Source organism: Rathayibacter sp. AY1F3, from assembly GCF_002931975.1.
Lineage (GTDB): Bacteria > Actinomycetota > Actinomycetes > Actinomycetales > Microbacteriaceae > Rathayibacter.
The window spans coordinates 1-56,094 of sequence record NZ_PSVF01000006.1 but is presented as its reverse complement, the minus strand read 5'-3'; the positions used below and the strand labels follow the sequence as shown (position 1 = coordinate 56,094).

The following is a 56,094-nucleotide window of genomic DNA, read 5'->3' as shown; positions in this document are numbered from 1 at the left end:
TGCAGGTAGAGCAGGGGGAGGACGTCCATCCCGAGGCGCTCGCGGCTCTCGTCGAGGCTGCGGCGCATCCGCTCGGCCGAGTAGCTGCCGGTGCTCGGGTCGCGGTCGAGCTTGGTGACCACGGTGATCCCCTCGGGGACGCCGCCGCGGGCCTGCAGGGCCTCGCCGATCAGGCGCTCGCTGTGGCCGCCGGCGTACTCGTTGGACGTGTCGACGACGGAGACGGCGCGGGTGGCGGCGTCGGAGTCGAGGACGCGCTCGAGGGCCGGCACCCGATCGAGGTCGGCGACGCGCTCGGGGCGCCAGGAGGTTCCGAGGGTCAGCCGGGTGACGGTGGCGCCGGACGGGCCGAAGGGCCGGAGGCGGGAGGACTGCGGAGTCATCCGCTCAGCCTGGCAGCGCCGGGGTCCTCCCGCATCCCGCGGCGGATGAACGGTCAGTGGACGAGAGTGCTCAGCCCGACGACGCCGAAGCCCGGAAGCATCGTCGGGAGCGTCCCGGCGGAGAGGTGGGCGATCCGGAAGACGGTGTCGGAGCGGCGCGGCCGCCTCCGAGGTCGACGCGGTGTCGTGCTCGACGGGATCCCTCCGCGGGGCCTTCCTCGGGGCGCGATGACCGGCGGCGGACCGGCGCGAGGCCGCCGTGACGGCCGGACGCGGGCCGGTGGTGCGGCCTAGGCTCGGCGCGTGACCGTCGATACCGCCGCCGCCGACTCCTCCGCCCGCTCCGCCGTGCTCGACGCTCTCGCCACTCCGGCGCTGGTGCTCGACGAGGCGGTGCTCGACCGCGACATCGCCGCCGTCGCCGCGGCTGCCCGCGAGCGGGGTCTGGCGCTCCGCCCCCACGCGAAGACCCACAAGTCGCTCGAGATCGCCCGGCGCCAGCTCGCCGCGGGGGCCGTCGGGCTCACCGTCGCGACCGTCTCGGAGGCCGAGGTCTTCGCCGCGGGAGGGATCCGCGACCTCTTCATCGCCTACCCGCTCTGGCTCGACGCCGAGCGCGCCGGGCGGCTCCGCCATGTCCTCGCGAGCGCCCGTGTGCGGGTCGGCGTCGACTCGGCGGAGTCGGCCGAGCGCCTGGCCGCGGCCCTGCCCGAGCGCGAGGGGCTCGAGGTCGTCGTCGAGATCGACTCCGGCCACCACCGCAGCGGCGTGCTCCCCGCCGAAGCCGGCGCGATCGCCGCGGCCGCCGTCTCGGCCGGGCTCGACGTCGCCGGCGTCTTCACCTTCCCCGGCCACAGCTACGCGGCCGGAAACGGAGCGGCGGCCGCCCGCGACGAGGCGCGCGCGCTCGCCGAGTCGGTCGCGTCGCTCGCGGCGTCCGGAGTCGAGGCCCGCGTGGTCAGCGGAGGCTCGACCCCCTCGGCCGCGTTCGCCGACTCCTCGGTGCTCACGGAGCTCCGCCCCGGGGTCTCGGCCCTCGGCGACGCCCAGCAGTGGGAGATCGGCACGATGACGCCCGAGGACATCGCCGTCACCGTCCTCGCCACGATCGTGTCCCGCCGCGGCGACCACCTGATCGCCGACGCGGGCAGCAAGGTGCTCTCCTCCGATCGTGGCGCGGCCTCGAGCGGCTTCGGCCGCCTCCCGGAGCACCCGGAGGCGCGCATCCCAGTGCTCTCGGAGCACCATGCGACGATCACCGGTGTCGACCTCCCGGTGGGGACGCGCGTGCGGATCGCGCCGAACCACGTCTGCGTCGCGGTGAACCTGGCCGACGAGTACCGCGTCCTCCTCCGCGACGGCGGCGGCGCCGTCTGGCCCGTCGACGCCCGCGGGCGGAACAGCTAGGCGATCCGCGAGCGCGGGATCCGCAGGCCGAGCAGCGCGCTCGCCGCCAGCAGCACGAAGGCGGAGGCGAAGGCCGCGGTCGGCGATGCGGCGTCGGCGAGAGCGCCTGCGAGCAGCGGCCCGATCACGCCGCCCAGGTCGGACGCGGCCTGGAACACCGAGACCGGCTTGCCGCCGCGCTCGCCCGCGGCGTCACCGACCAGCGCACCCGGGGCCGTGCCCATGAAGGCGGCCGCCGCTCCGTAGACGCAGAGCAGCACGACGAGCAGCCACAGCTCCGAGACGAACGGCATCGCCAGCATCGCCACCGCCGCGACGGAGAATCCGCCGATCAGCGCCGGGCGCCGGCCGACCGTGTCGACGAAGCGGCCGGCGGGCGCTAGCGCGATCGTCTGCACCACCGCGGCGATCGCGAACGCGATGCCGGTCCAGGCGGGCTGCCCGCCGAGCCCCTCGACGACGAGCACGGGGACGAGCGTCGCGCGGACTCCCATCGCCGACCAGCCGAGGGCGAAGTTCGCCAGCACCGCGCTCTGGTACCGGCGGTCGCGGGCGACCTCGCGCAGGGGCTTCGTCCTCGCCGCGGCGGACGGTGCCGCGTCGCGCTCCGGCCGCTGCAGCAGGATCAGCCCGACGAGCCCCGCGATCGCGAGCGTGCCGGCGTAGAAGAAGAAGGGGGCGGTGAGCGAGATCGCCGTGAGCACGCCGCCCACCGCGGGGCCCGCCATGCCGCCGAGCAGGAAACCGCCCTGGTAGAAGCCGATCGAGCGGCCGCGCCGCTCCGGGCTCGCGGTGCGCAGGAGGAGCGTCATCGCCGCGACGGAGAACATCGCGGAGCCGATGCCGCCGACTCCGCGCAGCAGGAGGAGGTGCGGGTAGTCGGAGGCGAAGCCGACCAGCGCCGAGGAGAGCGCGACGATGCCGATGCCGACGGCGAGCACGACCCGCTCGCCGAACCGGTCGACGAGCGGCCCCACGAACGGATTCGAGACCAGCCGCATCAGCGCGAACGCCGAGACGACCGCGCCGACCGCCGTGTAGTCGACGCCGAAGCTGCGCACGTAGGTCGGCAGCACCGGCACGACGACGCCGAACCCCAGCATCACGAAGAAGGCGACGACCCCCAGCACGAGCACGTCCCGCGGCAGTCGCTCGCTGTCTCGGGAACGCCAGGGGAATCGCACCTGTCGACGCTACCCCCTGCCGCAGGCCCCACCCGACCCCGGACGGGAACCCACCGGGCAGCACGCCGGACGCGCCTGTCGGAGCCGTACCGCGCCGCGGCGCCGGTCGGCGAGCTCGGACCGGATACGGTCCTTCGATCCGTCCCGGAGGAACCGGTGCACCGGGAGCGGACCGGGACGGGCCCTCGACCGACAGGAGACCCGTGAGACGCACCACAGCTGTGCCGGCCCTGCTGGCGGCCACGCTCCTCCTGACCGGGTGCGGGAAGCCGGGAGGCGTGCAGGAGGCCGCTCCCTGTGTCCCGCTCGAGCGCACGTGGAACGACTACGCGCCGGAACTCGATCCCGTTCTGCGTCCACCGTTTCGCGAAGCCCTCGAGGGCTTCGACGGAAGCTCCTCGAACTCGATCGCGTCCGACGCTGCTCGTCTCGCCACGAGCAATCTGCTCTCCGCGATCTCCGGGGATCGACGGGCGAGCGAGTACTTCTGGAACGCCATGGACCTGATCGGCCGTGAGTGCGCCGAGGCGGGAGCCCCGCTGTCGTTCGACCACCACGGTGAGCAGCTGACGACGGGGAGCAGCGCCGACCACGGGCGCCCGCCCTGGGCTGTCGATCCGCCGCCTCAGTCGGAGAGCGGCACGATCGAGCCGACGATCCCGGAGTAGCTCACGTAGTAGAGGACGCCGTCGCGGTGGAGGACGCCGCGGCCGGGGTAGCTCTCGTCCGGTCCGTCGGGCCCGTCGAGGAAGCCCGGCGCCGCGGTGTCGTCGGCGGTGAACCCGTCCGCGAGGAGCGCGGCGCTCCGATCCGGCCACTCCGCGTCCGGGACCGTCAGCTGCCCGACCACGACCGACACGTCGCCCTGGCCGCTCCACCGGCAGAGCACCCCGTCCTCGGCGATCTCCTGCACGACGGGGTAGTCGACGTCGTAGACCGTCGTCTCGGGCGAGAGGGCGAGACCGTCCTCGGCGAGCGACGCCTCCTCCTCGGCGGTGAGCAGGTCCTCGCAGGGGAGCAGGGCGGTGGCCGGGGTCGCGGTGGGCAGCGGAGTCGCGCTGCCGGCGCTCGCGGTCGGGACGGCACTGCTCGGCGTCGGAGCGCTCGAGACCAGCGGTGGAGCGGTCGTCGGGGCGGTCCCCTCGTCGGCGCTTCCCGTGCAGCCGCTCAGCGCGAGCAGCCCCGCCGCGCAGGCGAGCAGCGCACCGGCGCCCCTCGCGGTCGTCGTCCGGATCATCGCGAGCCCCCTCGTCCGCGGCGGCCGCGTCGCCGCCCCCTCGATCCTCTCCTCCGCCCTTGTCGGCTGTCCACCGCCCCCGGCCGGCGCCGAGGCGACTACCGCTTCGGCCCCGCGCCGATCGCCCAGACCCGCGGCGGCACGGTGCCGTTGACCGCGTGGTCGCCGACGATCCGCGCCTTGAACACCCACGGATTGTGGCTCGCGGCCGTGCGCGCGTTGCGCCAGTGCCGGTCGAGGTTCTTGCGGGTGCTCACCCCGGAGGCGCCCAGCGCGTCGAAGAGGTCGGAGGTCGCCCGGGTGGCCAGCTGCGTCAGGACGATCTGGGCCTGCGCCGTCTCGAGCTCGGCGAGGTCGTTCTGCCGCTCGTCCTCGAGCGGGTCGCCGTCGAGGGCCGCGTCGTGCGCCCGCTGCAGCGCGACCGCCGCGCGCTCCACGATCGCCGCTCCCGCATAGGCGGCGGCCGAGACCTGCCCCACCACCTGCAGGATCTGCGGATCCGCCGCGAACGACTCGGCGTTCCCGTGCGAGAAGATCCGCGTCCGCGCCCGCACCTCGGCTGCGATCTCGCGCTCGGCCCCCGCGATCGAGCCCGCCAGCACGGCCAGCAGCACCGCCTGGTAGAACGCGGTCTGGTAGCGGAACCGGGTCTCGAAGTCGATCACGTCCTCGGCCGCGACCACCGCCTCCGTGAAGGTGCTCGTCCCCGAGCCCGTGGTGCGCTGGCCGAAGCCGTCCCAGTCGTCGGCGTGCTCGACGCCCGCCTGGCGAGCGTCGACGATCGCGATCACCTTCTGCCCGGTGTCGGTGCGCTGGGCGAAGGTGTCGATCCAGTCGGCGAAGACGCTGCCGGTGGAGTAGTACTTCGTGCCGGTCACCGTGAACCGCGTCGGGTCGCCCTCGACCGGAGCGACCTTCGTCTGCACGTCGCCGATCGCGACCGTGCCGACCTCGGTCCAGGCGTTGCCGCCGAGCTCGCCGTCGGCGAAGCGCCGGAGCCAGCGCTCGCGGGTCCCGTCGGTCGCGAGGAGCCGGTCCTCGACCAGGGCGAAGTGGCCGCGGAGCGCCTGGGGGAGGTTGGAGTCGGCGGCGGCCAGCTCCGTCAGCAGGCGGAACAGCTGGGGGAGGCTCGCGCCGGCCCCGCCGGAGTCCAGCGGCACGCGCACCGCGCCGAACCCGGCGTCCGCCAGCGCTCGGATCTGCGCGACCGGCAGTTCGCGTGCGCTCTCCCGCGCCGCCGCCCCCGCCGCGATCTCGGCGAACAGCGGCCGGAACCGCCCCGCCAGCTCCTCGTAGTCCACCTCGGGCACGGCCCGCACGTCGGTCGCGGTCATCGTCGGCTCCTATTCCGCTGCGCCCACCCCGGGCGGCTCGTGCTCGACGGTAGGGGAGGAGCCCGGTCCGGGGTCCGCCCGTGACGCCCGGTGTCCCTCCGTGACGTCCGGAGTCCCTCCGTGACGCCCGGATCGGGGAATGCCTCGCCCCCGGGGCTGTTGGCCCAGGGGATGTCCTCCACCACTCCCGTCCCCCCGTCCGACCCCCGCAGCGCCCTCGTCGTCGGTGCGACGGGCATCGGCGGCTCCGCCCTCGTCGACCTGCTCACCGAGCAGGGCTGGCCGGTGACCGCCCTCTCGCGCCGCCCGATCGACGCGCGCCCCGGCGTCACTCCGCTCGCCGCCGACCTGCGCTCCGCCGAGGACCTGGCCCGCGTGCTCGCCGACCAGCGCCCCACGCACGTCTTCTTCACCGCCTGGTCGCGCCAGGCGACGGAGGAGGAGAACATCGCGGTCAACGGCGGCATGGTCCGCGACCTCCTCGCCGCGCTCGCGCACGCTCCCGTCGAGCACGTCGCGCTGGTGACCGGCCTCAAGCACTACCTGGGCCCGTTCGAGGCGTACGGGCAGGGCGCGATGCCCGACACCCCGTTCCACGAGGAGGAGGAGCGCCTCGACGCCCCGAACTTCTACTACGCGCAGGAGGACGAGCTCTTCGCCGCGGCCGGGCGCGCCGGGTTCACCTGGTCGGTGCACCGCTCGCACACGGTCATCGGGCACGCCGTCGGCAACGCGATGAACATGGGGCTGACCCTCGCGGTCGCGGCGTCGATCCACCGTGCCGAGGGCACCCCGTTCGTGTTCCCCGGCTCGCTCACGCAGTGGAACGGACTCACCGACATGACCGACGCGACGATCCTCGCCGAGCAGATGCTCTGGGCGTCGACGTCGGAGGCGGGCCGCGACCAGGCCTTCAACGTGGTCAACGGCGACGTCTTCCGCTGGCGCTGGATGTGGACCCGGATCGCGGAGCACTTCGGCGTCGAGCCGGTCGGCCCGGGGGAGGAGCCGCAGCCGCTCGAGCAGCAGATGGCCGATGCCGAGCCCGTCTGGCGGCGCCTCGTCGACGAGCACGGGCTGATCGAGCCCGACCTCTCCCGCGTCGCCTCCTGGTGGCACACCGACGCCGACCTCGGCCGGAACCTCGAGGTCGTCACCGACATCGGCAAGTCCCGCCTCGCCGGCTTCACGGCGTTCCACCGGACGGTCGACTCGTTCACGGCGCTCTTCGACCGCTACCGCGCGGAGCGCCTGATCCCCTAGTCCGTCGGCCCTCATCCGTCGCCGCTCCGTCGTCCGCCGGACACCCCGTCGACACCCCTCGTCTCCCCGCCGTGCCTAGCGTCACGGCATGGCGGCGAGCGGATGATCGAGCGGGTGGACCCGTTCCTGGGCACGGAGGCGACCGCGCTCCCGGAGCCGACGGGGCTCGCAGCGACGTGGTGGTCGCCGAAGCCGCAGATCGGGAACACGCACCCCGGAGCCACCTACCCCCTCGGCATGGTGTCCGCGTGCTCCTACTCCGGCGCCTATCCGACGGGCTACGGCCGCTACGACCTCGCGCTCGAGGGGGTCCCGCCGACGCTCCACGACGGCCTCGAGGCGAGCGGATTCACCCACTTCCAGCAGTCGGGCACCGGCGCGATCCGCAAGTACTACAACTACCTGCGGGTCACGCCGATGCTCGAGCCGCTCGACGAGCTCGGGCGCAGCTGGGCCCTCGAGGACGAGGTGGCGGAGCCCGGCTACTACGCGGCGACCCTCTCCTCCGGCGTGCGGGCCGAGCTCACCGTCGGGCCCGCCTCCGTGGTGCACCGCTACACCTTCCCCGAGCACCGCAGCGCCCGCGTGGTGGTCGACCTCTCCCTCGGGGGTCTGGCGATCCCGAGCGGAGCGACGGTGCCGCTGCGCGCGCAGCTGCACTCGATCTCGCCCGGCGTCGCGGCCGGCGAGGTCGTGATGGAGGGGGCGCCGCTCGCGGTGCACCTGGAGTGCGACGCCCTGCAGTGGCGGCAGATGCTCTGGTACGACCGCCGGCTGATGCCCGGCGGGACCCGGCTCGACTTCGACCACATCCGTCCCACCACGTTGCGCCCCTTCGGGCTGATGTGGGCGGGACCCAGCACGGCAGGGCAGACCGTCGAGCTCCGGATGGGCTTCTCGCTGCGGGGCACCGACCGCGCCCGTGAGAATCTGCATCGCGACGTCCCTCCTGCGGGCACCGGGTTCGACCAGCGCCGCGATCGCACCCGCAAGACGTGGCGGAAGCGCCTGCGCACGATCGCCGTCGACACCCCGTCCGCCGAGCGCGAGACGATCTTCTCGACCGCGCTCTACCACTCGCTGATCAAGCCGTGCCTCGCCCCCTCCGAGAGCCCGTTCTGGCCGACGGACGGACCCTTCGTCTTCGACATCAGCACGATGTGGGACATCTACCGCACTCAGCTCCCGCTGCTCACGATGCTGCTGCCGGAGCGGGCGGTCGAGATCGCGGCTGCGCTCCTCACCATCTGCGAGGAGGAGGGCAACTTCCCGATCGGCTACCGGATGGCCAAGGGCAGCGACCGGTTCTCGCGCCAGGGCAGTGCCCTCGCGCACACCTTCCTCGCCGACCTCTGTCGGCTCGGGCTGCCCGGCATCGACTGGGACGCCGCTCTCGTGCACATGAGCGAGGACCTCAAGCGGATGTACGGCGAGGAGTTCCTCGCCGCGGGGGAGGCTCACCCGATCAGCCACACGCTCGACCTGGCGCACGGCTACTGGTGCACGGCCGTCGTGGCCCGCCACGTCGGCGATCTCGAGCTCGCCGAGCAGCTCGAGGAGCGCGCCGCGCAGTGGGTGAACGCGTTCGACCTCCGCTCCGGCCTGCTCAAGGACTCGACGTACTACGAGGGCACCCGCCACAACTACTCCTTCCGCCTGCTGCACGACATGGCGGGGCGCATCGCCCTCAGCGGAGGGGACGAGGGCTTCGTCGCTCAGCTGGACGAGTTCTTCGGCTACGGAGCCGAGCCGGTCGTCCAGCCCGGGCTGCGCCCCGAGCGGAGCGAGATGCTCGCGGGAGCCGAGCTCGGACGCTTCGAGGGGCTCAACAACGAGCCCGACATGGACTCGCCCTGGGCGTACCACTACGCGGGACGGCCCGACCGGACCGCCGAGATCGTGCACGGCGTGCTGCACCAGCGGTTCGGAGCGGGCCGGGGCGGCCTGCCGGGGAACGACGACTCCGGCGGCCTCAGCTCCTGGTACGTGTGGGCGAGCCTCGGGCTGTTCCCCGTCGCCGGGCAGGGCCTGGTGCTGGTCAACGCGCCGAGCTTCGCGCGCGCGTCGGTGGCGATCGGAGGGGCCGACCTCGAGATCCGGACCACCGGCTTCGTCGAGCCCGAGCCGGGCGGGCCGGTCCAGTACGTGCAGTCGGCCGAGTTCGACGGCGCGCCCCTCCTGACGAGCGTCCTGACCGCGGCCGCCCTCCATCTCGGCGGCGAGCTGGTCCTGCACCTCGGTCCGGAGCCCTCCGACTGGGGAACCCTGCCCGAGCACCGGCCGCCCTCGTGGCCGGCGCGCCGGCACTGACCCCCGCTCGCGGTCACCCCCGCTACCACCGACCCCGCGCGTCCGGCCTCCGCCGCCGCACCCGACCGACGACCCCTGAAGGAGACCCATGGACCAGAGCACGCACGCGAACACCGTGCAGAACAGACTCGTCATCGTCGTCCGCGCCGATCCGGTGATCTGCGGGCACTCCGTCGAAGCGCGCAATCTCGCCGAGACCGCCCGGGAGCGCGGATTCGACGAGGTCCGGATCGTCACGTGGCCGATCGACCGGCTCGAGGCCGCGGGCCTCCCGCTCAAGCCGCTCGACGCTGTGCTGCCCTACAGCGACGGCATCGTCGTGGAGCGGCCGGGACCCGTGGGCGACTACAAGGTCCCGGACGGCCGCTGGCTGGCCGGGATGACCGGACGCCTGATCGAGCTGTTCACCGACGGCGTCCCGACCGTCTGCCTCTCGCTCTACCTGAGCCCGCACACGCTCGTCGTGGCCGACGCCCTCCGCGCCGCCTGGAGCACCGGACTCCCCGTCGAGGTCACCACGATCGCCGAGGCCGTCGGCTCCGACGTCACCAACGTGGTCCGCCGGGCGGTGGAGGAGGGCCGGCTGGGCGCCGCCGCCCACATCCTCTCCTCCTACCTCTCGCAGGACCACTGCGTCGCGGTGTCGGAGTACACGCGCGACCTGATCATCGAGGAGGCGGAGCGCGTCGACGCCGCGCACGGGACGCGCTTCGCTCCGCAGTGCCGGGAGCGCATCGCCGTGTCCTACCCGGCGATCGACGCGGACGCCTACCTCGACCTCGACCCCGGCGTCGTCGAGGAGGTCGTGCGGGCCCGCGGACTCCGGACCGACGGCTACGTCCTCTTCCTCTCGCGCCTGACCGAGGCGAAGGGCGTGGAGGATCTCATCACCGGCTACGAGCGCAGTGCCGTCCACGAGCGCCACGAACTCGTCATCGCGGGTCGCGGTCCGCAGGAGGCGGAGCTGCGCCGGATCGCGGCGGCGTCGCCGCTGGCGCACCGCATCCGCTTCCTCGACGACGTCGGCGACGCGGAGAAGCCCTTTCTGATGGCGGGCTGCGCGGCGTTCGTGCTCCCGAGCAAGCCGCGGCCCGAGTTCGTCGAGACCTTCGGCATCGCGCTGGCCGAGAAGATGCTCGCCGGGGGCGGGCCGATCATCACCACGCTGACCGGCGGCATCGGCGAGGCGATCGGCGAGCACGCCTTCGTGACCCCGGTCGACAGCCCGGACACGATCGCCGCGCTCCTCGACCACGCCGTCCTCGAGCTCAGCGCCGACGATCGCGCACGCCGAGCGGCGGCAGCCCGGGAGTACGCCCTGCAGTTCGATCGGCGGGTCGTGTTCGACCGCCTCTTCGCCCGCCTGGCGCATCCCGCCGTGGCGACGGCGGCGCTCTAGCGGCGGGAGTCCGGAGAGGCCGTCGCCGCGGCGCCCCTCGCGATGAGCACGTCCGGCGAGAGCTGGTGGCGCACGAAGCGGAGGGTGAAGCTGCGGCGGTCTCCTCCGGAGACCCGCTCGGCGAGGACGCGGATGCCGAGGACGGCGACGACGCGCCACTGCTCGGTCTCGTGGGCGACGACGGCGCAGAAGAGGTCGCCCGGGCGCACCTCGTCGACGGTGGTGGTGAGGCTGTTCGTTCCGTGGGTCATCTGGCCGCTCCTGGTTCCGGCGGACCTCGCGGACGGCGCTTCGGGTGCGCCGCGCAGCCGTCCGCCGGTCGCTCGAGAGGGGGGCCCGAGCGGCCGGCGGCCGGTCATGCGTGCGACAGCAGGGACGAGCCCGCCGGAACGACCCCGTGCCGCAGGAGCAGTGTAGGACTGCGACCCTGACCGTGGCGCGGAATGTCAACCACTTGCGAGCGCGCTCCCGGGGTTCTCAGGCCCGGAGACGACGGAACCCGCCTCACGGGCGGGAAGGCGGGTCGTGTCGGTGTACGGCGGCGGAGCCTGATCGGGAGCGGCTCCGGCGCGGAGGGTCAGGCGGCGGGCTCGGCGCGGCGCAGCGGGACGGCGGCGTTGCTCGTCGGCTCGGGCACGATGCGGAGGCCGGCGCCGCTGTTGGCGCGCTCCATGAGTGCCTCGACCCACTCCGGGTTGATCGTGGGCTGGCGGCTGCCCTTGAACTCGAACTGGATCGGGATGGTCGGGTGCATCCACACGCCGCGGCGGCCGGTGCCGGCCTGGGGGCTCGCGTCGAGGGTGAGCAGGAAGCGCTCGTCGCGGCGGAACTTGTTGATGATGACGATCTGGAGGTGGGCGAGGGCGCGGTCCTCGACCTCGATGGCGGCGGGGGGAGTGCCGTAAAGGATGTTGCCCATGGTGTGCTCCGATCTGACGTGCGAGTGGCTGACGTCCGTCACTCTATATCGCTAGAAAGACTTCCTACTAGTTGAGCTAGCTACTTACGTCGCGGAGTGCGTTTTCTGTCCATCGCCGCCGGACGCCTCGATTCTCCGACGGATCCGGGGCGCGGCAGAAGACCCTCGGAGTGAACTCCCGGGGACGAGCGGTCGCGGCCGCGGGGACGCCGGTCAGGCGCGGCGCTGCTCCAGCACGCCGTCGGCGTACTCGCCGATCGGCTCGCCCGCGAGCTCCTGGGCCGCGTCGACCGTCTCGGAGTCGGCCGGGCGCTCGACGATGTCGCGCATCGTCTGCAGGAAGCGGATGACGGTCCCGGCCTCGGAGGGGCTGAGCGTCTCGGCCGCCTCGAGCATGCGGCGGTGCATCTCGTCGAGCGTCTCGCGCACCTCGCGGTGGGAGGTGGGAGTGGCGACGATGCGGATGGCGCGGCGGTCGCTCGGGTGCGGCTCCCGGACCACGTGCCCGCTCTTGACCAGCCGGTCGATCAGCACGGTCGTGGAGGCGGAGGAGATGCCGAGGTAGGAGGCCAGGTCCTTCGGGCTGACGTGCACGCCCTTCTGCTGGCGGCGCATGAGGAACTGCACGGCCAGCAGGTCGTTCTCGCCCATGCCCATGGAACCGCGGGTCCGGCGGCGCATCGCGGCCTCCGCCGTGCGGAAGGCGCGCATCGCGGCGAGGACCTCCACCGCTCCCGGCTCGGTCGCCTCACCCGAGAACCAGAAGGCCCCGGGTCGCTTCAGCGTGACCTCATCCATGCCGAACAGTCTAGACAGTCTTGTAGCAAGAACATCTAGTCAAGCCAACCTCCCCCGAGGTGCTTGCCTGAAAGGGCGGCGACCACTACGAAGGGACTACTAGTTAGACGAGCTAGTGACTCATTCGCGAAGGGAGCTGGACGTGCTGGACGAACTCGACCGCCTGCAGCTGCTCCCCGCCGACGTCGTGGATCCGCTGGTCGGCTCCACCCTCGCCTGTCGCTACCTCGTGCTCGAGCGGGTGGGCGAGGGCGGCAGCGCCGTCGTCTACCGCGCCCGCGATCTCCGCCTCGCCCGCCAGGTCGCGGTCAAGGTCCACCGCGACGTCCCGGACACCCCCAACGAGCGGGCGCGTCGCGAGCGCGAGATCCGCTTCCTGATCGACTCGCGTCACGCCTCCGTGGTGGACGTCCTCGACCAGGGCGATATCCCCGGCGAGGAGGGCGACCTCGCGTTCCTCGTCCTCGAGTACTTCGACCGCAGCGACCCGGCGGCCGACTGGTTCGCCTCCGGCGACCAGCGGCTCGTCGCGGAGGTCGGTGCCCAGGTGGCCGATGCTCTCGCGCACCTGCACGCGCAGGGCGTCCTCCACCGCGACGTGAAGCCCGAGAACGTCCTCGTCCGCTCGCGCGCCACCGCATCCGGCTTCTCCGCGCACGAGGCCAAGCTCAGCGACTTCGGGATCGCCCGCTCGGTCGACGACGCCCGGCTCACCCGCTCCGACGTGCTGGTGGGCACCGCCGCGTACCTCAGCCCCGAGAGCCTCGGCTCCGGCCCGGTCGGACCGGCGTCCGACGTCTACTCGCTCGGGCTGGTCCTCCTCGAGGCCGTCTCGGGCCGCAGGGCCTACACCGGCACGACGCTCGAGATCTCGATCCAGCGCCTCCACCACGCGCCCGTCGTCCCGGAGACGGTCCCGGCGGAGTGGCGCGAGCTGCTGACCGCGATGACCGCTCTCGATCCGGCCGACCGCCCCTCCGCCGAGGAGGTGGCACGCCGGCTCTGGGCGCGCCTGGCCGGCGGCCCCGCCGCAGCCCCCTCCCGCAGCGGAGTCACGGGCACGGTCGCCCTCGTCGCCGCGGGCCTGGTCGGCGCGGTGACGGCCCTCTCGCTCACCGGCTGGCTGGGCTGAGCACCCCGAGCGGTCCCCGTCCGCTCAGGTTCCTCGCGAGCGTGCTCCCGTAGGCTCCGGGCGACCCTCGACCGACCCCGAGCCGCGTCGCCGCGGACCGAACGGAGCCGATCCCATGAGCCCGCGCCGCCTCTTCCGCCTGCTGTCGATCGTCGAGGCGGTGACCTGGACTCTCCTGATCGTGGGGATGCTGCTGAAGTACGCGGCCGGAGCCGGCGACTGGCCGGTGAGCGTCGCCGGGCCGATCCACGGGTTCGCGTTCCTCGCCTACGGAGCCGCGGCCCTGGTGCTCGCGGTGAACCAGCGGTGGTCGGCGGGCGCGACGGCGCTCGCGGTCGTCAGCGCGGTCGTGCCCTATGCGACGGTCCCGCTGGAGCGCGGCTTCGAGCGCCGCGGCCTGCTGGAGGGCCCGTGGCGGACGCACGCCACGGACGACCCGCGCGACCGGCGCGTGACGAGCCGGCTCCTCCGCTGGGCGCTCGCGCGGCCCGTGCTCGCCGGGGCGCTGGTCCTGGCTCTGGTCGCCGTCGTCTTCGCGGCGCTGCTGGTGGTCGGCCCGCCCGGGGGCGGCGAGGCCTGATCCCGCGCGCGGCGTGCCTCAGACGGGGCGCGTCTCCGCGTCGATGAGGATCTCGGCGGCGCGACGCGCGTGCAGGGCGGCCTCCGGGGTTCCGGCGATGGCCGCGGTGGTCTGGGCGCCCTCGGCGAGGATCGCGAGCTGCGCGGCGAGCTCGGCGCCGCCTCCCGCCCCCTCGGCGAGGGTCGCGAGGAAGCGCTGGAACGTCTCCTTGTGGTCGCGCGCCATCTCGGCGACCATCGGGTTCGACGAGCCGAGCTCCCCGAAGGCGTTGATGAAGCCGCAGCCGCGGAACGAGTCCTCGGAGAACCAGTCGAAGAGGAAGTCGTAGATCGCGAGCAGCTTGCCGCGGGGTCCGTCCGCCGCGGCGACCCGGGTGGTCACGCCGAGGGTCCACTGCTCGTGCCGGCCGTGCAGGACGGCGACCACCACCGACTCCTTGCTCGGGAACTCCGAGTAGAGGCGCTTCAGCGAGACGCCCGCGGCCGTGCGGAGCTCGTCCATCCCGACGGACTGGATGCCGCGCTCGTAGTAGAGCCGGTCGGCGGCCGCGAGGATCGCCTCGCGGGGAGGGCGCTCGTCGAGGATCGGGGACATCCCTCCATGGTAGGCGGTACCAGAACGGGCGTTCTCGGTCGGCTGCCGCGCTCTCCGCAGGGGATCCGAGGGTCGGACGCTGCTGCTAGCGTCGCGCTCGGGTGCGCGGGCGCCCGGGAACGGGAGGCGGACGCATGGTCGTCGCGATGCAGGCCGAGGGATTCGACGGGCCGGAGGCGCTGCGCGCCGTCGAGGTCGATCCAGGGGAGCCGGCGCCCGGCAGGGTGCGGATCGCGGTGCGCGCAGCGGGCGTGAACCCGGCCGACGCGAAGCTCCTGCGCGGGATGTTCGGGCGCGGACGGGTGCCGGTCCGGCCGGGCAGCGAGGTCTCCGGAGTCGTGACCGCGGTCGGCGAGGGGGCCGAGGGGCCGCTCGGCCCGATCCGGGTGGGCGACGAGGTCGTGGCGTTCCGGGTCTCCGGCGGCTACTCCGCCGAGCTGGTCGCGCCCGCGAGCGCGGTCCTGCCCAAGCCCGCCGGGCTCGGCTGGGCGGCGGCCGCGGGCCTCCTGCTGGCCGGGACGACCGCCGAGCACCTCGTCGAGGCCACCCGCGTCTCCTCCGGGGTCACCGTCCTGGTGCACGGGGCGAGCGGAGCCGTCGGCTCGCTCGCTGTTCAGCTCGCGGTCGCCCGCGGAGCACGGGTGCTGGGCACCACGAGCGAGCGCGGCGAGGAGGTCGTCCGCCGCTTCGGCGCGGAGCCGGTCCGCTACGGCGCCGGGCTGGAGGAGCGCGTGCGCGTCCTGGCCCCCGGCGGCGTCGACGTCGCGCTGGACACGGCGGGCACCGACGAGGCGCTGGACGCCTCGGTGGCTCTGGTCGCCGACCGCTCGCGCATCGCCACCGTCGCCGGCTTCGAGCACGCCGCCCGCCTCGGCGGGATCCTGATGCTCGGCGGCGGACCGGGAGCCGATCCCGGCACCGCGCTCCGCGACGCCGCCCGGCCGGGCCTGCTCGACCGCGCCGGTCGCGGGGAGCTCGAGGTCGTGCTCGGGCCCTCCTTCCCGCTGACCGAGGCGGCCGCCGCGCTCGCCCTCGTCGAGTCGGGCCGCGCGCGCGGCAAGACGGTCCTGCTCCCCTGAACGAGACGTCCTCCCTCGACCTGCCGGCCCTCGGGCCCTTCGACTCCGCCGGCGCCGCGAGCCTCCTCCGCAACCACGCCCTCCCCGGAGTGGAGCGGGTCTCGGCCGACGGCCGGCGCCTGGAGCGCCTGCTCACCCTCGACGGGGCGCCGCGGCCGATCGTGCTCGAGGTGACGGAGACCGGGCTGCGGGTGGAGGCGGAGCCGGACGTGCTGACGCCGGCGGCCGCGGTCGTCCGTGCCTGGTTCGACCTCGACTCCGACGTGGTGGCGATCGGCGCCGAGCTCTCGCGGGATCCGCTGCTCGCCCGCTCCGTCGCGGCCCGGCCGGGGCTGCGCGCGACGCAGTACCCGGAGGCGTTCGAGGCGGCGGTGATGGCGGTCCTCGGCCAGCAGGTGTCCGTCGCCGCGGCCCGGACCTTCGGCGGACGCACCGCCGCGGCCTTCGGCGCCCCGGGAGAGCGCGGTCTGCTGGCGTTCCCGGCACCCGCCGCCCTGCTCGCGCCGGAGTTCGAGGCTCTGCGCTCGGCGATCGGGATCACCAACGCCCGGGCGCGGACGGTCCGGGCCGTCGCCGAGGCCTTCGCCGCCGGACCCGTGCTCGACCGCGCGGGCGACCTGCCGGAGCAGCGGCGCGCGCTCCTCGCGATCCCGGGCATCGGGCCGTGGACGGCCGACTACCTCGCGCTCCGGTTCCTCGGCGATCCGGACGCCTTCCCCGCCGGTGACCTGGTGCTGAGGAAGGCGCTCGGCCGGGTGAGCACGGCGGAGGCGGAGGCGGCGTCGCAGGCGTGGCGGCCGCACCGGGCGCACGCGGCGTTCCACCTGTGGGCGAGCACCGGAGCGGTCTGAGCGGGTGGACGACCCGAGTCGAGAGCCGCGCCCGGACCGGCGGCCGGGACCAGCCGCCGACGGATCAGGTCAGGTACTCGACGTCGTCGTACAGGATCGGCGCGTCCTCGGCGTCCGGATCCTCGACCGGGACGTCCTCGTGCTCGAGGATGACCGCGACGCCCGGGGAGACCAGCACGCAGACCTCGCGCTCGCCGGCGACCGTGAAGCTCACCATGTCGCCGCGGTTGCGCACGGCCTCGACCAGGCGCTTCTCGAGCTCCTCGGTGTCGAGGGAGACGGCGAGGAGGAAGCGGCGGCCGTCGATGCTGAGCGTGGTGCGCCGCATCGTCGCCTCGGGCTCGGGAGGCGTGCCGCGTCCGCCGCGGCCCGGCGTGACCGCCTTGACCCGCAGCGACGAGGCGTGCATCCGGATGACGGCGTTCACGAGCCCGCCTCCGGGCGCGACTCGTGGTGGCGGCGGCCGCCGGAGCGGCGGTCCTCCTTCATCTCGGACTCGAAGAGGTGGCGGCGTCCGCCGGCGAGCTCGTCGCGCGCGGCGCGCTCCTGCTCCCGGAACGCGGCGTAGTAGGTGTCGTCGTAGTCCTCGACGATCTGGAAGGTCCAGCGCCCCTCGATGACGTTGCGGCCGACGAGCTCGGCCTCGATCCGCTCGGCGGTCGCGGCGTGGCCGGCCTCGCGCAGCGCGTCGACGGCCTCGCCCAGAGCGAGGTCGGCCGCGCCGGTGAGCCGGTGGAAGCCGTAGAGCAGACCGCGGGCGTGCTCGACCGTCTCGAGCGCCTCCGAGAGCTTCCCGAGCGCCGCCACGGTGGCGTCGTCGAGACCCTCCGGGCGCAGGTGCGCGGAGTCGGGGTGGTCGTGTGAGCTGCTCATCCAGGTGAGCTTAGGCCGACCTAAATGCTCTGTGACCCCCTTGCGCCGCCGCCGGGAATGGTTCGTGCCCGGAGCGGCAGGGCGGTCAGGTGCACGTCGCGGAGTGCTCCGTCGTCGGCGACGGCGGTCAGGAAGGTGCAGGCCGGCTGGCGCCTCCGATCCGTCGGGGAGCCTGGATTGAGCAGGCGGAGACCCGCCGGGGAGACGGTGTCCCAGGGGATGTGGCTGTGTCCGAAGACGAGCACGTCGGCGCCCGGATGGGCGGCGTCGGCGCGGGTCTCGCGGCCGGTCGCCGCTCCGGTCTGGTGCACCACGCGGACGTCGAGGCCGGCGATGCGGGCGCGCGCGACCTCGGGCAGGCGGGCGCGCAGCGGCTCCGGATCGTTGTTGCCCCACACGGCCAGCAGGAGCGCCGCCCGCTCCTCCAGCGCGTCCAGCGTCGCCTCGTCGACCCAGTCGCCCGCGTGCACGACCAGGTCGGCCTCGTCGACCGCGCGCCACACCTCGTCCGGGAGGGCCTTCGCCCGCTTCGGGAGGTGCGTGTCGGCGAGCAGGAGGAGGCGGACCGGACCGTCGACCTCGGGCGGAGCGCCGTCGGTGCCGGGTCGCAGCAGGGGCATCAGCGGGCGGGGCCGGGCGTCGGCTCCACTCCGCCGTCGGCGCCGGGCTCGGTCGCGGTGCCGGAGCTGCGGAGGCGGGCGTCGAGCGCCTCGAGGTCCGCGGCGAACCAGAGGTGGTCGCCGCGGTTCGACTCGACGACGAAGGCCTGCAGCGCGCTCGACTCCGCCACCGGCCCGCTGACGTCGCCGAGGATCACCAGCCGCTTGCCGTACGAGACGAACTTCTGCACGAACTCGCCGGCGATGCCGGAGCGCAGGCGGAGGAACTCGGGGTCGAGCCGGCCGACGGGCACCACGATCGTCTCGACGTCGCCGCCGTAGGTCTCGCCGATCAGCGCGATCGCGTCGTCCGGGGTCGAGAGCGCGTCTCCGTCGTCGTCGACGAGCAGGAGGGGGACGCCCTGGCGGGTCTCGGTTCTCATCGGGCCAGCCAATCACGTCGGCCGGGGAGAGGCGAGCGGTGCCGTCCGGACCTCCGCTCGGGGCGTCCCCTCCTGCGCCGGTCGTGCTTGCGGGGACACGCCGATCAGGCGTCCGGACGGGCTGCCCGCACCGCCGCTACGAGCCCGGCAGCTCGACGCGGCGCTTGAAGCCCACGTGCGAGTCGACGAAGCCCAGGCGCAGGTAGAAGCGGTGGGCGTCGGTGCGGGCGGCGTCCGAGGTCAGCTGGACGAGCGGCGTGCGGAGCTCGATCGCAGCGACGTCCAGCACCCAGCGCACCAGGGCCGTGCCGATCCCGGCCGACCGCTCGGCGCTCGCCACCCGGACCGCTTCGACGAGCAGGCGGGAGCTGCCGCGGCGCGCCATCCCGGGGATCACGGTCAGCTGCAGCGTGCCGACCACGGCTCCGGCGCCGTCCACCGCGACCACGAGATCGTTGCCCGGGTCCTGCGCGATGCTCCGGAAGGCGGCCTCGTAGGCGGCCTCGTCCTCCTCGGCGGCGACGTCTCCGCGCCCGGCGCTGATCGGGTCGTCGGAGAGGAGCCGGACGAGCGCGGGGAGGTCGTCGAGCACCGCGCGGCGGAGGAGGAGGCTCGTCTCCCCGGGGCCGACGTCGCAGGGGAGGGTCAGGTCGGCGATCATGCCCTCATCCTCCCGCTGCTCCACGGCGGGAGCGGTCGTCGGAGGAGGGCAGGACGCGGCTGAGAGCGACAGGGGGATCCTGGTGCCCGGTCCGCACGTCCACGCGCCGCGTCCCGCAGCCGGCGCAGCGGACGTACACGACGACGCCCTCGCTGGTCCGATGGGCCGACTCGGTCGTCCAGCCGTGCTCGTGCGGATCGACGGCGGGAGCGAGCGGCTCGGAGGGGTGCGGGGAGGGAGTGGAGGTGCGCATGGGAGCCACTGTGCTGTCATGGTCTTATGCAGCTCAACCCTTACGGCGAGTACGCGGTCCTGCTCTCCGCCTCCCTCGCGAACGACTGGCCGTCTGACCGCGAGGGCATCGAAGCGCGCACGCGCGAGTTCGGCATGACGATGGCCTTCGAGTCCGGCCCGGACGACCACGCCCGGACGCGCGACGTGATCGACGAGTGGCTGGAAGTGGTCGACGCGCCGACTCCGAGCGACCGGGCGACGTCGCTGAACCGCCAGATGGCCGCGATCGCCGCGTATCCGCGCCTGACCGACCACGACGACGAGGGCTGGCACCTGCACTACCGCGACCAGGACCAGTCCCTGGCGCACGTCCTCCACGCCGTCATCGCGGTCGGCACGGCGCTGCACCTGACGACCCGGGGGATGAGCCGCCTCCTGCGGTGCGAGGCCGGTCGGGCGCCGGGCGACCACTGCCGGAACGTCGTCGTCGACGTGACGCGGAACGGCCGGCAGCGGTACTGCTCCGTCCGCTGCGCGAACCGGGCCGCGGTCCGGCGGCACCGCCTGCGGCACGCGGAGTGAGTCCGCGCCGCCCCGTCACTCCGCCGCTTCGCCGCCCGGCTTCATCCAGAACGGGGAGTAGTGGTAGCCGTCGAGGTCGTCGAACTGGCGCTGGTACATGAAGGGGTAGTCGTCGGTGTCGCCGATCCGGCCTCCCGCGGCAGCGGCCCGCTCGACGAGCTCGTCGACGGCCGCGCGGCTGTCGAGGTCGAACGAGACGGTCACCTTCGAGGGGGTGCCGGGGGCGCCGATCAGCTCCTCGGTGGCGCCGACGCTCTCGTACATGGCGTGGCTCGCCAGCATGACGGACGTGTCGGGACCGACCGCGAAGCAGGAGACGTCCTCGCGGGACATCTCGGTGTTCAGGGTCCAGCCGAGCGCGGTGTAGAAGGCGGTGGCGCGCTCGACGTCGTCGACCGGGCAGGTGATGAAGAGGCTCATGCGCTCACCCTCGCCATCCGCGGGCGGGCCGTCAAGAGCTCCGCGAGGGAACTCCGGACGGCCCGCCGGGACTCAGCGGAACGACCGCAGCCGCAGGCTGTTCAGCACGACGAAGACGCTCGAGAACGCCATCGCGGCGCCGGCCACGAGCGGCCCCAGGAGTCCGGCCATCGCGAGCGGGATCGCGGCCACGTTGTAGGCGAAGGCCCAGAAGAGGTTGCCCCGGATGACCGCGAGGGTGCGGCGCCCGAGGCGCAGGGCGTCGGGCACCCGGCCGAGGTCGTCGCCGACGAGGGTGATGTCGCTCGCCTCGATCGCCGCGTCCGATCCGGCGCCCATCGCGATCCCCACGTCCGCGGCGGCCAGCGCGGCGGCGTCGTTCACACCGTCGCCGACGAAGGCGACGTGGCGGCCCTCCGCACGGAGGCGCTCGATCACCGCGAGCTTCTCCTCCGGCAGCACCTCGGCGACGACCTCGTCGATGCCGACGGCCGAGGCGACGGCCTGCGCCGCCCGCGGGTTGTCGCCGGTCAGCACCATCACCCGCAGGCCCCGCTCGCGCAGGGCGCGGACGGTGCGGGACGCCCCCGGCCTCGGCTCGTCGCGGAGGACCGCGAAGCCGCGAAGCGCCCCCTCCCAGCCGACGCCGACGACGGTGCCGCCCTCGGCGGTCGCTCGCTCGGCGCGCTCGGCGAGACCGCCCGGCGCGAAGCCCCACTGCTCCTCCAGCCAGCGCAGCCGGCCGGCGACGACCAGGCGGCCCTCGACCCGGGCGCGCACGCCGAACCCGGTGCTGGAGCGGAATCCGGTCGCCTCGGGGACGTCGAGGTGCGCGGCCCCGGCCACGATCGCCGCGGCGAGCGGATGCTCCGACCCGCGCTCGACGGCGGCGAGCAACCGCAGGCTCTCGTCGTCGCTGGACTCGACGACCTGGAACGCGCCGGTGGTGAGCGTGCCGGTCTTGTCGAGCACGACCGTGTCGATCCGGCGCCCGGCCTCGAGCACCTCCGGCCCGCGGAGGAGGATCCCGAGCTGGGAGCCGCGGCCGGTGCCGACGAGGACGGCGGTCGGGGTGGCCAGGCCCAGCGCGCACGGGCAGGCGACGACGAGGACGGCGACGGCGGGAGAGACGGCGGCGGCGAGGTCGGCGCCGGCGATCAGCCAGCCGGCGAGGGTGGCCAGGGCGAGCACCACCACGACCGGCACGAAGACGGAGGAGACGCGGTCGGCGAGCCGCTGGACGCGCGCCTTGCCGGCCTGCGCGTCCGAGACGAGGCGGCCCATCCGCGCGAGCGTGGTCTCGGAGCCGACGCGGTCGACGCGGACGGTGAGCAGGCCGTGGGCGTTGAGCACTCCGCCGGTCACGGTCGAGCCCGGGCCGACCTCGACCGGCACGCTCTCGCCGGTGAGCATGCTCGCGTCGATCGCGCTCGAGCCCTCGAGCACGGTGCCGTCGGCGGCGACGGTCTCGCCGGGGCGCACGCGGAGGAGGTCGCCGACGGCGAGCGAGGACGCGGGCACGCGCTCCTCCTGCCCGTCGGCGGCGACGCGCACGGCGTCCTTCGCGCCGAGGCGGAGGAGCGCCCGGAGCGCCGCACCGGCGTCGCGCTTCGACCGCGCCTCCAGGTAGCGGCCGGCCAGCACGAGGACGGGGACGGCGGCGGCGACCTCGAGGTAGATCTCGTCGTGGCCGGAGCGGCTGCCCAGCAGCTCGAACGGCATGCTCATGCCGGGCCGCCCCGCGTCGCCGAGGAACAGAGCCCAGACCGACCAGGCGAAGGAGGCGCTGACACCGAGGCTGATCAGGGTGTCCATGGTGGTGGAGCCGTGCCGCAGCGCCCGCCAGGCGTTGCGGTGGAAGGGGAGCGCGCCCCAGACCGCGACCGGTGAGGCGAGGGCGAGGCACAGCCACTGCCAGTTCGCGAACTGCAGCGGCGGGATCATCGAGAGCAGGACCACCGGCACGGCGAGCAGCGCGGAGACGCGGAGCCGGGTGCGCAGGGCGCGCCGCTCCCGGTCGTCGTCGCTCTGCTCCTCCTGCTCCTCCGCGGGAGCCGCCTCGCCGATGGAGGGGACCGTCGCGCTGTAGCCCGCGGCCTCGACGGCGGCGATCGCGTCGGCGGGAGTCGTGCCGGGCGGGAGGGTCAGCGTCGCGCGCTCGAGGGCGAGGTTGACGGTCGCGTGGACTCCGGGGAGCGCGTCGAGGCGCTTCTCGACCCGCGCGACGCAGGAGGCGCAGGTCATCCCTCCGATGGCGAGCTCGAGCGGGGTGCCGGTGGTCTCGGTCACGTCAGCTCAGGGGAGCGAGGCGGTAGCCCGCGTCGGCGACGGCGGCGGCGATCTCCTCGCGGCCGAGCGGCCGGGAGGAGCCGACCGTGACGGTCGAGACCCCGTCGGGGGCGAGGGACACATCGACAGCCGAGACCTCGGGGTAGGCGGCGAGCTCCTCGGTGACGCTGCGGACGCAGTGCTCGCAGGTCATGCCCGCGACGCCGAAGCTCTGCACGGACGCGGCGGACAGGGAGCCCTGCGCCGCGTGGCCGGCGTCGGAGCGGCCGGCGCCGCCGTGGTCGCCGCACGCGCAGGCGCCGCCTCCGCCGCAGCCGCAGCCTCCCGTCGATCCGCTCGCGGTCAGGCCGAGGTCGATCCTGGTGCTCATGGGTCCTCCTGTGTGATGCGTCCGGTCCGATCCGGTCGATCGGCCCGGTGGGCGACCGGTCGGCACGCCGGTCGCGGCATACCCCCGGGGGGTACTCCATGGTAAGCCCGCCGAGCCCTCTCGGCAAGGCGGGAGGGCGGAGGAGGGATGATCTCAGGGGCGGCTCGGAGCCGCGCGAGGAGGGAGGGGCGCATGGATCCCGCATCGACGCCGCACTGGGGCGAGCCCCCGCCGCGCACGCCGCCGGCGGTCCCGCTGCCCCCGCGCACGCGGTTCGAGCCGACGGCGCTGCTCGCCGCGCCCCTGCCCGCCCCGGCCGCCGTCCGGGCCCGGGTCCGCCAGGCCGCCCCGGAGCGGCAGCGCCGGCTGGCGGCGCTCGCCGCGGTCACCGAGGGGTTCGCCGTCCTGCGCACTCCCGAGCTCGCCCGGGCGCTGCGCCGGATCGCGGCACCCGCCTCCGCCGCTCCGGCCGCCGCCGCCGCAGTGCTGGCCGTCGGCCGCGACGGACTCGAGCTCGCCGCCGAGCGCGCGGACGCCCTGCGCATCGCCGAGTGGGATCGGATCGTCTCGGTGGGCGTCGGCACCTCGCCCTCGGGTGCCCACCGGGTCCGCGCGCTGGTCCTGGCGGTCCTCGCGCCGCCGCCCGCCTCCGCCGTCCTGCGTGCGGCGAGGCGGCGCCCGCGCACCGTCCTCGTGCCCCTGGTCGTCGCCGCCCCGGCCGCTCTCGGCTGGCGCGTGGCCGACGACCGCACGTTCCTCCTCGCTCTCGACCGCCTGCAGCGCGCCCTCGAGGAGCGTGCCCGGTGAGGGCGCGGCTCCGCTTCGCCCTCGCGGCCGTCGCCGTGCTCGGCCTGGGCCTGGCGCTGCGGTTCGTGCTCACGGGGCTGCTCGCCGACCTCGCCGGCGGAGTGGCCTACGTCGTGCTGGTGGCGCTGCTGATCGCGTTGCTCCTGCCGCGCATCCCGGGCGTGACGGCTGCCGGGATCGCGCTGGCCTGGTCGATCGCGATGGAGCAGCTGCAGGCGATCGGAGTCGCGGCGCGCCTGGTCGAGCTGTGGGCGCCGCTCCGCCTCGTCGTCGGCACCACCTTCTCCTGGCTCGACATCGCGGCCTACGTCCTCGGCGCGGTCGTCGCCGCGGCCGTGCACCTCGCCGTCGCTCCGCGCGAGCAGTCCGCCTGACGGGAGGCCGCGCCCGGCGTCTCCCGCTCGCCTCGTCAGCGGGGCTCCCGCGGGGCGTCCCGGCGTCCGCCGAGGCGCCGGCCCCGCCCCCGGGCCACGGCCGAGGTGTCCCTGCGCTCCCCGGGGCGCCGCCGTCCCCGCGGTGCCTCGCCGGCGGACGCGGTGTCTCGCCACAGGAGCGACGCCGGCCGGAGCGGCGCGGTCCCTCCGCCCCCGCGCCCCTGATTAGGGTGAAGCCATGAGCGAGCCGGCACTCCCCGAGACGACGGCCCCGCGGGCCTCGGCCCCGCACGACCACCGCCGCGACCGGCGCATCCCCGAGCCGGTCGACCGGTTCGCCACCGGCGAGGAGTACCCCGAGTACCGCGTCGACCTGGAGCGGATCCGCTTCTCGCCGTACTTCGCCCGACTCTCCGCGGTGACCCAGGTCATCTCGCCCTCGGGCGTCGGCCAGGTCGTGCACAACCGGCTCACGCACTCGATCAAGGTCACCGCGGTCGCCCGCGCGATCGCGATGCAGCTGACCACCACCGATCCCGCCCAGCGCGAGCTGGTCGAGCGGCTCGGCGGCTGCGACCCGGTGGTCGTGCAGGCCGCGGCCAGCGCGCACGACCTCGGCCACCCTCCGTTCGGCCACCTCGGCGAGCAGGCGCTCGACCGGCTCGCGCGCGAGCGGCTGGGGCTCGCGGAGGGCTTCGAGGGCAACGCGCAGTCGTTCCGGATCCTCTCCGAGCTCGACGTCTGCGAGACGGTGGAGGTGGGGCTGAACCTCACCGCCGCCTCCCGTGCCGCCGTGCTCAAGTACCCGTGGGGGCGGACGGTCCACCGCCCCGGCATCGACTCCGCCGACCCGACCGAGCTGCCCCGCGGCTCGACCGCCAGCCGGTGGGAGACCGCTCCGCCGAAGTTCTCGGCGTACACGCTCGACCTCGACGACCTGCTCGACGCCCGCTCCGGCTTCGCCGCGATCGCCCCCTGGCAGCAGACCCTCGAGTGCTCGGTGATGGACGTCGCCGACGACATCGCCTACTCGCTGCACGACCTCGACGACTTCTACCGCGCGGGAGTGCTGCAGCAGGCGGCCGTCGCCGTGGAGTTCCGCGCGTTCCTCCGCGAGCAGAACGCGCTCGCCGCCCTCGACGCCGAGGAGCTGTGGGCGCGCGCCCCCGGGCACTCGCTCGAGATGCTCCGCCGGAGGCTCGTGGCCCGCGACCCGTGGATCGCGAGCGACGAGCACTTCCGCGCCTCCGTGGAGCGGGTGTCGACCGAGCTGGTCGAGGGGCTCCTCGCGCTCCCGTTCGACGGATCGACGCGCACCGAGCGCGCGATCGAGGCGTTCGTCTCCTCCTGGATCGGCCGTCTGCAGCGCTCCGTGGTGGTGCTCGCCGAGCCGAACGTCCGCTCGGGCCACCTCTCCCTCCTCCCCGACGCCTGGCACGACGTGGCCGTGCTGAAGTTCGTGCACACCCGCTTCGTGATCGACCGGCCGGACTTCGCCACCTACCAGCGCGGCCAGTCGCAGGTGCTCGAGACGCTGGTGACCCACCTCGACGCCTGGCTCGAGGACCCGCGCGACGGCTCGCGGGCTCCGCAGAAGCTGCTCGACCTGATCGAGCTCGCGACCGACGGCTACTTCCGCCTGCGCGCCGACCACCCCGACTGGCTCCCGGCGGACGAGCGCGGCCGGCCGACCTCCGACCCGGCCGCGCTGCAGCGGCTCGGCCGGGGGCGCGGTGTGGTCGACTACGTCGCGACCCTGACCGATGAGCAGGCGATGGCGCTCGCCGCCCGCCTCCGCGGCGATCGCGAGCCGTGGGCGATGGGGACCTGACGGCATTGTTCGTAGTTCTCCCGGGACTGCGCAACGACCCGCCTGAGGTCCATTTGCGCCACACCTAAATTTCGTCGGCCATCGAAGCGCGGATCGCAGTAACCTAACTAGGTGCGAAAGAAGCCGAGAGAAGTTCCTCGTTCCGACGGACGCGACGCCGCGGTTGCGCCGATTCATGTGTTGGCGAGACGAGCTCGCGATGCGCGTACTGCGAAACGTGAGCCCAATGATGAACGATCTTCCCATCTCACCTACTCGATATCTGATTCGGTGATAGGAAGTTCGATCCAATCGACGTCAACATCATCTTCGCACTGGTGATCCTTAGTTGATCCCGAGTAATTCGTCTTCGCATGCAAGCGCGCTCGAGTATGGGGATTTCTTTTTTGGTCTGATTAGGGAGGCCAGCTGGATCTCGCGTCGCGTCCTTACTGGTCGCTTCACTGACGAGTTCGAACAAGAGCGCCGACTAACTCTCGATGTCAATATCGCAGCGCTTGAAAGACGCTTTCATCACTCCAAATCTTTGCTGCCACTCTTCCTAGCGTCCGGGAAACCATTTCCGGTGCCTGTGCTCAGCTTGAAAAAAGAGCTACTGCTTGATATTCGAGTTGAGGACTTAGAAGGTCACTCTCTTCCGCTGCTAACAAAAGATCAGAGTTCCTTCTTGTCTTATTCACTCATTCTAAGTACTGCCCGGCATTTTGGGTGGGATGATCGTCGGACCACTCCGGAGTTTCGTCGTCAGCTCTTCAATGTTGTGAACGGCGATTCTGTCGAGTCGCTTCTTGAATTGCTGGGCGGTATAGATCCAAGGCTTGTCGACGGCGAGTCCGGTCTGACATACGTGCCACTCAGTGAAAACGAGCGATCGCTTTGGATTAGTTTTCTCAATGTTCGCGAATTGAATGATCTGCTTTTTGAGCTGTCGGAGCGATATTTCTTAATTGTCGAGCTTGTTCGCCTCGGGGGTCGGGAAGTCGAGTTGATAAAGGTCCGATGGACGGAATCAGCAAGCTTGAGGCCCCGCCGGTTCTGGACATTGGGACGCTTTGGATTAGGTCCACTGCTGCTGGAATCAGAAATGATTGCTAGCTTTGGTGACCGCGAGCACTATCGTGTGGAGGCACCTCCCGGAACGACCGTAAGGCGGTATGATGCGGAGGAGTGGGACGAACGTCAAGGGCAATGGATACCCGCGAAACTCAAAACACGCGGGTCTCTAACTAAAGTGTCGATGTACTCACGATCGCCAGGACTTCGGAAATATCGTATCCGAATAGGAGTAGAGCCGACTAGGTCGCCCTTTCTTGTTCCAGCAACCGTCGGTTCCACTTTCCTAGCATTCATTGTAAGCTTCTTCTTTATTCTTGAATATAATTGGGGGCAATTCTCTGGCTCGGGACCGTCTGCAGTAGTATGGCGATGGTCTGACTTGCTATCGACGGTCTCCGCAACCGACCCTCCTGCAAACCTTGACGGTTCGGTTGCCCTTCTGGCAATTGTTCCATCGTTACTCGTCGTCTATCTGGTGAAGGCGGGGGAGCATGAACTTGTGACGAAGCTTCTTTCCATACCGCGACTAATGCTTCTCTGTGCCGCATTAGCGGCCCTCGTCGCAACAGCGATTTTAGCTGCGCAGTTGAGCCGTGAGACCATTGAAGCCGCCCTTTTGGTGGCAGCCTCGCTTTGCGCACTCTCGGCACTGCAGCTCATATTCATGCTCATTCGATCGTCAATAAGCCACTACCGTGCGTTGCATCGGATGCGACACGAAACCTTCGCGTTGGTAAGCGACGAGGACTGAGGGTAACCAGCTCGCGAAGGTGAGATGGGCCGCAGCGGTCGATGTAGCCTTGTCGGCCCGCGTCCGTAGTGTCGGTCGCGGCGACTGGCTTCATCGTCCGCGCCAGGGTTGTTCGGGAGGTGCAAGGGTGGGTTGACACCGCGCGTCGCGTGTGGCCTCAGCGGCTCCTTGCCCGCAGTTCCGGGGGAGGAGCCGCCGCGGGGCCGCCGAGGACGCGTTCCGCGACCGCCCAGCGGGCGTCCAGGAAGCGCAGCCTGAACGACAGCGTAAAATCACGGAGGCACATGCCAGGATCGACAACTCGACAGGGAGTTCCGTTGGACGGAAACGCAACGACCACGCACCGCAACGTCGCATTGCTGTCCGTCGCGACCACGCTGGCTCCGCGCGTGACCACCTCGGCCGAGATCGAGGCCCGGCTCGCTCCGGCGCTCAAGCGCCTGCGGCTCCCCACCGGGCTCCTCCAGCGCGTCGCCGGCGTGCACGAGCGCCGCAACTGGGGCTCCGAGCAGGGCTTCGACGGAGCGGCGATCGACGCGGGCAAGCGCGCTCTCGCCGAGGCCGGCGTCCGCGCCGACCAGATCGGCCTGATCATCAACACGTCGGTGACCCGCAAGCACCTCGAGCCCTCGGTCGCCGTGCGCCTGCACCACGGGCTCGGCCTGCCCTCGTCGGCCATCAACTTCGACATCGCGAACGCGTGCCTCGGCTTCGTCAACGGCATGACCCTCGCCGCGCAGCTGATCGACTCCGGCCAGATCCGCTACGCGCTCATCATCGACGGCGAGGACGCCGACGAGATCCAGGTCAACACGATCGAGCGCCTGAGCCGCGAGGGCGTCAAGCGCAAGGACTTCATGAGCGAGTTCGCGAGCCTGACCCTCGGCTCCGGCGCGGCCGCGGCCGTCCTCGGCCCGGCCGACGAGCACCCCAAGGGCCACCGCATCCTCGGCGGCATCACCCGCGCGGCCACGCAGTTCAACGAGCTCTGCGTCGGCAGCGTCGACGGCATGTTCACGGACGCGAAGGCGCTGCTCAAGGGCGGCATGGAGCTCGTCCTCTCGGCGTGGAAGGAGGCCACCCGCGACTGGAACTGGAGCGGGATGGACCGCTACATCACGCACCAGGTGTCGGACGTGCACACCGACGCCCTGGTGAAGGCGGTCGGCATCGACCGCAGCCGCGTCCCCACGACCTACCCCACCCTCGGCAACGTCGGTCCGGCGTCGATCCCGATCACCCTGGCCCAGGAGGCCGAGACCCTGCAGCCCGGCAACCGGGTGCTGCTCATCGGAGTGGGCTCGGGCATCAACACCGCGATGCTCGAGATCGCCTGGTGAGCGCGCCCCACCCGGCCGAGCGGATCCGCGGAGCGCTCGGCTCCACGGCCGCGGCGCAGCTGCCCCCGGCCGGGCTCGACGGGCTCGATCCTGCGTGGTCGCGCCTCGTCGACGCTCCGGACGCCCAGGGCGTGCCGCGCCGCTGGCACCTGCTCGACACGGGCGAGGCCCTCGGCACGGAGCCCGTCGGCACCGTCCTCTGCGTGCACGGCAACCCCACCTGGTCCTACCTCTGGCGCCGCCTCGCGGCCGCCACGCTCGAGTCGGCCCGCAGCGGAGGCCCCGCCTGGCGGGTGGTCGCTGTCGACCAGCTCGAGATGGGCTTCTCCGAGCGGACCGGCGCCCTGCACACGCTCGCGGACCGCGTGCGCGAGCTCTCCAACCTCACCGACGTGCTCGGCCTCGACGACGTGGTCACCCTCGGCCACGACTGGGGCGGAGTCGTCTCGCTGGGCTGGGCGGTGGACCACCCGGAGCAGCTGCGCGCCACGATGCTCCTGAACACCGCGATCCACCAGAGCGCCGACGAGCCGATCCCGGCCCCGCTCCGGCTCGCGCTCGCCTCGGGCGTGCTCGGCGCCTCGACGGTCGGCACGCCGGCCTTCCTCGAGACGACCCTCGCGCTGGGGCACCCGGCGCTGCCCTCCGCGGTGAAGGAGGGGTACCGCGCGCCCTACCGGTCCGCGTCGCGCCGCGGCGGAGTGGGCGGCTTCGTCGCCGACATCCCGGTCGACTCCGCGCACCCGAGCGACCCGGAGCTGCAGCGCATCGCCGAGGGCGTCAGCGCCCTGACGACGCCGGCCCTGATGCTCTGGGGCCCGCTGGACCCGATCTTCTCCGACCGCTACCTCGACGACCTCGTCGACCGCCTCCCGCACGCGCAGGTCCACCGCTACGAGGGAGCAGGCCACCTGGTGGCCGAGGACGTCGACTACTCGTCCGCCGTCCTCACCTGGCTGGGCGACCTCTCCGACGGCGAGGAGCCGTTCGGCGGCGACCCCGCCCCCGACGTCCGCCGCCCGACCGCGCCGGTCGAGCCGCTCTGGGCGCACCTCGACCGCAACGCGCAGGACGACTCGCTCGCCCTGGTCGAGATGGCGCCTCCCGGAGGCGGCGGGCCCCGCTCGGTCTCGTGGCGCCTGCTCTCGCAGCGGGTCCGCGAGCTCGCCGCCGGGCTCCGCGCCTCCGGCGTCTCCCCGGGCGACCGCGTCTCGCTCCTCGTGCCGCCCGGTGCCGACCTGACGGCGCTGCTCTACGCGTGCCTGCGCATCGGAGCCGTCGTGGTCGTCGCCGACGCGGGCCTGGGCCTGCGCGGTCTCACCCGCGCGGTCCGCGGCGCCTGGCCGGATCTGGTGGTCGGCGCCCTGCCCGGCCTCGCCGTCGCGCGGGCCCTCCGCTGGCCCGGCGGCCGGGTCTCGACGCAGACACTGCCCCGCGCCTCCGCCTCGGCTCTCGGGGTCGACACCTCGCTCGGGCAGCTGATCGAGCTCGGCCGCGCCGAGCTGGCCGCCGACCCGGAGGCGCTGGGCGAGGCGCCCGCCGCCGACGCCGTGGCCGCGATCCTGTTCACCTCCGGCTCGACCGGCCCCGCCAAGGGCGTCGTCTACACGCACCGCCAGCTCGCCGGCGTCCGCGACGCGCTCGCCCGCCAGTACGGGATCGGACCGGGCACCGGCCTCGTCGCGGGCTTCGCGCCCTTCGCCCTGCTCGGTCCCGCGCTGGGCACGCGCTCCGCCACTCCGGACATGGACGTCACCGCGCCCCGGACGCTCACCGCGGCCGCCGTCGCCGCGGCCGCCGCCCGGGTCGACGCGACCGTGCTGTTCCTCTCGCCGGCCGCACTGGCCAACGTCGTGGCCACCGCCGGCGCGCTCGACACTGACGACCACCGCGCCCTCGCCGGCGTGCGCACCTTCCTCTCGGCCGGGGCCCCCGTCTCGGCGGGACTGCTCGGCGAGGCGCAGGCGCTCATGCCGAACGCCTCCGCCCGCACTCCCTACGGCATGACCGAGGGGCTGCTGCTCACCGACGCGTCGCTGGAGGGCATCCGCGAGGCCGCCTCCGACGACGATCCGCGCGGAGGCGTCTGCGTGGGCGTGCCCGCCGCAGGCGTCCGGCTGCGGATCGCCCCGCTCGACGCCGACGGCCGCGCCGCGGACGAGCCGGAGGAGATCACCGGCACGACCGGCGAGATCGTCGTCTCGGCCGGTCACGTCGAGGACCACTACGAGCGCCTCTGGCTCACCGACCGCGCCGCCCGCGTCGGCGCCGTCCCGGGTGAGCGCTGGCACCGCACCGGGGACGTCGGGCGGATCGACTCCGCCGGCCGCCTCTGGGTCGAGGGCAGGATGCCGCACGTCGTCGTCACGCCCGACGGCGTGGTCACGCCGGTCGGACCGGAGCAGCGGATCGAGGCGCGCGTCGCCCCGGTCGCCCGCGCCGCGATCGTCGGAGCCGGCCCGCGCGGAGTCGCGCAGCTGGTCGCCGTGGTCGAGCTGCGTTCGGGCGCGCGCCGCGTGGTGCTGGCCGAGGAGGCCCTCGCCGCCGAGGTGCGCGCGGCCGTCGGCCGGCCTGTCGCCGCGGTGCTCGTCGTCCCGGCGCTTCCCACCGACATCCGCCACAACTCCAAGATCGACCGGGCCGCGCTCTCGCGCTGGGCCGAGGGCGTGCTCGCCGGCGGCCGGATGGTGGCTCCGTGAGGGTCCTGGTCACCGGCGCGAGCGGCCTGCTCGGCGGTGCGGTGGCCGCGGGCCTCGTCGCCCAGGGGCACGAGGTCCGCACCTTCCAGCGCCGGCCCTCCGGGGTCGCGGGCGTCGAGGAGGCGCGGGGCTCGCTGACGGATCCGCGCGCGGTCGAGGAGGCCGTCGACGCGGCCGAGGGCGTCGTGCACCTCGCCGCGAAGGTCTCGCTCGCCGGCGATCCGGGCGACTTCGACCGCGTGAACGTCGACGGCACCCGGCGTCTGCTCGCCGCCGCCGCCCGCGCCGGCGTGAGCCGCTTCGTCCAGATCTCGTCGCCCTCCGTCGCCCACTCCGGCTCCTCGATCACCGGCGACGACGCCGAGCCCGCCGATCCGGACCGGGCCCGCGGCGACTACGCGCGCACCAAGGCCCGGGCCGAGCTGCTGGCTCTGGCGGCCGACGCCCCCGGCTTCGCGGTGGTCGCCGTGCGTCCGCACCTGGTCTGGGGTCCGGGCGACACCCAGCTCGTCGCCCGCATCGTCGAGCGGGCGCGCGCCGGCCGGCTGCCGCTCCTCGGGCACGGCCAGGCGCTGATCGACTCCACCTACATCGACAATGCCGCCTCGGCGATCGTCGCCGCTCTCGGGCGGGCGGAGGAGGTGCACGGCCGCTCCTACGTCGTCACCAACGGCGAGCCGCGCCCGGTCGCCGAGCTGCTCGCCGGGATCTGCCGCGCCTCGGGCGTCGAGCCGCCGCGCTGGTCCGTCCCCGCCTCCGTCGCCCGCGCTGCGGGCTCGCTCGTCGAGCGCGTGTGGGCCGTGCGGCCCGGCGCCGATGAGCCGCCGATGACCCGCTTCCTCGCCGAGCAGCTCTCGACCGCGCACTGGTTCGACCAGCGCCGCACGCGCGCCGATCTGCAGTGGAGCCCGTCGGTCACCCTCGACGAGGGTCTGGCGCGCCTGTCCGCCGCCCGCTGAGGCGCCGGGTCCGGAGACGACGGAACGGACGGGACCCTGTCGCCGAGGCGAGGGGGTCCCGTCCGTCCGGGGCTCCCGCGACGGATCGCGGGAGGGGAGCCGAGGTCAGTCGGCGAGGATGAGGTACAGCGCGCGACGGGTCTCGTCGAGCTTGGCGGAGGCGGCGGCGCGCTGCGCCTCGGTCGCTCCGCGGAACTGCTGCACGACGCCCATCAGCTTGCCGACGTTCTCCATGAAGGCGCGATCGGCGTCGCTCGCGCCGGGGGTGGCCTCCCAGGCCGCGTCGAGCTCGTCGGCGTGCTCGCGCACGTAGGTGCCGCCCGCGTCCGTGAGCTGGTACTCGGTGCCGCGGCCCTCGCCGACGGCCGTGATGAGGCCCTCGTCGACGAGCTGCTGGAGGGTGGGGTAGACGGAGCCGGGGCTGGGACGCCACGATCCGTTCGTCTTCTCGGCGATGGCCTTGATCAGGCCGTAGCCGTTCGAGGACTTCTCGGAGAGGAGGGAGAGGAGGGCCGCGCGGACGTCACCGCGTCGGGCGCGTCCTCCGCCGCGGCCGAAGGGGCCGCCGAAGCCGGGGCCGAAGCCCGGGCCGAAGCCGAAGCCGGGCCCGAAGCCGCGGCCGTGACCGCCGGGTCCGCGGCGCTGTCCGCGGCCGGGGTGCTCGTGGCGGGAGGAGTGGTCGCCGTCGCAGGAGTCGCGGCGGTCGTCGGAGAAGAAGGTCCTGGAGTTCATGGGTGTGCTGCTCTCTGTCGTGAGGGGATCCCTTTCGATCGGATCCGGTCGCCCGTCGGGAGCGGCTGCTTCCGATCTGTCGGCGATGCAGTAACGATATATCGGCGACGGATCGGATGTCAACACCTGAACTGCCCGTAGCCTGGGAGCTCCCCGTCGATCGAGAGGTCCCGCATGCCGCGTCCCGACTCCGAGCTCGAGGCGTACCTCGACTCCTCCCTCCTCGCCGGGGACGTCCTCACCGGCCGCGCGAGCAACCTCGGCAACCTCCGCGGCCTCGCCGCCCGCGAGCCCGCGCACCTCTACGGGGTGGACGTGGCCGAGCACTGGACGCTCGAGAGCCTGCTCGCCCTGATGGGGGAGCGCGTGGGGATCAGCACCGACCCCTCCTTCGAGAGCGGGCAGGACCGGATCGACGCCCGCCTGACGGTCGCGGGGCTCGCCCGCTACCGCGAGCGGTTCGCCGCCGCTGTCCGCGAGGGGGCGCTCCTCCTGTTCGCCACCGCGCACCCCGCGACCCTGATGGACGTCTACCGCCGCTTCGCTGCTGCCGCGACGGAGCGGGGCGCCCGCGTGATCGACGTGAATGCGCTCCCGTTCGCCGCCCCCGACGGGATCCGCGTGCCTCTCGCGGACGAGCACCAGGCCCTGTGGTGCACCGGCGGGGTCACCTGCGTCTACCGCGGGGGAGGGCTGCAGCACACGCACTCGCCGGAGCCGATGGACGCGCTGCTCGACCGCCTCGACGAGCTCGGCATCCGCCCCGACCTGGTCGTCGCCGACCACGGCTTCGCGGGCGCCGCCGGCCGGCGGGGGCTGCCGGTCATCGCGATCGCCGACTGCAACGACCCGGCGGTGTTCGTCGCCGAGGCGCAGGGCTCGATCGAGGTGGTCGTCCCGATCGACGACGGGCTGGCCGTCCACCTCTACGAGCCGGTGATCGACTTCGTCCTCCGCGCCCTCTCGGAGCCCGCGCGCACCTGACGGCTCGTAGAATCGCCTTCGGCTCGTCGCGATCCCGGATCCGACGGGCCGACCGTTCTCCCGAGTCCCCGCACTCGCCACCACTGCAGACGGAGCATCCGTGACCCAGCCCCACGACGGCCTCCTCCCGCGCTTCGCCGTCGGCGTCGACATCGGGGGGACGTCGATCAAGGCGTCCCTCGTCGACGTCACCACCGGCGAGCGGGCGGCTCGGCGCTTCGCGGTCGCGAACCCGCTGGGCAAGGAGCCCGAGGACTTCGCCGAGGCGATCGCCGGAATCGTCCGGGATGTCTCGCCGATCGCGGGCACGCCCGTGGGCGTCGGCTTCCCCGGGATCGTCCGCGGCGGCGTCGTCCGCCAGACCACCCACGTCTCGCAGCGCTGGGTCGGGCTCGACGCGCAGGCCCTCCTCTCGGAGGCGACCGGGGTCGACGTCGTCGTCGTCAACGACGCGGACGCGGCCGGAGTCGCCGAGCGCGAGTTCGGGGCCATGCGCGGACGCGAGGGCCTCCTCCTGCTGACCACCCTCGGCACCGGCATCGGGACGGCGCTCGTCCACGAGGGCGTGGTGATCCCCAACTCCGAGCTCGGTCACCTGCACATCGACGGTCCCGACTTCGAGCCGCAGGTCGGCTTCTCGGCCGTCCGCCGCGAGGGCATCACCCTCGAGGAGTGGGCGGGTCGCCTCAGCGTCTACTACCGGCACCTCGAGATGCTGCTCTCGCCGCAGCTGTTCGTGATCGGCGGCGCGGCGGCGCACGTCTTCGACGAGTTCGCCCGCTTCCTCGACATCGGCACCGAGATCGTCCCCGCCCGCTTCGGCAACGACGCCGGATTCACGGGCGCCGCGATGGTCGCCGTCTCGCCCGACCGCCTCGCTCCCTGGTACCGCTCCACTCGCGGCGCCCGCCTCGACCCCGGGGCGCCCGCCATCGCCGACTGACCCCCTCCCTGCATCGAGGGAGCCCCGACCCGTCGAGGTAATCCGGCGGAGCGGGGTCCCTCGACGGTCCGGGGTTCCCTCAGCGGGCCGACAGGCCGCGGTAGACGGCGTCCAGCCGGGCGGCGGCGGCCGGCCAGGAGTGGGCGGCCGCCCAGTCGACGCCGCCGCGGCCGAGACGCGCCAGCTCACCGGGCGAGCCCAGCAGGGTCAGGATCGCCTCGGCCCACGCCGCGGGGGAGTCGGAGTCGAGCAGCACGCCGCTCCCGCCGTCGCGCACCGCGTCCACCAGGCCGGTCGTCCTGCGCGCGAGCACGGGAGTGCCGCTGCCGGCCGCCTCGAGCGCGATCAGCCCGAAGGTCTCGGCCGCCGAGGGCACGAGCGCCAGCTGCGCGCTCCGGAGCCGCTCCGCCACCCGGTCGCGGTCGGCGGCCCCCTCGATCAGCACGCGGTCTCCCAGCGGAGCCGCCACGGCGCGCACCGCGTCGAGGTACGACTCCCGGCCCGGTGCCGCCCCGCCCACCAGCCGCAGCACCGGCCGCTCCGCCGGCGCGATTCTCGCGACCGCCTCGACCGCCAGCAGCTGGCCCTTGAGCGGCTGCACCCGGCCGACCAGGACGACTCCGGAGCGCTCGCCGCCGCCCGGGCGGAACCGCGCGTCGACTCCGGGCGGCACCACGACGACCCGGTCCGGATCCGCGCCGTACCCGCTGACGACGTCCTCCCGCTCCGAGGCGCCCGCCACCACGATCGCGTCGGCGGAGGCGAGCACGGCGCGCTCCGCGTCGATCCGCTGCTGCGGCTCCGCGACGTCGCCCGGGGCGAGCCGGGCGTTCTTCGCGAGCGAGCCCGAGTGCATCGAGTGCACGTGCGGCCTGCCGGTGAGCGCCCCCGCGAGGCCCGACACCCAGTAGTGCGAGTGCACGACGTCGGCCCCCTCCGCGGCGCGCGCGAACTCCGGCGCCGCGGCTGCCAGCGCGTACTTGTCGCCCGCCGGCACCGGCACGCCGACCACCCGCACACCCGGCGCGAGCATCCGGACGCCCTCGCCGCGGGTCAGCACCTCGATCTCCCAGCCGAGCGCAGCCAGCTCCGGGAGCACCGCCGCGAGGTACACGTTCATCCCGCCCGCGTCGCCCGTCGACGGCTGCTCGAGCGGGGAGGTGTGCGCCGAGACGACGGCCAGACGGGGCATCCCTCCATCGTAGGGACGGCCGTGCGTCCTCCACGGATCCCGGCCCGCGGCTCGCAGCGCCTCCGGAATCGGGTTGAATAGACGGATGCGCTCGTTCGAGCGCGGAGAGCGTGAGGTCCATGGACCGCCAGAGTCCCCCCGGTGAGGTGCTGCCGTCGGCCGCACCCGGGCCGGTGACCGCCGGCCACGAGCCCTTCTCCGAGCAGGACATCCGCGCCCTCGTCGGAACCGCAGCCGTCGAGAAGGGCACCGCGTACGCGGACGAGGGCCGCGTGCGCGAGCTGCAGTGGTTCGGCGGCCGCACCCGCCTCTTCGGCCAGGTCCGCGGATCCGGGCGCTCGCCGTACGCCGTGAGCGTGCAGCTCCGCGACGAGGGCGAGCACTGGACCCTCCTCGGCGGCGCCTGCAGCTGCCCGGTCAAGCACGAGTGCAAGCACGTCGCCGCCGTCCTGATCGAGGCCCTGCGCCGCGAGCGCGAGGGCGGAGTGGCCGGTCCCTTCCCGGGCGAGGCCGCTGTCGACGCCGTCCCGGAGTGGCGCAGCGCGCTCGCCCCGCTCCTCGCCGGCGCGGAGCGCTCGCACACCGGCATCCCGCTCGGCCTGCAGTTCGAGCTGCTGCCCGGCGAGCCCGTGCGTCGCCCGCCCGGCCGCTACAACTCCTACCGGCCGCCGCCCGAGCCGCGCCCGCGCCTGGGCGTGCGCCCGGTGCGGATGGGCGACCGCGATCGTTGGGTCCGTACCGGCACCAGCTGGCGCGACCTCGGCTACCTGCACTACAGCCACGACTACGACGAGCGCCAGATCGACGTGATCCGCGAGATGCAGGGCCTGCTCTCCGGGCACAGCGCCTCCAGCTACTACTCGCCCGACACCTGGCTCTACCTCGACCAGTGCCGGAGCGAGGCGATCTGGGCGGCCCTGCACGGCGCCGTCCGCGCGGGCATCGGCCTGGTGATGGGCGACCGCGACCAGACGCCGCTGAAGATCCTCGACACGACGGCCACCGCCTCCATCGACGTCACGCGCACCGCCGCCGGCCTCGAGCTGCGCTCGCTCGTCGCGATCGGCGACCACCCGGCGCCCGAGGAGTTCGGCTTCATCGGCGACCCGGCCGTCGGCCTCTACACGTGGGAGGGCGGCGACGAGATGCGCGCCCGCCCGGTCACGCTCATCCCGTTCGCCGCGCCGCTGCTGTCCTCCGCGCGCACGTTCCTCTGGAGCCGCGAGGCCATCCGCATCCCGGTCGCCGAGGAGTCGGCGTTCCTCACCGAGCACTACCAGCGGCTGCACCGGCTGTTCGACATCGTCTCCCGCGACGGCTCCTTCGAGGCGCCCGCGGTGCCCGAGCCGCGCCTCGGCCTCACCCTCGAGCACACCGACGGCGCGGGCCTGCGCGGCTCGTGGTGGTGGCGCTACGGAGTGGAGGGGGCGCGCGGCGGCGTGGACGCCGAGCGGCTCCCGCTGCGGGTCGGCGAGGACGCGGGCTACCGCGACCCCGAGGCCGAGCAGCGGATCCTCGACTCCCTCGTGGGAGCGGGTCTCGACCCGGAGTCGACGCCCGCCCTGGTGTCCCCGTCGAGCAGGCGCCTGCGCCCCACCTTCGACCTGCGCGGCATGCAGACCGTCGGCTTCCTCACCGGCGAGGTCGAGCGGCTCCGCGAGCTCGGCACCGTCGAGATCGAGGAGATCGGCGAGCGCGTCGAGTACCGCGAGGCGCAGACCGCGCCCGTGGTCGCCGTGCAGACCGTCGCCCAGCCCGACAGCCGCGACTGGTTCAACCTCGAGATCTCCGTCACCGTCAACGACGAGGCGGTCCCGCTGGCCGAGATCTTCCTCGCGCTCGCCCGCGGCGACGAGTACATGGTGCTGCCGAGCGGCGTCTACTTCGCCCTCGACGACGAGCGGTTCGGCCGCCTCCGCGAGCTGATCGCCGAGGCCCGCGAGCTCTCGGACGACCCCGGCGAGACCCTGCGGATCAGCCGGTTCCAGTCCTCCCTCTGGGACGAGCTGGTCGAGCTGGGCGTCGTGGAGGCGCAGGCCGCCGCGTGGCGCCGCTCCGTGGAGGGGCTCTCCGGCTTCACCGCGACCGGTGCGCTGGAGTCGCGGGTCCTGCCCGAGGGCTTCGCCGTGGAGCTGCGGCCCTACCAGCAGCTCGGCTACGACTGGCTCTCGTTCCTCTACGACAACCAGCTCGGCGGCGTGCTCGCCGACGACATGGGCCTGGGCAAGACCGTGCAGTCCCTCGCCCTGGTCACCCGGGTGATGCAGGAGCAGCGCGCCGCGGCCGCGGAGGCGGGCACCTCGCCGCGCCCGTTCCTCGTCGTCGCGCCCACCAGCGTGGTGCCCAACTGGGTCGGCGAGGCCAAGCGCTTCGCCCCGGACCTCCGCGTCGTCGGGATCGACGAGACGTCGAAGAAGAAGCGGAAGGCGCTCTCGAGCGTCATCGGCGAGGCCGAGCTGGTCGTCACCTCCTACGCCCTGTTCCGGCTCGACTACGAGTCGTACTCGGGCATCCAGTGGTCGGGGCTCCTCCTCGACGAGGCGCAGTTCGTCAAGAACCGCCAGTCGGCGACGCACCAGCTCGCGCGCCGGCTCGACGTGCCCTTCAAGCTCGCCATCACGGGAACGCCGATGGAGAACAACGTGATGGAGCTCTGGTCGCTGCTGTCGATCGTCGCTCCGGGCCTGTTCCCCTCGCCCGCCGGGTTCGTCGAGTTCTACCAGAAGCCGATCGAGCGCGAGGCCGACAGCGAGAAGCTCTCGCAGCTGCGGCGGCGCATCCGCCCGCTGATGCTGCGGCGCACCAAGGAGCTCGTCGCCAAGGAGCTGCCGCCCAAGCAGGAGCAGACCCTCGAGGTCGAGCTCGGCCCGAAGCAGCGGAAGGTCTACGACACGTACCTGGCGCGGGAGCGGCAGCGCGTGCTGGGCCTGATCGGCGACTTCGAGAAGAACCGCTTCGCGATCTTCCGCGCGCTGACCGTGCTGCGCCAGGTCGCGCTCGACGCGGCACTGGTCGACGAGGCGCACGAGAGCGTGCCCTCGACCAAGCTCGACCTGCTCGACGAGCTGCTGGGCGACGCCCTCGGCGAGGGGCACCGCGTGCTGGTGTTCAGCCAGTTCACGCGGTTCCTCGGCCGGGTCCGCGGCCGGCTGGACGCGGCGGGCATCGAGTACGCCTACCTCGACGGAGCGACGAAGAAGCGCGACGAGGTCATCGAGCGGTTCCGCTCGGGCGCGGCGGGCGTGTTCCTGATCTCGCTCAAGGCCGGCGGCTTCGGGCTCAACCTCACCGAGGCCGACTACTGCATCCTGCTCGACCCGTGGTGGAACCCCGCCACCGAGTCGCAGGCGGTCGACCGTGCGCACCGCATCGGGCAGACCCGCTCGGTCATGGTCTACCGCCTGGTCGCGAAGGACACGATCGAGGAGAAGGTGATGGCCCTCAAGGAGGCGAAGGCCGCGCTCTTCGCCGCGGTCATGTCGGACGACGGCGCAGCGACCACCGGCGGGATCACCGCCGAGGACGTGCGCGAGCTGCTGGGCTGAGCGCCGCCGCTACTCGCGCACCTGCTCCAGCAGGGTCGTGACGGCGGCGCGGGTGTCGGCGGCGAGTCGTCCGAGGCGGTGCGCGGCACGGATCGACACCGGCCGGTACGGGTGCACGAGCCGCCGGGCCGCCGTGCAGGGCAGCGCGAACGCCGCGACGACGCCCGCGTCGATCCCGTCGAGTCCGCCGTCGTCCCGGCCGAAGACGAGCTCCCGACCCTCGCGGGCGAGAGCCTCCGGCAGGTCGGCCTCGCCGATCGGGAGGCGCAGCACGGCGAGCAGGCCGGCCGCCTGCACCCGGCGCGGCAGCGGGCGTCCGAGGCGTCCCGCCGCGTGCACCGTGAAGAAGTCGGCCTGCCGCTCGAGGATGCCCGTGACCGTCTCGGCGAGGCGCTCCATCTCGGGGTGCAGCGAGAGCCGGGCGAGCCGGCGGTAGCCGTGCACCGCGACCCGGGCGTCCACCGCGAGAGCCAGCGCGACGGGGCCGGCGAGGGAGGCCGCGGCACGGTCGAGGAGCGGGCGCGACCTCACCGTCGGCTCCGGCGGGCGGACGTCGATGCCGCGGATCTGCGGCGAGGCCGCGAGCACGTCGCCCAGGGCGTCGGCGATCCGGTGCCGCTCGGCGGCCCAGACGGACGCGAACGCGCGGACCTGCTCGTCGGGGTGGGCGCGCGCGAGGGGGAGCACCCGGGCCACGGTGGCGTGCTCGATGGCCCGCAGGTACGCGGTGGCGACGATGGCCTCGCGGTCCAGCGGCACCTCCTCGAACTCGCGCACCGAGAAGTGCTCGCGCAGGGCGCCGTGCGCGCTGCGGTGGTGGTCCTCGAGGTCGAACGGTTCCGCGATGCCCACGTCGTGCTCCTCCGCTAGTCCGGTCCCTCCATCCTGGGCCCCCGGTGCAAGAGGCGGAAGAGCACGCGCCCATCCCTGGGACACTGGGAGCCGGTCGTCAGGCGGCCGGGGGAGCGGGGCGGGATGAGCGGGGCCCGGACCTCGGCGATCGGCGCCGTCCTCCTCGCCGCCGTCTGCTTCGGCACGACGGGGACCGCCCAGGCCCTCGGAGCGGCGGGCGTGGATCCGCTCCTCCTCGGGGCGGCGCGCATCGTCCTCGGCGGCGCCCTGCTGGCCGCTCTCCTCGGCGTGGAGGCTCTGCGCCGGCGGAGCCGCTCCCGCCCGACCCGCGCCGTCGTGCTGCTCGTCGTGCTCGGAGCGGTCGGCGTCGCCGCGTACCAGCCCGCCTTCTTCACCGGCACCGCGCAGAACGGCGTCGCGGTCGGAACGATCGTCGCCCTCGGCTCCGCTCCCGCCTTCACCGGCCTGCTGGAGTGGCTCGTCCTGCGGACGACGCCGAGCCCGCGCTGGTTCGCCTCGACCGCGCTCGCCGCGGTCGGCGTGGTACTCCTCAGCGGAGGCGGATCCGGCGGCGTGACACTCCCGGGCCTCGCCGCGTCGGCCGGCGCCGGCGCCTCCTACGCGCTCTACGCCGTCTGCGGCAAGCTGCTGCTCGAGCGCGGGCTCAGCCCCGTCGCCGCCATGGGAGCCCAGTTCGGGGCCGCGGCGCTGCTGGCGCTCCCGTTCCTGCTGCTGGGCGATCCGTCGCGGCTCTCCGGCTCGATCCCGGCCGTCCTCTGGCTCGGAGTGGCGACGGTCGCCGTGGCCTACACCTTCTTCGCGCGCGGCCTGCGAGTACTTCCCGCGGCGACCGTCTCGACGCTCACCCTCCTGGAGCCGGCGACCGCGACCCTCCTCGGCGTGGCGGTGCTGGGCGAGCGGCTGACCACGGGAGCCGTCCTGGGCGTCGCGGTGCTGGTGGCGGCGGTGCTGCTGCTGGCGGTGCGGGGGCGCCGCCGTTCCGGTGCGCGGACAGAGGCGCCGCCGCGCTCCGCGGAGTAGCGTCGACTCCCACCGACCCGACGACGAGGCGGAGCGCATGACCAACCCGTGGCTGGCCCGCCCTGGCAGCGGTCGGCGGCGCGCGCTGGTCGAGGAGTCGTGGGAGCGCGCACGGCGGCGGCGCCTCGATCCGGACCGGCTGACGGCACCGCTCTCGTTCTCGGGAGACGACCTCCGCGAGTACCGCACCGGGCATCCGCTCGCCTCGGTCCTCCCTGTCATCCGCCGCCTGCTGGTGCGCGACGCCGACGAGGACAGCGGCGTGCTCGTCGCGGTGGGCGACGCGCTCGGGCGGCTGCTCTGGATCGACGGGGACCAGCACCTCAAGAGCCTCGCCGAGGGGATGTCGTTCGTCGAGGGCGCGGCGTGGGCCGAGCCCGACGTCGGGACGTCCGCGCCGGGGACGGCCCTCGTGCTCGATCACGGCGTGCAGATCCACGGCGCCGAGCACTTCGCCTCGCTCGTGCACCCGTGGAGCTGCACCGCCGTCCCCGTGCACGACCCCGAGACGCACGAGATCCTCGGAGTTATCGACATCACCGGCGGCGCCGACGTCGTCGCCCCGCAGACCCTCCCGCTGATGGAGGCGACCGCCGCCGCCGTCGAGAGCGAGCTGATGGTGCAGCGGCTCCTCCGCCCGCGGCGGCCCGCTGCACGGAGCACGGCGGCGGCCCGGGCGCCGAGCCTGCGGGTCCTCGGGCGCGAGACGGGCCTGGTGACGGCCGCCGGAGCGACGCTCGAGCTGAGCACCCGGCACGCCGAGATCCTGACCCTGCTCGCCTGGCACCGGGCCGGGCTCTCGGCCGAGCAGCTCGCCCTCCTGCTCCACGGCCGGGATGACGCGGTGGTCACCGTCCGCGCCGAGATGGTGCGGCTGCGCCGCGCGCTCGAGCCGACCCTCCCGCGCCTGGTGCCCCTCTCGCGCCCCTACCGCCTGGCGAGCCCGGTCGACCTCGACGCCCGCCAGGTGCTGGGCCTGCTCGACCGCGGCTCCCACCGCCTCGCCCTGGACGCCTACCGGGGCGCGCCGCTGCCCTCGTCCGAGGCGCCGGGGATCCGGGCGATCGCCGGCGAGCTGCGCCTGCGGGTGCGGGCGAGCGTCCTCGCCGATGCGGCGCCCGCGACCCTCCTCGCCTGGGCGGAGGGCCCGGACGGCCGCGACGACGCGGAGGTGTGGCGGGAGCTCCTGCGCGTCCTCCCGCCCCGCTCGCCGCGGCGTGCCGGTGTCGCCGCGCACCTCGAGACGATCGAGGCGGAGCAGCGCTGAGCCGTTCCGGTCGCTCCCGGGACTCCCGCCGGAGCGTCCAGCCGCGGAGCCGTCTCGCTAGCCTCGACGCATGAGCACCCTCGCACCACCTCCCCGGGCCCTCGCGAGCGGAGTCGCGGGGGGTCTGCTCCTGATGGCGGTCTTCACGATGTGGTGGGCGAGCGACACCACGGTCGGCTGGCCGGCACCGGCGGCGACGACCGCCGTGACCGTCTGCGCGCTCGCGGCCGTGGTCTTCGCCGTGCAGGCCGTCCGCCTCCTCGTCGCCCGGCGGAGGATGGCGGTGGAGCTCACCGACGCCGACCGCGCGGCGAAGCCGAACGGCGTGCTCTTCGGGGCGGTCTTCGCCGCGGAGGGCGTGCTGATCGGTGTCGCGGTGGGAGTCCTCACCGGCACCGGGCTCGAGCGGTTCCTCGTGCCGGCCATCGCCGTGATCGTGGGCCTGCACTTCTACCCGATGGCGAGGATCTTCGGCCGGACCCTCGACCTCTGGCTCGCCACCTGGACGACGCTGGTCGGAGCGATCGGAGTCGTCGTGGTTCTCGTCGACGGCTCCGCCTGGCCGCAGGTGTGGTCCTGGGTCGGCGCGGGGGCCGCAGCGGCAACGGTGACCTACGGCGTCTACATGAGCCGGATCGCCCAGCGCCTGCTCGCGAGCGTCTGAGGTCCGGGCCGCGGGGCCCTCCTCCTCGGGCGGCCGCGTCTCCGCCCGGCCGGTCCGGTCTCCGTCCTCGCCGCTCCCGCCGGTGCGTCGACCCGTGCAACGTCGTGCAACCCCCCGCGACGTAGCGTCAGGACCGGGCGCCCACCCCGCGCCCACGACAACGACGTCGATGGAGGTCCACATGACGCTGTACGCCGACCAGGTCGCCGAGCAGGCACCGCAGGAGCCGGGTTCCACGGTCTACGCGAATCCAGGCACGGAGGGATCCGTCGCCTCCTTCCGCTCGCGCTACGACCACTACATCGGAGGCGAGCACGTCGCCCCCGCGAGCGGCCAGTACTTCGAGAACATCACCCCGATCACCGGGAAGCCCTTCTGCGAGATCGCCCGCGGCACCGCCGCCGACGTCGACCGCGCCGTCGAGGCGGGCTGGAAGGCGTTCGCGAGCTGGGGGAAGACCAGCCCCGCCGAGCGCTCGAACATGCTCCTGAAGATCGCCGACCGCATGGAGGCGAACCTCGAGCTGCTCGCCGTCGCCGAGACGTGGGAGAACGGCAAGCCCGTGCGCGAGACCCTCGCCGCCGACATCCCCCTCGCGATCGACCACTTCCGCTACTTCGCCGGAGCGATCCGCGCGCAGGAGGGAGGCGTCTCCGAGATCGACCACGACACGATCGCATACCACTTCCACGAGCCGCTGGGCGTGGTCGGGCAGATCATCCCCTGGAACTTCCCGATCCTGATGGCCGTGTGGAAGCTCGCGCCGGCGCTCGCCGCGGGCAACTGCGTGGTGCTGAAGCCGGCCGAGCAGACGCCGGCGTCCATCCACGTGCTGCTCGACCTGATCGGCGACCTCATCCCCGCCGGCGTGCTCAACGTCGTCAACGGATTCGGGTTCGAAGCGGGCGCCCCGCTCGCCTCCCACCCGCGCATCCGCAAGATCGCCTTCACCGGCGAGACGACCACCGGCCGCCTGATCATGCAGTACGCCAGCGAGAACCTCATCCCGGTGACGCTGGAGCTGGGCGGCAAGAGCCCCAACGTGTTCTTCGCCGACGTCGCCGCGGAACGCGACTCCTTCTACGACAAGGCGCTCGAGGGCTTCTCGTTCTTCGCCCTCAACCAGGGCGAGGTCTGCACCTGCCCGTCGCGGGCGCTCGTGCAGCGCTCGATCTACGACGACTTCGTCGGAGACGGCCTCGAGCGGGTCAAGCGGATCAAGCAGGGCAACCCGCTCGACACCGCGACGATGATCGGCGCCCAGGCCTCGAACGACCAGCTCGAGAAGATCCTCTCCTACATGGACATCGGCAAGCAGGAGGGAGCGAAGCTGCTCATCGGCGGCGACCGCGCCGACCTCGGCGGCGAGCTCAGCGGCGGGTACTACGTCAACCCGACCGTGTTCGAGGGCCGCAACTCGATGCGCATCTTCCAGGAGGAGATCTTCGGCCCCGTCCTCGCCCTCACCTCCTTCGACGACTTCGACGACGCGATCGGCATCGCCAACGACACCCTCTACGGCCTCGGCGCCGGAGTGTGGAGCCGCAACGGCGCTCAGCTCTACCGCGCAGGCCGGGCCATCGAAGCAGGCCGCGTCTGGTCGAACACCTACCACCAGTACCCTGCGCACGCGGCGTTCGGCGGCTACAAGCAGTCGGGCATCGGACGCGAGAACCACAAGGTGATGCTCGACCACTACCAGCAGACGAAGAACCTCCTCGTCTCCTACGCGGAAGGACCGATGGGCTTCTTCTGAGCTGGTTGGCACGGACTCCTCGTTCCTCGTCGCCCGTGCCGCGGTCGGCTCGCCGATGTGGCCGGGTGGGGAGGAGCGGGGAGCGTCCGCACCGAGACGGATCCGCTGGCACGCGGATCCGCCGTTCGGTGCTGGTGTGCACGGGCTCCTCGTTCCTCGTCGCCCGTGCCGCGGTCGGCTCGCCGAGGTGGCCGGGTGGGGAGGAGCGGGGAGCGTCCGCACCGAGACGGATCCGCTGGCACGCGGATCCGCCGTTCGGTGCTCGGCCCTTCGGGCGAGGCACCTGACGGCGCGCGGAAGGACGGTGCTCGGCCCTGCGGGCGAGGCACCTGACGACGCGCGGGAGAACGGTGCTCGGCCCTTTCGGGCGAGGCATCTGGCGGCGCGCGGGAGAACGGTGCTCGGCCCTTCGGGCGAGGCACCTGGCGACGGGCCGCCCGCTCGTGCTGATCGAGTAGTCCGCGCAGCGGCGTATCGAGACGCCGCCCGGAGGAGTGTCCGGCGTCAGCGGTCGGGCGCACACAGACATTCCGCACCACGAGCGAAGGAGCACCACTCATGACCTCCACGAGGGTCGACGTCACTGCGGAGGCGGCCGGCATGCTCCGCCGGATGACGGCGCTGCACGGGCCGCTCATGTTCCACCAGTCGGGCGGATGCTGCGACGGCAGCTCCCCGATGTGCTTCCCCGCCGGGATGTTCCGCACCGGCGCCTCGGACGTGCTCGTCGAATCGCTCCGGCTCGACGGCCTGGACCCGATCGACTTCTGGATGTCCCGCTCCCAGTTCGAGTACTGGAAGCACACCCACCTCACCGTCGACCTCGTCGACGGGCGGGGCAGCGGATTCAGCGTCGAAGCCCCCGAGGGCAAGCGCTTCATGATCCGCAGCCGACTGCTCACCGACGACGAGCTCGTCGAGTTCGGACTGCTCCCCGCCGGAGCCGTCGAGCCCTGAGCCGGCTTCCCTGACCCGTTCCCCCCCGGACCCGTTCCCGTCGCAGATCCTCGCCGACCGGCGACATCCCGGTCCAGCGGTGTCAGCCGCCCGGAGCAGGAGCGGGCGGCGCCTTCCCCGTGCTCAGCTGCACGCCCACCACCGATCCCTTGTCCACGCGGGTGCCCGCGGCCGGACCGGTGCCGGCCACGGTGTTCATCGGCTGCGTCGAGTCGACCTGCGACGTCGCTCCGGGAGTGAGCCCTGCTGCGGTCAGCGCCTGTGCGGCGGAGTCGCTGGTCCGGCCCGACAGGTCCGGCACGGTGACCTGCGGCGCCGCGATGAGCGACTGGTCGGCCTGCGGGAAGTCGGAGCCGCCGTAGCGGGAGTCGATCGCCGTCATCAACGGCTTCCAGATCCGGTGGCGTGCCGAGGGCGCCCAGCCGCTGTCGAAGTCGATCGAGTCGAGGTTCACCCTCGAGCCGTCCGCGCGTGCCGAGATGCTGCCGACCCAGACCGCGAGGGAGGTCTCGGTCGAGGCGCCGATGGCCCAGGTGTCGGCGGAGTTGTCGGTGGTGCCCGTCTTGGTGATGTGCTGGATGCCGTTCTTCGGATCGTCCTCGACACCCGTGCCCTCGGCGGTCACCTTGAGCATCGTGTACTGCATCGCCGAGGCGACCCTCGACGACACCGCCCGGCTGCAGGTCGTCTCCACCGGCTCGATCTCGCGGCCGTCCGCTCCGACGATCGCCGTGATCGCGACGGGGGTGCAGGTCGTGCCGTTCGCGGCGATGCCGGAATAGGCGGTCGCCATGGTGAGCGGTGCGATCTCGTTGGTGCCGAGGACCGCTCCCGGCGACTGCACGAGCGCGGTCCCGTCCGCGCGGTGCACTCCGAAGGCCTCGGCCTGCTTGCGGATCTCGCACTGGTCGAGCAGGTGCGACATCCCGGTGAAGCCCGTGTTCAGCGAGTAGATCGTCGAGTACAGCGCCGTCTGGGTGTCGGTGTAGCCGCCGTCGCCGGCGTTCTTGGGGTTGTAGGAGTCGTAGTCCCAGGTGCCCTCGCAGCTGTCGGCGAAGCCGGTCCAGTTCTTCTGCTTCGAGTCGAACTGCTCGAGCAGGGTGTGCCCGCGGTCGAGCCACTCGGCGAGCGTGAACACCTTGTAGGCGGAGCCGGTCTGGAAGCCGTTGCCGCCGCCCGCGGACGCGTCGACGTTGAGGTTGATCGCCGAGAACTCCGGCCCGCTCGCGATCACGTCCGGGTCCTGGCTGTAGCGCTTGTTCTGCACCATCGTGAGGATGCGCCCGGTGCCGTTCTGGACGGCGACCGCCGTCGCCCCGACGTCGAAGCGCGGATCGGAGGAGGGGACCTGCTCGTCCATCAGCTCCTGCGCGGTCCTCTGCAGATCGAGATCGATCGTCGTGTAGACCTTGATCCCGCCCTGCTTGATCGCCGCGTAGCGCTCGTCGTCGGTCGCTCCGAGCGCCGGGTCGTCTCGGAGGACGTGGGTCACGTAGTCGCAGAAGTAGGCCGCGCTGCCGGCCGTCTGGCATCCGGTGGACGGCGGGGTGATGTCGGGGGTGATCGCCTCGGCGGCCGCGGCGTCGTGCGCAGCCGGGTCGATGCTCCCCGTCTCGAGCATCCGGTCGAGGATGTAGTCGCGCCGCTCCCGGGTCTGCGCGTAGCCGGTCGCTTCGCCGTTGGCCGTGTCGTCCGGCCGGTCGAAGCGGAACTTCTCGGGGTTGTTCACGATCGCCAGGAGCGAGGCGGACTGCGCGAGGGAGAGGTCGGCCGCCGGGATGCCGTAGTAGTACTCCGCCGCGGCCTCGATGCCGTAGACGGTGCCTCCGAACAGGGCGATGTTGAGGTAGCCGAGGAGGATGTCGTCCTTCGAGGACACCTTCTCGAGCCCGATCGCGAGCCGCATCTCCTTGAGCTTGCGCTCGGCCGTGGTCGCCGTCGCCTCCGCGTACGCGCGGTCGCGGTCCGCCTCGTCCGGGATCGATTCGGCCTTCTGCACCAGCACGTTCTTCACGTACTGCTGCGTGATCGACGAGCCGCCCTGGGTGTCGCCGTCGAGGAGGTAGGTGCTGGCGATGGCGCGGAGGGTGCCCTGCAGGTCGATCCCGCCGTGGTCGTAGAAGCGCGGGTCCTCGCTCGCGACGAGCGCGTCCTTCACGGAGTCGGCGATCCGGTCGGCCGGGACCTCGATCCGGTTCTGGTCGTAGAAGGAGGCCAGCAGCGTCGGATCGTCCGGGTCGCCCGCGTAGACGTCGCTCTTCTGCATCAGGCGCCCGACCTCGAGGTAGCTCGGGAGGGACTGGAACGCCGAGATGGTGCCGGAGGTCGCCGCGCCGGTGAGCGCGGCGGCGGGGGCGACCACGAGCGAGGCGAGCAGACCCGCCAGGACGCTGACGATCACGAATCCGAACAGCGCGCCGAGAGCCCCGTGGACGGTTCGACGGGGCTGGAAGACGGGGACGTTCGGTCGCTTCAGGATGGATCCTCTCGCTGCACCAGCACCCTAGGCGAGGCCTGCGACATCCCCGACGAGGCGCGCCACGGCCGCGCCGGACGCCCGTCCGCCCGGAGTCGGCGCGACGGCGCCCGCGCAGGCTCGGCGCCACGACAGCAGAGGGGGCCGACCCCCGGAGGGATCGGCCCCTTCACGGGACGGGCGACGTCTCTACTCGATCAGGTCGCCGTTCAGGTCCGAGATGTCGTTCGGATTGGCCGGAGCCTTGCCCGTGCTCACCTGGAGGGGGATCACCCCGCCGGCGACCGCCGTCTCCTCCGCGCTCGGCGTCGTCGACACGACGGAGCCCTCAGGGATCGTCGCGGAGTCGACCGACTCGTGCATCCCGACGACGAAACCGGCGGCGGTGAGGATCGCCGTGGCGCTCTCGACCGTCTCGCCCGTGACGTCGGGGACCTCGGAGTTCGCCGCCGATCGCGGCGAGTACGCGAGCATCGAGGCCGGCGGTGCCGTGAAGTCGTCGCCGCCGTACTTCTCGTCGAGCGCCGTCATGATCGGCTTCCAGATGGCGTGCCGGGCGTTGGAGGCGCGGATGGTGCCCTTCTCGCCCGTCAGGCTGATGAAGCGCAGGTTCTGCTTGGTGTTGTCGGCGAAGCCGTTGATGCTGCCGACCCAGACCGCCAGGGAGGCGGCCTTGCTGGCGCCCGCCGTCCACACGTCGGCGGCCTCGTCGGTGGTGCCCGTCTTGCCGATGTGCTCGATCCCGTCGAAGGGGTTCGAGGCGTAGGCCGTTCCGGAGGTCATCACCCGCTGCATCGCGTACTGCATCCCTCGGGCGACCTCGGGCGACACGGAGGGCGTGCACGCCGATGCCGGGGCGGCGACGGCGTTGCCCTCGCTGTCGGTGATCCGGTCGATGACGATCGCCGAGCAGGTCGTGCCGTCGTTCGCGATCCCCGCGTAGGCGTTGGCCACCGTCAGCGGCGCGATCTCGTTCGTCCCGAGGACCGAGGCCGGCCCGTTGGCGAGCTCGCGGCCGTCGGCGCGGTGCATCCCGAACGACTCGGCGGTGGTGCGGATGTCGCAGAGGTCGAGCTGCTGCGCCATTCCCATGAAGCCGGTGTTGATCGAGTTCGTGGTCGCGCCGAGCGCGCTCATCGAGCTCGCGTCCTCCGACGGGTCGTCGTTGCGAGGCGAGAACCTGCCGTAGTAGCCGCCGTCGCCCTCGACGTTGCACTTCTGGGGGTAGGAGCTGAAGCCGGAGGTGGGGGAGGCGAACGACTCGTTGACGGTGTGCCCCGCCTTCAGCCACTGCGCCAGCGTGAACACCTTGTAGGTCGATCCGGTCTGCACGCCGGAGCCGCCGCCCATGCTGAGGTCGACGTTGAGGTTGATCGCGCTGTAGCCGGGGTTCGCGGCGAGGAACTGCTCGTCCTGGCTGTACTGCGTGTTCTGCACCATGGAGAGCACGCGGCCCGTCTTCGCCTCGACGGAGGCGGCCGTCGCGCCGACCTGGAAGCGCGGGTCGACGGAGGGGATGTAGGCGTTGAGCGCCGCCTGCGAGACCTGCTGGATGTCGAGGTCGAGGGTCGTCACGACGTCGAAGCCCCCCTGGCGGATGCGCTGGTAGCGCTCGTCGTCGGTCGCCCCGAAGACGGAGTCGTTGCGGAGGACGTTCAGCACGTAGTCGCAGAAGTACGCGGCGTTGCCGGCGGTGGTGCAGCCGGTCGAGGGCTCCGTGATGTTCGGGGTGATCGGCTCGGCGACGGCGGCGTCGTGCGCGGCCTGGTCGATCCGGCCGTGCTTGAGCTCCTCCGAGAGGATGTAGTCGCGGCGCTCCTTGGTGGCGGCGTAGCCGTTGGCGGCGCCGTTCGCCTCGTCGCCCGGGTTGTCGAAGCGGAACTTCGCCGGGTTGTTCACGATCGCCAGCAGCGCGGCCGCCTGCGAGGTCGAGAGCTGGCTCGCGGGGATGCCGTAGTAGTAGTTCGCCGCGGCCTCGATGCCGTAGACGGTGCCCCCGAAGAGGGCGATGTTGAGGTAGCCGAGCAGGATGTCGTCCTTCGACGCCTCCTTCTCGAGTCCGATCGCGAGGCGCATCTCCTTGAGCTTGCGCTCGGGGGTCGGGTCCGTCGCCTCCTGGTAGGCCTTGTCGCGCGCGGCCTCGTCGGTGATCGACTCCGCCTTCTGCACCAGGACGTTCTTGACGTACTGCTGCGTGATCGACGACCCGCCCTGCAGGTCGTCGCCCGTCAGCGTGACGGCGATGGCCCGGAGCGTGCCCTGGAGGTCGATGCCGCCGTGCTCGTAGAAGCGCGGGTCCTCGCCGGCGACGGCGGCGTCCTTCGCGGACTGCGCGACGTCGTCCCAGCCGACCTCCACGCGGTTCTGGTCGTAGACGGAGGCGAGGAGGGTCGTCCCGTCGCTCGCGTAGACGTTGGTGCGCTGCATCAGCTGGCCCACGTCGAGGTAGCCCGGCAGGTTCTGGAACATGCCGATCGTGTTGCTCGTCGCCAGGCCCGTCAGCGCGAGAGCCGGCGTGACGCCGACGGTGATCAGGACGCCCGCCACGGCGCTCATCCCGATGAACCCCATGACCGCCCGCAGCGACATCCCGAGCGGCCGGACGGAGCGGCGGGATGCAGTGGGAAGTGCCATGGAGCGGTCGTCCTTTCGACGCGGCGCGGGGCCGCGGAGATGTGAGGGAGGGTGGCGAGAAGCCTCGCGAGCAGTCGCGCGATCCCCCGGGTTCATGGTACGTGACGGGTGCGCCCGCGGGGCGTCCTCCTCCCGGTGGAGATGAGGAGCTGGCGGGTGATGCGCAGGAGCGGGCGCGTCCGGGGTGCTGACCTCGGGTCGATGCATCCGTATCGTGGGGGGAGCGCCGCTCCGAGGGGCGCTGCAGCACCCGTTCCACCCACCGCTCCGGGGCCCCGGGCGGCCGGCCCCGGCAGAAAGCGCACACCATGGCACGCATCCACGACGACGTGACCCAGCTCGTCGGCAGGACCCCTCTCGTCCGCATCAACCGGCTGGAGGGCGCCGACCAGGCGACGGTCCTCGCCAAGCTCGAGTTCTACAACCCCGCGAACAGCGTGAAGGACCGCATCGGCGTCGCCATCATCGACGCGGCCGAGGCCTCCGGCGAGCTGCACCCCGGCGGGACGATCGTCGAGGGCACGAGCGGCAACACCGGCATCGCGCTCGCGATGGTGGGCGCCGCCCGCGGCTACAAGGTCGTCCTCACGATGCCCGAGACGATGTCCGTCGAGCGCCGGGTCCTCCTCCGCGCCTACGGAGCCGAGATCGTGCTCACCCCCGGCAGCGAGGGCATGCGCGGAGCGGTCGAGCGCGCCCGCGCGATCGTCGACGAGACCCCCGGCGCGATCCTCGCCCGCCAGTTCGAGAACGCCGCCAACCCCGAGGTGCACCGCCGCACCACCGCGGAGGAGGTCTGGGAGGACACCGACGGCGCGGTCGACGTCTTCGTGGCCGGCATCGGAACCGGCGGCACCATCACCGGAGTCGGCCAGGTGCTCAAGGAGCGCAAGCCCGGCGTGCAGATCATCGGAGTGGAGCCGATCGACTCCCCGCTCCTCACCCAGGGCACCGCCGGTCCGCACAAGATCCAGGGCATCGGCGCCAACTTCGTCCCCGCGATCCTCGACCGCGAGGTCTACGACGAGATCATCGACGTGACGCTCGACGACTCCGTGCGGGTGGCTCGCGAGATGGCCGCGCAGGAGGGGATCCTCGGCGGCATCTCCTCCGGCTCGATCATGTGGGCCGCGCTCGAGGTCGCGAAGCGCCCCGAGAACGCGGGGAAGACCATCGTCGCCATCGTCTGCGACTTCGGCGAGCGGTACATCTCGACCGTCCTGTACGAGGACCTCCGCAGCTGAGCCCCTCGAGACGAGGCGGGACGCCCCGCTCCGGACGCGACGGTCGGCCGGAGCGCCGCGTCCCGTCCGGACCGGAGCGTCCCGGGCTCCTCGCCCTGCTCCGCGAGGACGTCCGCACCGCCCGGGAGCGCGACCCCGCCGCCCGGAGCGTGGTGGAGGTCGTCCTCTCCTACCCGGGAGTGCACGCGGTCTGGGTGCACCGCGTCGCGCACGCCTGGTGGCGGCGCGGCCTCCGTCTGCCCGCCCGGCTGCTCAGCCAGGCGGCGCGCGCGGCGACCGGAGTGGAGATCCACCCCGGTGCGACCATCGGCCGGCGTCTGTTCATCGACCACGGCATGGGCGTCGTCATCGGCGAGACCGCGCGGATCGGCGACGACTGCATGCTCTACCACTCCGTCACGCTGGGCGGGAGGTCGGCCCGGCGCGAGCGTCGGCACCCCACGCTCGGCGACCGGGTGGTCGTCGGCGCCGGCGCGGTCGTCCTGGGCCCGCTCGTGCTCGGATCGGACGTCAGCGTGGGCGCGAACGCCGTCGTGGTGAAGGACGCGCCCGACGGGGCGGTGCTCGTCGGCATCCCGGCCCGCGATCTGCGCGATCAGGGCGGGGAGGAGGACCCGCTCGCCGGGTCCGGCCGCTCCACCGGACCGGCGGGACGCGTCTAGCCGGCGACGCTCAGTCGTCGCCCCGCGGCGAGATGTCGCGCGGGGCGCTCTTGATCTGCGCGAAGGCGTCCAGCGCGTGCGCCCGCGTCTCCTTGAGGTCGACGAGGGGCGCCGGGTAGCCGTCCGCGCCTCCGGTCAGCGTGTCCTCGAGCGTCCACGGCTCGTGCACGGCGGCGCCCTCGACTCCGCCGAGCTCCGGCACGTTGTGGCGGATGTACTCGCCGGCCGGGTCGAACTTCCTCGACTGCGTGACCGGGTTGAAGACCCGGAAGAACGGCGACGCATCGGCTCCCGAGCCCGCGACCCACTGCCAGTTCGCGGCGTTGCTCGCCGGGTCCGCGTCGACCAGGGTGTCCCAGAACCACTCCTCGCCCACCCGCCAGTCGACCAGCAGGTTCTTGATCAGGAACGACGCGGTCACCATCCGGACCCGGTTGTGCATGTAGCCGGTGCTCCAGAGCTCGCGCATGCCGGCGTCCACCAGGGGGTAGCCGGTGCGCCCCTGGTGCCAGGCGTCGATCGCCTCCTGGCCGGGGCGTCCCCACGGGAAGGAGTCGAACCGGGTGTCGAAGTTCGCGGTCGCCAGATCCGGCCAGTGGAACAGCAGGTGGTAGCAGAACTCGCGCCAGAGCACCTCGGAGAGGAACCGGTCGCTGCCGTCGCCGCGGTGCAGGCCCTTCGCGTGCGCCTCCTCCAGGGCGTGCCACACCTGGAAGGGGCTGATCTCGCCCCACCTCAGGTGCGGGGAGAGGTTCGAGGTGGCGTCCTCCGCCGGCCGGTCGCGGCCGTCGGCGTAGTCGTCGAGCTGCTCCGCGAGGAACGCGCGCAGCCGGTCGGCCGCCGCCTTCTCGCCGGGGACCCAGCGCTCGCGCAGCCCTCCCGCCCAGTCGGGACGCGTGGGCAGCAGCTCCCAGTCGTCGAGGGAGTCGGAGGCGATCTCTCCCGTGACGCCGTCGAGCGAGCGGGGGCGGGGGAGCGGCGCGCGCGGCGTCGGCTTGGCGCGGCAGGCGCGGGCGAAGGGCGTGTAGACGGAGTAGGGGCCGCCCGCGCCGGTCTGCACGGTCCACGGCTCGAACATCAGCGAGCCCTGGTGGCTCTCGGCCTCGAGGCCGCCGTTGCGGAGCGATTCCTTCACCGCCGCGTCGACGGTGCGCTCGGCCCTCCCGTAGCGGCGGTTCCAGTGCACGGCTCCGGCGCCGATCTCCTCGGCGAGCTGGAGGACGACGGCCTCGGCCGGCCCGCGGCGCAGGATCAGCGGGGCGCCGTGCTCGCGCAGGTCGGCGGCGAGGGCTGCGAGGCTGCCGTGCAGCCACCAGCGGGAGGCGCCCCCGAGCGGACGGATGCCCGCCGATTCCTCGTCGAGCACGTAGCAGACCGCGACGGGGCCGCCACGGTCGATCGCGGCGCGCAGAGCGGGGTTGTCGGCCAGGCGCAGGTCGTCGCGGAGCCAGACGAGGGTGGGGGAGGTGTCACTCATGGTGACCACCATGATCCGCGAGTCCCGCGCCGCGGCGAAGACCTGGCCGGTCGCTGCGGCCCGTGCTAGCGGGGACGGATCAGGAGGAGGCGATGCCGTCGCGGAGCTTGTCGCAGAGCGCGGTCAGCTGCTTCAGCTCGTCCTCGTCGAGGACGCCGCCGACCTGCTCCGAGATGGTCCTCATGTGGGTGAGCGCGACGCGGCGGAAGAGCGCGTAGCCCTCGTCGGTGATCGCGATGATCGTGCCGCGGGCGTCCGCCGGATCCTCGCTCTTCTCGACGCAGCCGCGAGCGGCGAGCCGGTCGATCAGCCTGCTGACGCTGGGCTGCGTCAGGAGGACGTGCCGGTTCAGGTCGCGCAGCCGTGCGCGCCGACCGGGCTGCCGGGTGAGGTTGAAGAGCACGTCGTACTCGTTCATCGAGATCTCCCGCGAGGGGAACTCGGTGCTCAGGGTGCGCATCACCTGGACCTGGGCGCGGAAGAGCGACTCCCAGGCGGCGACGGCCTCTCTCGACCCCACTGGTCCTCCTTCTCGGCGCTCAGGAAGCGGTTCCCTGACATCCAGACGCCGTACAGCCTACGCCGGGGTGCTGGGAGGAGGGGAGCCGGAGGAGGGTGGCCGGGGGAACGACAGAAGGCCGGCCGCTGAGGCGAGCGGCCGGCCTTCATTCCCTTGCACCAAGAGTGTCCTGCAATCACTTCTCGCGCTTCCCGCCACAGCAAACGGTCGACGCACTTGAACTATATAACGACCCGGTAACGACGCAACCCTCTCTTTCCTGAATCCTCCCTGAGCCGCCCCGCCCCGCCCGTCGCCGCGCCCGCCCGCGCTCCGCACGACTCTCTCCTGACCCAGGACGCCCCGTCTGCTGCCTCCGACGTCCGCACCGAACCGCAGCCCATCCCTGAC

At 73.1% G+C, this 56,094-nt stretch carries 51 protein-coding genes (1 of these 51 only partly in view); 27 read left to right on the top strand and 24 right to left on the bottom strand.

The window, feature by feature from the left end:
- Positions 1–383 carry the start of an aldo/keto reductase gene (locus C5C39_RS05655; RefSeq protein WP_104249740.1) on the bottom strand. The gene continues 589 nt to the left of window position 1, outside the view, so only the first 383 of its 972 coding nucleotides appear in the window; its start codon is at positions 381–383; its stop codon lies off the left edge, out of view.
- A 303-nt stretch (positions 384–686) separates the two neighbouring features.
- Here C5C39_RS05655 and C5C39_RS05650 point away from each other — a divergent pair, with 303 nt between their 5' ends.
- Positions 687–1,790: an alanine racemase gene (locus C5C39_RS05650; protein ID WP_258061247.1), complete on the top strand. Its 1,104-nt coding sequence runs from the start codon at positions 687–689 to the stop codon at positions 1,788–1,790.
- Here the strand turns inward: C5C39_RS05650 and C5C39_RS05645 are convergent.
- Complete coding sequence (locus C5C39_RS05645; protein ID WP_258075780.1) at positions 1,787–2,974, bottom strand: MFS transporter; 1,188 nt, start codon at positions 2,972–2,974, stop codon at positions 1,787–1,789. The two genes, C5C39_RS05650 and C5C39_RS05645, sit on opposite strands and share 4 nt — an antisense overlap.
- A gap of 221 nt (positions 2,975–3,195) precedes the next feature.
- Here C5C39_RS05645 and C5C39_RS05640 point away from each other — a divergent pair, with 221 nt between their 5' ends.
- Positions 3,196–3,642, top strand: a complete 447-nt coding sequence (locus tag C5C39_RS05640) for a hypothetical protein (protein ID WP_104352864.1) — start codon at positions 3,196–3,198, stop codon at positions 3,640–3,642.
- On the opposite strand, the gene C5C39_RS05635 is transcribed toward C5C39_RS05640, so the two are convergent.
- Together C5C39_RS05635 and C5C39_RS05630 are read right to left on the bottom strand one after the other, a co-directional pair.
- Positions 3,600–4,211 carry a hypothetical protein gene (locus C5C39_RS05635; protein WP_104352863.1) on the bottom strand — a complete coding sequence of 204 codons (612 nt, stop codon included), beginning with the start codon at positions 4,209–4,211 and terminating at the stop codon, positions 3,600–3,602. The two genes, C5C39_RS05640 and C5C39_RS05635, sit on opposite strands and share 43 nt — an antisense overlap.
- Positions 4,212–4,309: 98 nt before the next feature.
- Positions 4,310–5,545: an acyl-CoA dehydrogenase family protein gene (locus C5C39_RS05630; protein ID WP_104346118.1), complete on the bottom strand. Its 1,236-nt coding sequence runs from the start codon at positions 5,543–5,545 to the stop codon at positions 4,310–4,312.
- Positions 5,546–5,716: 171 nt separating this feature from the next.
- On the opposite strand from C5C39_RS05630, the gene C5C39_RS05625 reads away from it, so the two are divergent.
- The 3 genes from C5C39_RS05625 to C5C39_RS05615 all read left to right on the top strand — a co-directional run bounded on the left by C5C39_RS05625 (position 5,717) and on the right by C5C39_RS05615 (position 10,517).
- Complete coding sequence (locus C5C39_RS05625) at positions 5,717–6,808, top strand: SDR family oxidoreductase (protein WP_104224165.1); 1,092 nt, start codon at positions 5,717–5,719, stop codon at positions 6,806–6,808.
- Between the two features lie 114 nt (positions 6,809–6,922).
- Complete coding sequence (locus C5C39_RS05620; RefSeq protein WP_258075779.1) at positions 6,923–9,118, top strand: glycoside hydrolase domain-containing protein; 2,196 nt, start codon at positions 6,923–6,925, stop codon at positions 9,116–9,118.
- Between the two features lie 88 nt (positions 9,119–9,206).
- Positions 9,207–10,517, top strand: coding sequence for a glycosyltransferase (locus C5C39_RS05615; protein ID WP_104352861.1), 1,311 nt, complete (start codon positions 9,207–9,209; stop codon positions 10,515–10,517).
- Here the strand turns inward: C5C39_RS05615 and C5C39_RS05610 are convergent.
- The 3 genes from C5C39_RS05610 to C5C39_RS05600 all read right to left on the bottom strand — a co-directional run bounded on the left by C5C39_RS05610 (position 10,514) and on the right by C5C39_RS05600 (position 12,234).
- The gene (locus C5C39_RS05610; protein ID WP_104246999.1) at positions 10,514–10,768 is read right to left on the bottom strand and encodes a hypothetical protein; all 255 of its coding nucleotides are present in this window, start codon (positions 10,766–10,768) and stop codon (positions 10,514–10,516) included. The two genes, C5C39_RS05615 and C5C39_RS05610, sit on opposite strands and share 4 nt — an antisense overlap.
- A 326-nt stretch (positions 10,769–11,094) precedes the next feature.
- Positions 11,095–11,436, bottom strand: coding sequence for an ATP-dependent DNA ligase (locus C5C39_RS05605; RefSeq protein WP_104224199.1), 342 nt, complete (start codon positions 11,434–11,436; stop codon positions 11,095–11,097).
- A 213-nt stretch (positions 11,437–11,649) separates the two neighbouring features.
- Positions 11,650–12,234: a MarR family winged helix-turn-helix transcriptional regulator gene (locus C5C39_RS05600; RefSeq protein WP_104350083.1), complete on the bottom strand. Its 585-nt coding sequence runs from the start codon at positions 12,232–12,234 to the stop codon at positions 11,650–11,652.
- A gap of 142 nt (positions 12,235–12,376) precedes the next feature.
- Here C5C39_RS05600 and C5C39_RS05595 point away from each other — a divergent pair, with 142 nt between their 5' ends.
- Positions 12,377–13,366: a serine/threonine-protein kinase gene (locus C5C39_RS05595; protein WP_181136327.1), complete on the top strand. Its 990-nt coding sequence runs from the start codon at positions 12,377–12,379 to the stop codon at positions 13,364–13,366.
- Positions 13,367–13,481: 115 nt separating this feature from the next.
- Positions 13,482–13,946, top strand: coding sequence for a DUF3817 domain-containing protein (locus C5C39_RS05590; RefSeq protein ID WP_104225947.1), 465 nt, complete (start codon positions 13,482–13,484; stop codon positions 13,944–13,946).
- Positions 13,947–13,964: 18 nt separating this feature from the next.
- On the opposite strand, the gene C5C39_RS05585 is transcribed toward C5C39_RS05590, so the two are convergent.
- The gene (locus C5C39_RS05585; RefSeq protein WP_104326110.1) at positions 13,965–14,540 is read right to left on the bottom strand and encodes a TetR/AcrR family transcriptional regulator; all 576 of its coding nucleotides are present in this window, start codon (positions 14,538–14,540) and stop codon (positions 13,965–13,967) included.
- Positions 14,541–14,674: 134 nt separating this feature from the next.
- On the opposite strand from C5C39_RS05585, the gene C5C39_RS05580 reads away from it, so the two are divergent.
- The gene (locus tag C5C39_RS05580) at positions 14,675–15,619 is read left to right on the top strand and encodes an NADP-dependent oxidoreductase (RefSeq protein ID WP_258069511.1); all 945 of its coding nucleotides are present in this window, start codon (positions 14,675–14,677) and stop codon (positions 15,617–15,619) included.
- Positions 15,616–16,470, top strand: a complete 855-nt coding sequence (locus tag C5C39_RS05575; RefSeq protein WP_308471209.1) for an AlkA N-terminal domain-containing protein — start codon at positions 15,616–15,618, stop codon at positions 16,468–16,470. The genes C5C39_RS05580 and C5C39_RS05575 overlap by 4 nt, the downstream gene beginning before the upstream one ends.
- A gap of 64 nt (positions 16,471–16,534) precedes the next feature.
- Here C5C39_RS05575 and C5C39_RS05570 read toward each other — a convergent pair whose 3' ends face one another.
- The 6 genes from C5C39_RS05570 to C5C39_RS05545 all read right to left on the bottom strand — a co-directional run bounded on the left by C5C39_RS05570 (position 16,535) and on the right by C5C39_RS05545 (position 19,299).
- Entirely contained in the window at positions 16,535–16,897 is a 363-nt protein-coding gene (locus C5C39_RS05570; protein ID WP_104224172.1) for a hypothetical protein, read from the bottom strand.
- Positions 16,894–17,343 carry a hypothetical protein gene (locus C5C39_RS05565; protein ID WP_104224173.1) on the bottom strand — a complete coding sequence of 150 codons (450 nt, stop codon included), beginning with the start codon at positions 17,341–17,343 and terminating at the stop codon, positions 16,894–16,896. The genes C5C39_RS05570 and C5C39_RS05565 overlap by 4 nt, the downstream gene beginning before the upstream one ends.
- Before the next feature lie 20 nt (positions 17,344–17,363).
- A complete protein-coding gene (locus C5C39_RS05560; RefSeq protein ID WP_104352859.1) occupies positions 17,364–17,963 on the bottom strand; it encodes a metallophosphoesterase in 600 nt (199 codons plus the stop codon).
- A complete protein-coding gene (locus C5C39_RS05555) occupies positions 17,963–18,385 on the bottom strand; it encodes a DUF4180 domain-containing protein (RefSeq protein WP_104352858.1) in 423 nt (140 codons plus the stop codon). The genes C5C39_RS05560 and C5C39_RS05555 overlap by 1 nt, the downstream gene beginning before the upstream one ends.
- A 136-nt stretch (positions 18,386–18,521) precedes the next feature.
- Positions 18,522–19,046: a GNAT family N-acetyltransferase gene (locus C5C39_RS05550; RefSeq protein ID WP_104352857.1), complete on the bottom strand. Its 525-nt coding sequence runs from the start codon at positions 19,044–19,046 to the stop codon at positions 18,522–18,524.
- Positions 19,047–19,050: 4 nt separating this feature from the next.
- On the bottom strand, positions 19,051–19,299 hold the full coding sequence (locus C5C39_RS05545; RefSeq protein WP_104352856.1) for a hypothetical protein: 249 nt from the start codon (positions 19,297–19,299) through the stop codon (positions 19,051–19,053).
- 26 nt (positions 19,300–19,325) lie between these two features.
- Between C5C39_RS05545 and C5C39_RS05540 the strand changes: the two genes are divergently transcribed.
- On the top strand, positions 19,326–19,862 hold the full coding sequence (locus C5C39_RS05540) for a CGNR zinc finger domain-containing protein (RefSeq protein ID WP_104352855.1): 537 nt from the start codon (positions 19,326–19,328) through the stop codon (positions 19,860–19,862).
- A 15-nt stretch (positions 19,863–19,877) separates the two neighbouring features.
- Here the strand turns inward: C5C39_RS05540 and C5C39_RS05535 are convergent, their stop codons facing one another.
- From C5C39_RS05535 to C5C39_RS17815, 3 genes are all read right to left on the bottom strand, one after another.
- Entirely contained in the window at positions 19,878–20,282 is a 405-nt protein-coding gene (locus tag C5C39_RS05535) for a VOC family protein (protein ID WP_104352854.1), read from the bottom strand.
- Positions 20,283–20,354: 72 nt separating this feature from the next.
- The gene (locus C5C39_RS05530) at positions 20,355–22,571 is read right to left on the bottom strand and encodes a cation-translocating P-type ATPase (RefSeq protein ID WP_258075778.1); all 2,217 of its coding nucleotides are present in this window, start codon (positions 22,569–22,571) and stop codon (positions 20,355–20,357) included.
- Position 22,572: 1 nt separating this feature from the next.
- Positions 22,573–22,941 (bottom strand): heavy-metal-associated domain-containing protein, encoded by a 369-nt coding sequence (locus C5C39_RS17815; RefSeq protein WP_104257137.1) that lies wholly within the window; start codon positions 22,939–22,941, stop codon positions 22,573–22,575.
- Positions 22,942–23,133: 192 nt separating this feature from the next.
- On the opposite strand from C5C39_RS17815, the gene C5C39_RS17410 reads away from it, so the two are divergent.
- The 7 genes from C5C39_RS17410 to C5C39_RS05500 all read left to right on the top strand — a co-directional run bounded on the left by C5C39_RS17410 (position 23,134) and on the right by C5C39_RS05500 (position 32,758).
- Complete coding sequence (locus C5C39_RS17410) at positions 23,134–23,748, top strand: hypothetical protein (RefSeq protein ID WP_181067801.1); 615 nt, start codon at positions 23,134–23,136, stop codon at positions 23,746–23,748.
- Complete coding sequence (locus tag C5C39_RS17405) at positions 23,745–24,122, top strand: DUF2809 domain-containing protein (RefSeq protein WP_181136326.1); 378 nt, start codon at positions 23,745–23,747, stop codon at positions 24,120–24,122. The genes C5C39_RS17410 and C5C39_RS17405 overlap by 4 nt, the downstream gene beginning before the upstream one ends.
- A gap of 238 nt (positions 24,123–24,360) precedes the next feature.
- Positions 24,361–25,953, top strand: a complete 1,593-nt coding sequence (locus C5C39_RS05515; protein ID WP_104233447.1) for a deoxyguanosinetriphosphate triphosphohydrolase family protein — start codon at positions 24,361–24,363, stop codon at positions 25,951–25,953.
- 565 nt (positions 25,954–26,518) lie between these two features.
- Positions 26,519–27,760: a hypothetical protein gene (locus C5C39_RS17175; RefSeq protein ID WP_146083878.1), complete on the top strand. Its 1,242-nt coding sequence runs from the start codon at positions 26,519–26,521 to the stop codon at positions 27,758–27,760.
- Between the two features lie 284 nt (positions 27,761–28,044).
- Positions 28,045–29,100 carry a 3-oxoacyl-ACP synthase III gene (locus tag C5C39_RS05510; RefSeq protein ID WP_104224183.1) on the top strand — a complete coding sequence of 352 codons (1,056 nt, stop codon included), beginning with the start codon at positions 28,045–28,047 and terminating at the stop codon, positions 29,098–29,100.
- On the top strand, positions 29,097–31,799 hold the full coding sequence (locus C5C39_RS05505) for an alpha/beta fold hydrolase (RefSeq protein WP_258075777.1): 2,703 nt from the start codon (positions 29,097–29,099) through the stop codon (positions 31,797–31,799). The genes C5C39_RS05510 and C5C39_RS05505 overlap by 4 nt, the downstream gene beginning before the upstream one ends.
- Complete coding sequence (locus C5C39_RS05500; RefSeq protein ID WP_104352852.1) at positions 31,796–32,758, top strand: NAD(P)-dependent oxidoreductase; 963 nt, start codon at positions 31,796–31,798, stop codon at positions 32,756–32,758. The genes C5C39_RS05505 and C5C39_RS05500 overlap by 4 nt, the downstream gene beginning before the upstream one ends.
- A gap of 105 nt (positions 32,759–32,863) precedes the next feature.
- Here the strand turns inward: C5C39_RS05500 and C5C39_RS05495 are convergent, their stop codons facing one another.
- Positions 32,864–33,490, bottom strand: a complete 627-nt coding sequence (locus C5C39_RS05495) for a PadR family transcriptional regulator (protein ID WP_104224185.1) — start codon at positions 33,488–33,490, stop codon at positions 32,864–32,866.
- A gap of 174 nt (positions 33,491–33,664) precedes the next feature.
- On the opposite strand from C5C39_RS05495, the gene C5C39_RS05490 reads away from it, so the two are divergent.
- Positions 33,665–34,474 carry a phosphatase gene (locus C5C39_RS05490; protein ID WP_104352851.1) on the top strand — a complete coding sequence of 270 codons (810 nt, stop codon included), beginning with the start codon at positions 33,665–33,667 and terminating at the stop codon, positions 34,472–34,474.
- A gap of 100 nt (positions 34,475–34,574) precedes the next feature.
- On the top strand, positions 34,575–35,417 hold the full coding sequence (locus C5C39_RS05485; RefSeq protein ID WP_244229583.1) for an ROK family protein: 843 nt from the start codon (positions 34,575–34,577) through the stop codon (positions 35,415–35,417).
- 79 nt (positions 35,418–35,496) lie between these two features.
- Here the strand turns inward: C5C39_RS05485 and C5C39_RS05480 are convergent, their stop codons facing one another.
- Positions 35,497–36,609, bottom strand: a complete 1,113-nt coding sequence (locus tag C5C39_RS05480; RefSeq protein ID WP_104352850.1) for a glycosyltransferase — start codon at positions 36,607–36,609, stop codon at positions 35,497–35,499.
- Between the two features lie 119 nt (positions 36,610–36,728).
- Between C5C39_RS05480 and C5C39_RS05475 the strand changes: the two genes are divergently transcribed.
- Positions 36,729–40,154, top strand: a complete 3,426-nt coding sequence (locus C5C39_RS05475) for a DEAD/DEAH box helicase (protein WP_104352849.1) — start codon at positions 36,729–36,731, stop codon at positions 40,152–40,154.
- A gap of 9 nt (positions 40,155–40,163) precedes the next feature.
- Here the strand turns inward: C5C39_RS05475 and C5C39_RS05470 are convergent, their stop codons facing one another.
- Complete coding sequence (locus C5C39_RS05470; RefSeq protein ID WP_104249760.1) at positions 40,164–41,006, bottom strand: hypothetical protein; 843 nt, start codon at positions 41,004–41,006, stop codon at positions 40,164–40,166.
- Positions 41,007–41,129: 123 nt separating this feature from the next.
- On the opposite strand from C5C39_RS05470, the gene C5C39_RS05465 reads away from it, so the two are divergent.
- From C5C39_RS05465 to C5C39_RS05445, 5 genes are all read left to right on the top strand, one after another.
- The gene (locus C5C39_RS05465; RefSeq protein ID WP_104352848.1) at positions 41,130–42,047 is read left to right on the top strand and encodes a DMT family transporter; all 918 of its coding nucleotides are present in this window, start codon (positions 41,130–41,132) and stop codon (positions 42,045–42,047) included.
- A gap of 37 nt (positions 42,048–42,084) precedes the next feature.
- Positions 42,085–43,314, top strand: a complete 1,230-nt coding sequence (locus tag C5C39_RS05460) for a GAF domain-containing protein (protein ID WP_104224191.1) — start codon at positions 42,085–42,087, stop codon at positions 43,312–43,314.
- Positions 43,315–43,384: 70 nt separating this feature from the next.
- Positions 43,385–43,978 (top strand): hypothetical protein, encoded by a 594-nt coding sequence (locus C5C39_RS05455; RefSeq protein ID WP_104352847.1) that lies wholly within the window; start codon positions 43,385–43,387, stop codon positions 43,976–43,978.
- 181 nt (positions 43,979–44,159) lie between these two features.
- Complete coding sequence (locus tag C5C39_RS05450) at positions 44,160–45,734, top strand: aldehyde dehydrogenase family protein (protein WP_104226069.1); 1,575 nt, start codon at positions 44,160–44,162, stop codon at positions 45,732–45,734.
- Positions 45,735–46,292: 558 nt separating this feature from the next.
- Positions 46,293–46,691 carry a DUF779 domain-containing protein gene (locus C5C39_RS05445; RefSeq protein WP_104249764.1) on the top strand — a complete coding sequence of 133 codons (399 nt, stop codon included), beginning with the start codon at positions 46,293–46,295 and terminating at the stop codon, positions 46,689–46,691.
- An 82-nt stretch (positions 46,692–46,773) separates the two neighbouring features.
- Here C5C39_RS05445 and C5C39_RS05440 read toward each other — a convergent pair whose 3' ends face one another.
- Positions 46,774–49,092 carry a transglycosylase domain-containing protein gene (locus C5C39_RS05440; RefSeq protein WP_104352846.1) on the bottom strand — a complete coding sequence of 773 codons (2,319 nt, stop codon included), beginning with the start codon at positions 49,090–49,092 and terminating at the stop codon, positions 46,774–46,776.
- A gap of 264 nt (positions 49,093–49,356) precedes the next feature.
- The gene (locus C5C39_RS05435; protein ID WP_181028729.1) at positions 49,357–51,801 is read right to left on the bottom strand and encodes a penicillin-binding protein; all 2,445 of its coding nucleotides are present in this window, start codon (positions 51,799–51,801) and stop codon (positions 49,357–49,359) included.
- A 308-nt stretch (positions 51,802–52,109) separates the two neighbouring features.
- On the opposite strand from C5C39_RS05435, the gene cysK reads away from it, so the two are divergent.
- Entirely contained in the window at positions 52,110–53,045 is a 936-nt protein-coding gene (cysK, locus tag C5C39_RS05430; RefSeq protein ID WP_104224197.1) for a cysteine synthase A, read from the top strand.
- A gap of 95 nt (positions 53,046–53,140) precedes the next feature.
- Positions 53,141–53,707, top strand: a complete 567-nt coding sequence (epsC, locus tag C5C39_RS05425; RefSeq protein WP_104352891.1) for a serine O-acetyltransferase EpsC — start codon at positions 53,141–53,143, stop codon at positions 53,705–53,707.
- A 10-nt stretch (positions 53,708–53,717) separates the two neighbouring features.
- On the opposite strand, the gene C5C39_RS05420 is transcribed toward epsC, so the two are convergent.
- Together C5C39_RS05420 and C5C39_RS05415 are read right to left on the bottom strand one after the other, a co-directional pair.
- Positions 53,718–55,184, bottom strand: a complete 1,467-nt coding sequence (locus tag C5C39_RS05420) for a deoxyribodipyrimidine photo-lyase (RefSeq protein WP_104352892.1) — start codon at positions 55,182–55,184, stop codon at positions 53,718–53,720.
- A gap of 79 nt (positions 55,185–55,263) precedes the next feature.
- Positions 55,264–55,644 carry a MarR family winged helix-turn-helix transcriptional regulator gene (locus C5C39_RS05415; RefSeq protein WP_104247054.1) on the bottom strand — a complete coding sequence of 127 codons (381 nt, stop codon included), beginning with the start codon at positions 55,642–55,644 and terminating at the stop codon, positions 55,264–55,266.
- Positions 55,645–56,094: the final 450 nt, after the last annotated feature.

Coding starts and splice junctions, on each gene's coding strand:
- C5C39_RS05635 (WP_104352863.1), bottom strand. CDS start 4,211: ATGATCCGGACGACGACCGCGAGGGGCGCCGGTGCGCTGCTCGCCTGC.
- C5C39_RS05630 (WP_104346118.1), bottom strand. CDS start 5,545: ATGACCGCGACCGACGTGCGGGCCGTGCCCGAGGTGGACTACGAGGAG.
- C5C39_RS05625 (WP_104224165.1), top strand. CDS start 5,717: ATGTCCTCCACCACTCCCGTCCCCCCGTCCGACCCCCGCAGCGCCCTC.
- C5C39_RS05615 (WP_104352861.1), top strand. CDS start 9,207: ATGGACCAGAGCACGCACGCGAACACCGTGCAGAACAGACTCGTCATC.
- C5C39_RS05610 (WP_104246999.1), bottom strand. CDS start 10,768: ATGACCCACGGAACGAACAGCCTCACCACCACCGTCGACGAGGTGCGC.
- C5C39_RS05605 (WP_104224199.1), bottom strand. CDS start 11,436: ATGGGCAACATCCTTTACGGCACTCCCCCCGCCGCCATCGAGGTCGAG.
- C5C39_RS05600 (WP_104350083.1), bottom strand. CDS start 12,234: ATGGATGAGGTCACGCTGAAGCGACCCGGGGCCTTCTGGTTCTCGGGT.
- C5C39_RS05590 (WP_104225947.1), top strand. CDS start 13,482: ATGAGCCCGCGCCGCCTCTTCCGCCTGCTGTCGATCGTCGAGGCGGTG.
- C5C39_RS05585 (WP_104326110.1), bottom strand. CDS start 14,540: ATGTCCCCGATCCTCGACGAGCGCCCTCCCCGCGAGGCGATCCTCGCG.
- C5C39_RS05580 (WP_258069511.1), top strand. CDS start 14,675: ATGGTCGTCGCGATGCAGGCCGAGGGATTCGACGGGCCGGAGGCGCTG.
- C5C39_RS05565 (WP_104224173.1), bottom strand. CDS start 17,343: ATGAGCAGCTCACACGACCACCCCGACTCCGCGCACCTGCGCCCGGAG.
- C5C39_RS05560 (WP_104352859.1), bottom strand. CDS start 17,963: ATGCCCCTGCTGCGACCCGGCACCGACGGCGCTCCGCCCGAGGTCGAC.
- C5C39_RS05555 (WP_104352858.1), bottom strand. CDS start 18,385: ATGAGAACCGAGACCCGCCAGGGCGTCCCCCTCCTGCTCGTCGACGAC.
- C5C39_RS05550 (WP_104352857.1), bottom strand. CDS start 19,046: ATGATCGCCGACCTGACCCTCCCCTGCGACGTCGGCCCCGGGGAGACG.
- C5C39_RS05545 (WP_104352856.1), bottom strand. CDS start 19,299: ATGCGCACCTCCACTCCCTCCCCGCACCCCTCCGAGCCGCTCGCTCCC.
- C5C39_RS05540 (WP_104352855.1), top strand. CDS start 19,326: ATGCAGCTCAACCCTTACGGCGAGTACGCGGTCCTGCTCTCCGCCTCC.
- C5C39_RS05535 (WP_104352854.1), bottom strand. CDS start 20,282: ATGAGCCTCTTCATCACCTGCCCGGTCGACGACGTCGAGCGCGCCACC.
- C5C39_RS17815 (WP_104257137.1), bottom strand. CDS start 22,941: ATGAGCACCAGGATCGACCTCGGCCTGACCGCGAGCGGATCGACGGGA.
- C5C39_RS17410 (WP_181067801.1), top strand. CDS start 23,134: ATGGATCCCGCATCGACGCCGCACTGGGGCGAGCCCCCGCCGCGCACG.
- C5C39_RS05515 (WP_104233447.1), top strand. CDS start 24,361: ATGAGCGAGCCGGCACTCCCCGAGACGACGGCCCCGCGGGCCTCGGCC.
- C5C39_RS05510 (WP_104224183.1), top strand. CDS start 28,045: ATGCCAGGATCGACAACTCGACAGGGAGTTCCGTTGGACGGAAACGCA.
- C5C39_RS05495 (WP_104224185.1), bottom strand. CDS start 33,490: ATGAACTCCAGGACCTTCTTCTCCGACGACCGCCGCGACTCCTGCGAC.
- C5C39_RS05490 (WP_104352851.1), top strand. CDS start 33,665: ATGCCGCGTCCCGACTCCGAGCTCGAGGCGTACCTCGACTCCTCCCTC.
- C5C39_RS05480 (WP_104352850.1), bottom strand. CDS start 36,609: ATGCCCCGTCTGGCCGTCGTCTCGGCGCACACCTCCCCGCTCGAGCAG.
- C5C39_RS05475 (WP_104352849.1), top strand. CDS start 36,729: ATGGACCGCCAGAGTCCCCCCGGTGAGGTGCTGCCGTCGGCCGCACCC.
- C5C39_RS05465 (WP_104352848.1), top strand. CDS start 41,130: ATGAGCGGGGCCCGGACCTCGGCGATCGGCGCCGTCCTCCTCGCCGCC.
- C5C39_RS05460 (WP_104224191.1), top strand. CDS start 42,085: ATGACCAACCCGTGGCTGGCCCGCCCTGGCAGCGGTCGGCGGCGCGCG.
- C5C39_RS05455 (WP_104352847.1), top strand. CDS start 43,385: ATGAGCACCCTCGCACCACCTCCCCGGGCCCTCGCGAGCGGAGTCGCG.
- C5C39_RS05450 (WP_104226069.1), top strand. CDS start 44,160: ATGACGCTGTACGCCGACCAGGTCGCCGAGCAGGCACCGCAGGAGCCG.
- C5C39_RS05445 (WP_104249764.1), top strand. CDS start 46,293: ATGACCTCCACGAGGGTCGACGTCACTGCGGAGGCGGCCGGCATGCTC.
- C5C39_RS05435 (WP_181028729.1), bottom strand. CDS start 51,801: ATGGCACTTCCCACTGCATCCCGCCGCTCCGTCCGGCCGCTCGGGATG.
- cysK (WP_104224197.1), top strand. CDS start 52,110: ATGGCACGCATCCACGACGACGTGACCCAGCTCGTCGGCAGGACCCCT.
- C5C39_RS05420 (WP_104352892.1), bottom strand. CDS start 55,184: ATGAGTGACACCTCCCCCACCCTCGTCTGGCTCCGCGACGACCTGCGC.
- C5C39_RS05415 (WP_104247054.1), bottom strand. CDS start 55,644: ATGCGCACCCTGAGCACCGAGTTCCCCTCGCGGGAGATCTCGATGAAC.